This is a genomic window from Parabacteroides acidifaciens (assembly GCF_003363715.1).
GTDB lineage: Bacteria > Bacteroidota > Bacteroidia > Bacteroidales > Tannerellaceae > Parabacteroides > Parabacteroides acidifaciens.
This window is the reverse complement of sequence record NZ_QREV01000017.1, coordinates 1-57,671: the sequence shown is the minus strand read 5'-3', so window position 1 is coordinate 57,671 and position 57,671 is coordinate 1. Positions and strand designations below refer to the sequence as shown.

The window sequence follows — 57,671 nt, the reverse complement described above, 5'->3', positions numbered from 1 at the left end:
CGTGTTTTTCGTTTGGATGGCTTCTGTTATCGCCTTCTCATCGAGGGAGGCCCGGTTTGCCTGCACGTAGAATACCGTAGACAATATTCCGCAAGCGATCAGGGCTAAAACAATAAATGCTCTTATCTTCATATCTATATGAGTTTACTTGTTAAACAAACAACCTTTAGTGTATAGATACAAAGAAAGAGCAAAAAGTTGTAAAACTACTGTTAAATAGGAGTAATTCTATTTTTTACGTACGTAAGTCAGGAATGTGTAGGGGTACGGATTTTTCTCGTCTGCCTCGAATTCCTGGCGTTCCACCTCTTCCCACAGATCCCAGTTAACAACCGGGAAGAACGCGTCTGCATCGGGGAAGTCGCCGTGTACGCGGGTCAGATACATCTTGTCGGCAATGCCTAATCCTTGTCTGTAAACTAAGGAACCGCCGATGATGAAGATGTCTTTTTCTTTTTCGCAAATATCCAAAGCGTCGTGCATCGACTCGCAAGCGAAGCAATTGACGAAACCGGCTTCCGGCATGGTCGTCAGTACTACGTTTTTGCGGTTGGGCAGTCCGCCTTTAGGTAAAGACTCGAAAGTTTTACGTCCCATTATTACGGCGTGGCCTGTTGTCAGGTCTTTAAAACGCTTCATGTCTGCCGGCATGTGCCAGAGCAGTCCCAGATTCTTCCCGATAGCATTGTTGTCGGAAATAGCTGCTACAATTGAAATAGTACTCATAAACTTATCGAATTAAATAATCTTGCTGTCTTTATTTTTATTTAGACGGCCACTTCACCCTTGATATGCGGGTGCGGGTCGTATCCTGTCAGAGTAAAGTCTTCGTATTGGAAGCTGAATATGTCTTTTACTTCCGGGTTGATCTCCATACGGGGGAGCGGACGCGGGTCGCGTGTCAGCTGCAACTTCACCTGCTCGATGTGGTTCGTATAGATATGCGCATCACCGAGCGTATGCACAAAATCTCCGGCTTTCAGGCCTGTCACCTGCGCCATCATCTGTAATAACAGTGCGTACGACGCGATGTTGAACGGAACACCTAAGAAGATGTCGGCACTGCGCTGGTACATCTGCAAGCTCAAACGCCCGTCTGCCACATAGAACTGGAAAAATGCATGGCAGGGAGGCAGGTTCATATTGTCCAGATCCCCGACATTCCAGGCGCTGATGATGATACGGCGCGAATCGGGGTTGTGCTTGATGGTTTCCACCGCCTCGCTGATCTGGTCGATGCTGCCGCCTTTATAGTCCGGCCATGAACGCCATTGGAAACCGTAGATATGCCCTAAGTTGCCGTCTGCATCCGCCCATTCGTTCCAGATACGTACACCATGGTCTTGCAGGTATTTTGCGTTGGTATCGCCCTGGAGGAACCATAGCAGTTCATATATAATGGATTTCAAATGCAGTTTCTTGGTCGTTAGCAGAGGAAAACCGTCTTCCAGATTGAAGCGCATCTGATGTCCGAACACACTGTATGTACCGGTTCCGGTCCTGTCTTCTTTCTTAACTCCTTCACGGAGGACACGATCGAGTAAATCTAAATATTGTTTCATTTTTCTCTATTAAGCATCACAAATGTACGAAAGTGATTTGTATTAAACAACATTATTCAGCAGCATCGTTTGTTTTTGACAATAATACTGTATATTTGCCAGCATATCTAACAAACATTAATTTATTAGTATCGAAGATGAAGAGACTATGTATGGCTGTCATGGCAATGTGTGTTTTGTTGTCATGTACGGAGAAAAAAGAGGAAGCCACTCTTTCTGGACTGATGAAATCTGATTTCGTATCAGAAGTACAAGGAAAACCGACCGCATTATATGTGTTGAAAAACCAGAATGGTGCAGAAGCTTGTGTAACAAACTGGGGAGGACGCCTGGTTTCGGTGATGGTGCCCGACAAAGACGGCAAGATGACGGATGTCGTCTTAGGTTACGACAATATCCAGCAGTATGTCGACAATCCTAATAATAATTATGGCGGGTTGATCGGACGTTATGGCAACCGTATCGCACACGGCAAGTTCTCATTGGACGGCAACGACTACCAGCTTCCGCTGAACAATAACGGCCATTGTCTGCACGGCGGCCCGAACGGTTACCACACGGTTGTCTGGGATGCCAAACAGGTGAACGACCAGACTGTCGAACTGACTTATCTTTCCAAAGACGGTGAAGCCGGTTTCCCGGGTAATCTGAACGTGAAAGTCACCTATACGTTGACAAACGACAATGCCGTCGATATCAAATACGAGGCTACGACAGACAAACCGACCGTTGTCAACCTGACTAATCACAGCTATTTCAACCTTTCCGGCGTTCCGGGTTCTCAGATTCTGGACCACTCGATCATGATTAATGCCGACACGTATGTTCCGGTAGACGAGACACTGATCCCGACCGGAGTGTTGGAAGATGTAGCCGGTACTCCGATGGATCTGCGCCAGCCGGTTGCTGTCGGTGCACATATCGATGAGCCGTTCGAACAGTTGGTAAGAGGTAAAGGATATGACCATAACTGGGTCTTGAATAATAATTGCGACATGAATGTCCTGGCAGCAAAAGCCGTATCGGCAAAAAGCGGCATCGGTCTTGAAGTCTATACTAACGAACCGGGTATCCAGTTCTATGCCGGAAACGCAATGGCGAAAGCCGGTGATAAGGGAAAACTGGGTGTTGTCTATCCGCATCGCGGTGCTTTGTGCCTGGAAACACAGCATTATCCCGACTCTCCCAACCAGCCGAACTTCCCGAGTGTAGTGCTGCGTCCGGGTGAGAAATACTTCAGCGAATGCCTTTATAAGTTTACGGTAGAGAAATAATTACACGATATCTAAGGGGGATTTTTGACAATCGGAAGATTGGGGAGGGCGGCTGTAAAAGGCCGCCCTTTTTGGTTGCGGGAAATCTTAGATTCATATCTGTTAATGTTTCTTTGTAAACTATATAGTTCATCGTTTTTGCTTATCTTTGTGGCAGACCTAAAATCGTCGGAGCTTTGACTTTTCGGCTGTTTTATGGTAGGAAGCTTTAAGCGTTTAAGATATTATCTTTGGAACTGAAAATCGCCAACTTTCAACTCGGACAAAGATAATAGACAACTGGACGCTCACGCTTGTTATATATACTCGTGTATATAGAATAAAGCGTGGGCTGTTGTTTATTATTTGTCCGATGGGTGTTTGGCGATGCCTCAGTTTCGAATAGTAGATTACAGTTCCCACGCTTTTTAACATATAGATGCCAAACATAGGGGAGCAGGGCGGCAATAATAGCAGTATGAGCTCAGGTGAATCGGAAAGAATTGCAATATGTTGTGTTTTACTGGATGTTATGAAGGCTATGGGGGCGGAAGACGATATAGAGGCTTGCCGCCACTATCAATCATTGAAAGGGAAAATGAATATAGCCGATTCTGACTTCGAACAGGCGCGTTCGGCGTCGGTCTTGTCCAGCCTGGTTGTCTTGAAAGGCATGCACTACAATAAGAAGATGCTACTTGCGTTGACTGTCTGTGATTTCTATTCCGGTTATACCCATGTCCCCCTCAATTTTCGGATTGCATTTGAAACCCTGATGAATGCAATCGAATGGCCTATCTCTTTCTCGGAGATCCTCACAATCAGCCGGACGGAATAAAGTCAATACATAGTACCGGACGCAGAGTAACGCAGACTTTTATTATTAAAATAAATATTATCTGCGTTACTCTGCGTCATCTGCGTCCGGTAAATTATACTATTTCAGCGCCTGTTCGATATCAGCGATAATATCGTCGGCATTCTCGATACCGACGGAGAGGCGGATCAGGTCGGGAGCTACGCCTGCTTCGATCAGCTGTTCGTCCGACAACTGGCGGTGCGTATGGCTGGCAGGGTGGAGGACACAGGTGCGGGCGTCGGCCACATGCGTAACGATACAAATCATCTTCAGGCTGTCCATAAAGCGGATGGCATCTTCACGGGAACCTTTCAGGCCGAAAGCGATGACACCGCAAGTGCCGTTCGGCATATATTTCTGAGCCAGTTCATAATACTTATTACTCTTCAGACCGGGGAAGTTGACCCAAGCTACCTGCTCGTTCGCTTCTAACCATTCGGCTACCTGCTGTGCGTTCTTGCAGTGCTGAGGCATACGCAGGTGAAGGGTTTCAAGTCCCAGGTTCAGCAGGAACGAGTTCATCGGAGATTGGATGGAACCTAAGTCGCGCATCAACTGTGCCGTCGCCTTTGTCATGTAGGCCATCTTGCCAAAAGCCTTCGTGTAGGTCAGGCCGTGATAGGATTCGTCCGGAGTTGTCAGGCCGGGGAATTTGTCTGCGTGGGCATCCCAGTCGAAGTTACCGCTGTCTACCACTGCACCGCCGACACTTGTCGCATGGCCATCCATATACTTGGTCGTAGAATGGGTCACGATATCTGCTCCCCATTCGAACGGGCGACAGTTGATAGGTGTGGCGAAGGTATTGTCGACGATCAGGGGAACACCATGACTGTGGGCGATGCGGGCGAACTTCTCGATATCCAGCACGCTCATACCCGGGTTGGATAATGTCTCGCCGAACAGCGCCTTCGTGTTCGGACGGAAAGCAGCCGATATTTCTTCTTCAGGTGCGTCCGGGTCCACGAATGTCACATCGATGCCCAATTTCTTTATCGTCACGCCGAACAGGTTGAATGTTCCGCCATAGATAGTAGAAGAACAAACCATGTGGTCGCCCGCCTCGCAGATGTTGAATACGGCATAGAAGTTCGCAGCCTGTCCCGAAGAGGTCAGCATGGCGCCTACGCCACCTTCCAAAGCAGCTATCTTAGACGCAACGGCGTCGTTGGTCGGGTTTTGCAGGCGGGTGTAGAAGTACCCGCTTTCTTCCAGGTCGAACAATTTGGCCATCTGTTCGCTGGTGTCATACTTGAATGTCGTACTCTGATAGATGGGCAGGACGCGCGGTTCTCCCTTTTTCGGTTGCCAGCCTCCCTGCACACAGAGGGTTTCCGGCTTTAATGGATTGTTCATTATGGTAATGTTTTACTAAGTATTTGTTATTATCCGGCAAAAATAAGGAATAGTTCGTTACTATCACAATATCTTCTTCTGTAAAATACGGAACCAGGCGAACAAGACGATTCCTTTCAGCATGCTGGAAATGCTGATTGCCCACCAGACACCCGCTATTCCCAGTCCCATAGCCGTCAGTCCGATCGCCATCGGGATGCGCAGGCTGTTGAACGTGATGCTGATGATGGCCGGCGGAACCGTGCGACCTGTCCCGTAGAACAAGCCCTGCATCGTTATCTCAAGCATCATGAAGATCATCGAATAACCGTCGATGCGGAGGAAGATGCCGCCCGCCTCGTAAGCCGCCTTTTCCGGGACAATCAGGGAGAACAGTTCGCTGCCGAAGAAGACGAACAACAGAGTACAAAAGACTCCTAATATCGCCGTCATCTTCAATGTCGTATGATAAGCCCCGAGGACGCGCTCCTTCTTGCGGGCGGCATAGTTCTGGGCGACAAAGGTACTCAGTGCCGTACTGAACCCTTGCGAGGTGTTCCAGGCAAGCGCTTCGATCTGACCTCCGGCAGTCAGTGTCATCAGTCCGATATGTCCGCCGTAGGTCGACGCCGTACGCGCCATCATAAGGTTGATAACGGCAAAGAGGCTGTTCAGCATCGCAACAGGAAGTCCTAACTGAAAGATCCGTTTGCTGTACCGGCTCTTCAACCGCACGAAGAAGGAGAAGCCTCCGAATAATTTGTATCTCTTTTTCAGGTAATAAATGAAAATCGCAAGGACAGTCGCCTCCGACAGCCAGGTCGCGCAGGCAGCTCCGTCCGTCCCCATCCCGAAGCCAAATATGAACAGCGGGTCGAGTATCATATTCATTATCAATCCGCTTCCGCTGACGTAGAACGGTATCTTGCTCAGCCCCGCCGCATTATAGATTCCGGTACAGGCCGCCGACAGGAGTACGAAAGGAAAAGCCGTTGAGATAATCCGCAAGTAAGACACGGCATGTGCCGAAATGGTGGCATCCAGTTTGAAGAAACCGATGACAGGATACGCGAGGGCAAACAGCAGTAATCCCCAACAGATCGAGATAATCAGCGCGATTGTCAGGTTATGGGAAGCAAAGTTCCGGGCTTCTTCCGCCTCCTGCGCCCCGATGCTTTGCGCAACGCTGACCTCCGAACCTACTTTGTTCAGATAGGAGATGGAACTCGTCATCCACGTCAGAATACCGACAGCTCCGACTGCCGCCACCGCTTCGCTGCCCAGACGTCCCACCCAAGCCATATCAGTGATGCTATATGCCATCTGAATAAACGAGGTCCCCATTATGGGAAGTGCCAGGTTAAACAGTTGCTTCTTGATAGGTCCTTCCGTCAGATTCTTTGTCCCTTGCATGTCCGTTTCGTATTTGGTTGCAAAGATACCAACAATAAAATAAATAGACTAAAACCGTTCAATCTTTCATTACAGGTGCCAATAGTGCCTCAATCCAGAGCTTGACGTGGAATCCATAAATAACAAAGCCTCACGGAAGCACCATGAGGCTTTGTTATGAAGTTTATCTGCAGATGAATCAGAAATTAATGTTCACGCCAATCATTGCACTGAAGCTCTGGAGCGGATAGCCGTAATAGAGTTCGTACTTCTGGAACAAGACGTTGTTCAGTTTCAGATACAGGCCGAAGGTGTCGTTCAGCGTGTATGAACCGGTCAGGTTCAGTTCGTTGATGTTCTTCATCTTTTCTCCGCCGGACAGTCCTAAGTAAGTCTTGCGTCCGGTGGCCAGGTAATAATCCAAAGATGCGGTGACCTGGCTGATCGGGCGGACTGTCACACCTGCTGTCACTTCCATTTCGGGCTTGCCGTAAGCGTTATCGATGTCGTCTACGCTCCAATGGTTGTAAACGCCTTTCAGGTTGATGTCGAATAATTGCTGATAGCTGTATTTCAGGTTCACGCCTCCGAATGCCTGTTTGGCTTTCGCTTGGATGCCCAGGCTGACGTTGGCAAAATATCCGTCTTTCGTAGCAAAGGTTGGTATGAAGAATACTTCATTACTCGTGATTTTATAACCTCCGAATACATCGAACCAGAAACCGGGAGCGACACCGCTTCTGATGCCGACCGTGCCGTCCAGGTAATTGCGCGAAGGAAGCAGTTCCATCGTCGGATTTATATAACGGTTGATCAGGGACATATCGTACATACTGTTGGAGTAGAGTTTACCGCCGGCAACAAGGTAGAGTTGCGTCTTGTCGGCCACTTCCACATCCGCCGCGATATTGGGCGAAGCCATGAACTTGCTGTTATCGCCGGTTACAAACATCACGTTAGCACCTAATTTCAAATTCCAGTTGTCTCCCGCCACCTTATAATAAGGGGAAAGGGTTGCTTCGGCATGGTTCTCAAATTCCAGATATTCCTGTCCGTTCAGTGTTGGCAGGCTGTAGTTAAAATATTCCACGTTACCGCCTAATCCGATCCGTTGCTCGCCACCGAAACGGGCGTTCAAGTCGAACTTGACGTCGAATGTATGTTCGGTCGGTCCGTCCTGATCCTTGCTCAATGCATATTTGTGCGAGAAGTTTGTATATCCTAAGTCGAGCATATAGCCGAGGGGCGCATCTTCTTTCGACTCGATACCGATCTTTGCCTGGATCGTCTGGTTTACCTGATTGGTTTCACGGTCGAACTTGTCCGGGTCCAATGTTGCCGAGGATATGGGGGTAGCGATCGGCAGACCGTAGTAATTGAATGCCGAGTATCCATATTTGATCCCCATATCCAATGACATCTTATCAAAGGCGTGTTTGAAGTTGAGGCCGCCCATGTTGTCGTTCAACTTAGCCTTTACCTTGTCAAAGTCCGTGTCGATATATTTCACCTTCCCGTTCGTCGAGCGATGTGAGAACCAGATGTTCAGCTTGTCCTTGTCGGTGCTCAGGATATGATAACCTAAGTCGCCGTTCAGGTTCAGGTAGGTGCCGCCTCCGAAGTTGAAGTAACCCCGGCGTTTGTTGTATTGGATGTCTGTCATGATGTTTCCCGAAGGAAGCAGGCTGATCTCTTTTTCCGGCTCCGTCGGAATCGTGAAAGTAGCGTAGTCGATCGGCATCTTCTTGACAACCGGCTCTTTGATGACCGGAAGTGTGTTCACCTTGCTGGCATCCTGTACGCTCGGGTCGTACTCGCGTTCGAGTGTCATTTCCCGGTTCAGGTCTTTTTCCTTCGTCTTGTCTTCCTGTGCACCGGCGGTTGCGACGCTTCCTAACAGGGCCATCACACACAGTGCTTTGATGTTGTATATTGTCTTCATCACTTCTTCTTAGTTCTTTAGTTTTCCCAATCTATTTTCTATCATACCGGCGATATCGTCATCACCATTATAATTGTTCTGCAGGCTGGTGAGATACTGACGAGCCTGGAAGTCATCACCCTGGCGGATGTAGATGTCGGCCAGCAAGATGAATCCGCGAGCCAGCCAGTACTGATGAGGCGTACCGTTCTCGATGAAGTTCATCAGTACTTTTTCCGCCTCCTTGTCCTTGTCGGTGTCGTAGTATAATTGTGCCAGCAGGTATTTGGCTTCGGCGCCGTGCACCGTACGCGTATCCTTGCTCAGTTCTTTCAGGTCGGCCAATGCCTTGTTTCCCTGTTTCTGGTCGATGTAGGCTTTGGCACGGACGTAGCGGGCTTCCGCTTCGAGTTCGGGCGAGAGCTTCGGCTCTTTCAACAGTTCGTCCGCTGCTAAAAGCGCGTCTTTCTGCTGTCCGGTCTGAAGAGCACAACGCATGATACCTAAACGGGCCGCCTGCTTGTTTTCGGGGCTTTCGGCTACGACCTGCAAGCGCTTGAAGCTTTCCAATGCTGCCGGGTAATCCTTGCCCAGGTATTCGATTTCGGCGGTGCGGGCAACCGATTCTTCCAGGAACTTGGTGTCGCCGCTTGCGATAACCGATTTGAAGCGCTGGATTGCTTCGTCGAACTCTTTCTTGGCAAAGGCGATACTTCCCAAATAGAAGTTGGCATTCGAACTGAATGCACCTTCGGGGAATGTCTGCAAATAGTTGACTAAGCTGCGGCGTGCGCCGTCGTTATCGCCACGCATAAAGAGCTTTTCGGCAGCGATGTAGGTCAGCGAATCCTGTTCGCTTACTTCCAGGCGGATGTTGCCGCCCAAGGAGTTTACGTAGTTAGCGTATGCGTTGATATCGTTGAGGTCGATGTAGACCGATTTCAAATCTTGCAAAGCGACCTTCGCTTCTTCGCTACCCGGATAGTTGCTGATGACGTTCTTGTAGGCTGCGAGCGCCTTCTCCGGCTGGTTGTCATTGTAGTAAAGCAAACCGAGCTGGATGCCTGCCTTACGCGCCAGACTGCTCTGTGGAAATTCTCGGATCAGCTTCTCGAAGGCTTGTGCGGCGGAAGAGCTGTTTTCCAGCAGCACGTAAGAACGTCCCTTCTCGAACAGGGCGTCGTCTACGTATTGCGATTCGGGATATTCGGTGATCAGGCGGTCCATGGCGCTGATCTTGCCTCTGTAGTCTTTCTGCAAGCCGAGCAAGAATCCTTTCTGGTAAATGGAGTAGTCGCCGGCGGAAGGAGACAGCTGGGCGGCACGCGAATAGTTCTCTTCGGCCAGGCTGAACTGGCGGTTCTGGTAGAGACAGTCGCCAATACGGTTGTAGGCGTCGGCCAGCGAGGCTGCCTGCTGGTTGCTTTCCAGATCGACATACTGGCGGAAACGGTTCAGGGCGGCGCTGTAGTCTCTCAGCTTGAAATAGCTGTAACCTAAGTTATAGTAGGCCAGTGCGTACATATCCGTATTGCGCTGGCGTGTATTGTTCAGGTAGGTCCGGTAGTCGGAGATCGCATTTTCATATTCTCCCATGCGGTAGTACGATTCGCCGCGCCAGAAGTAGGCGTCGTTGCGGGCCTCCATATTGTAGGAACCGAGTGTGATTGCCTGGCTGAAGAGGCTGACGGCGTCGTCCAACTTGACGTTGGTGAAGGCCTGTGTCCCGAGCTGGAAGAGGATGTCTTGTTTGGCTTCCAGTATCTTGGTGCTCGGATGCTTGATCTTGTTGATCGACTTCAGAGCCGCTTCGTAGTTCTTGGTCGTCAGGTAGACTTCGACTAAGTAATCGTTCACCTTGTCGGCATATTTCGAATTGGGGAAGTCGTTCAGGAAATCTTCGAAGATTGTCACCGACTCGCCGAATCCGGTAAAGGCCGTTTCGTGGATCAGCAGTGCGTAGTTGTACATCGCCACTTCCTTTATCTGCTTGTCGAACGATGAGGTGGCGGCTGCCTCGAACGCCATACGAGCGTTGTTCTTGTCGCCTAACTTCAAGTAAGACTGTCCGAGGTAGAGATAAGTGTTTTGCGTCAGCTCGTCGTTCTGGCGGACTGTCCGGCTCAGAGCGTTGACGGCGCTGCTGTAGTTACCTTTATTATAATAGCAGACACCCAGGATATAGAGGTCGCTGCGGAGCGGGTTTTCCGTTGTGGAAACATATTTGCTCAACATCTGGATCGCCTTGCTCTGGTCGCCCAGGTGGTAATACGAATCACCGACGATGCGGTACATCTCGCTGTTGTTCTTGCTGTCGGGGTAGAGGGAGAGAAGTTCTTCGCCTTCTTTCACCACCTTATCATATTTTCCCTGGATGAAATAGATTTGTGCGATGTAGTACTGCGACTGTTCGCGGAACTTCGGGCTTTCCTTCAGGCGGGAAAACTCGATAAGGGCGTTGTTGTACTTGCCCATTGCGTAGTCGATATAGGCGACATAATAGGTCGATGCCTCTTTGTATTTATCGCCGATCTGTTCGATGCGGGCGAAGTAGCCGCGCGCTTTTTCCATCTCGCCGGTCTGCAACAACGAGTAAGCCAGACGGAAGGAATAGGCTTCCTGCTGTTCGGGGCTTAAGACGTCGATGTCGGCTTCGTTAAACCAGAAGATCGCTTTCTCGTATTCTCCGCGTTCAAAATGGATGGACCCGATCAGAAAATCGATCTCGTTGCTGTGACGGGAAGCCGGATATTCTTCGAGGTAGTCTTTCAGAAGCTCGTCTGCATTGGGACGCCCCTGTTCGTAGGCGGCGTAGACCAGCATATAGTCGGCCTCCTGAATCAGGTCTGCGTCGGTGGAGTGCTGTTTATAAGCCTCCAGCTTGTCGATGCAACCGGCATAATTTTTTAAACTAAACAACTCTTTCCCTTCTACAAATAGGCGGTCCGGTGCATCAAACTGGTATGACCGTTGCCCATGCGCAACATGACTCCCCACAACTATGCACAGTGGAATAAGTATTCTTTTCATCACTCCTTAGCTTTTATAATACAGATATATATAAATATAACGGTATCCGTTAGTTCTAAGTTGCAAATATAAGAAATATATTACTTTATATAGCGGCCTACCGCTTTTTTGATGGACTGTAAGCCGAAATCGTCCGGATTCAGTTGGCTGGCGGGGAGGATTACTATTTCGGCGGCATCGTCTTCCGCCTTAGCTCCGTCGAACGATTCGGTGAGGCATTCGAAGAACATATCGACCGTGTGGACGTCAAAGCCGCAATAGGGGTAGATGTTGGGAATGGAGAAAAGGTAGCGGCAATCGGTCAGATCCAGCCCGGTTTCTTCCTTTACTTCCCGGTGGGCGGCCTCTTCGGCCGATTCGTACATGTCGACAAAACCGCCGGGCAGGTCGAGTGTTCCTTTAGCCGGTTCTTTGGCGCGGCGGACGAGCAATAACTCTCCTTCCGGATTCCGGATGAAGCAGGCAACGGCAGAAGATGGATTAAAATAATAGACGAATCCGCATGTGGTGCATTGTTTGGCTTTTTCGTTGCGTTCCACAAATGTTTTGGCTCCGCATTTCGGACAGTACGCAAATTGGTGTAAAGGATGCATGGCAGTTAAAAGTTGAAAGTTAAAAGTTGAAAGGTGAGAGTTGAGAAATTAAACTTTCCACTTTCACCTTTCCACTTTCACCTGTGTTTATTTTACTTCCCAACCCAGTGCGCTTGCGCCCAATACGGCTGCATCGCTTTCTTTCAATTGAGAGAATAACAGTTTTGTCTTACCTTCGAACACTTTCAGCATGTTCTTTTCCATCGAACGTTTGATCGGGTTCATGATCAGATCGCCGGATTTAGTCAGACCACCGAAGAGGATGATCGCTTCAGGACTTGAGAAGGCAACGAAATCAGCGAATGCTTCACCCAAGATGTTTCCTGTAAATTCGAAGATTTCCAGCGCTAACTTGTCGTTTTTCATTGCTGCATCATATACGTCTTTGGATGTGATTTCGTCCGGGTCCAGTTCGCGAAGCAAGCTGTCGTCCTTACGGATTTCCAGAAATTCGCGTGCCGTACGGGCAACACCTGTTGCAGAAGCGTATGCCTCTAAACAGCCCTGACGACCGCAACCGCAAGGACGTCCGTTGTTACGGCGCATGATCACGTGACCTAACTCGCCCGCAAATCCGTCATGTCCGTAAACCAGGTTACCGCCGATTACGATACCGCTGCCGACACCTGTTCCCAAAGTGATCACGATAAAGTCTTTCATACCGCGTGCTGCGCCATAAGTCATTTCACCGATAGCAGCCGCATTTGCATCGTTTGTCAATGCAACGGGTATTCCGTCCAACTTTTCGCTGATCAGCTGAGCCAAAGGAATTTTACCCTTCCAGGGAAGGTTCGGGGCAAATTCGATACAGCCGTTGAAGAAGTTCCCGTTAGGAGCCCCAACGCCTACACCTTTTATTTTATCCGGGCCGCCAGCCTGGTCGATCACTAATTTCAGACCTGTTGCCAGATCGCTAACATACTCGTCAACATCGGTATATTTACCAGTCTTGATTGATCCACTGTACAAGATTGAACCTCTTGCGTCTACTACGCCAAAAACAGTATTGGTACCACCTATATCGATACCTACTACATAAGGCTTCTCCATGATTTTATATTTTAGATTAATAATGCTTTTTCTGGAAAGCAAATATAAGAGGAATCTGGTAAGGAGCAATGATTTTATTCAAAAAAAACCGAAATAGGCGTGAATATGTTACCTAATATGTTATTTAGCAGGTAAAATCTCAATCCAGTAATCGTCCGGGTCGTTGATGAAATACAAGCCCATCTCCGTGTTCTCGAAGCATATATATCCGAGCTCGCGGTGATATTCGCGCACCTCGTCATAATTGCCTGCCACGCGGAAGCAGAGATGGCTTTCGTTATCGCCTAACTCGTAGGCTTCTTTTTTGTCACGCAGCCAAGTCAGTTCCAGCAGGAAGCCGGTTTCATTGTCTGTGAGGTAAACCAGGATGAACGAACCGTCTGCCGCTTCCTTGCGGTGATGTTCTTTCAGTCCGAGCGCCTTGCCGTAAAAAGCAATACTCTTGTCCAGATCGAGGACATTAATATTAAAATGATCAAATCTACTCTTTATCTCCATAGATTCTTATTGGTGTTATTTTTTAATTCTTAATTCTTCATTTTTAAATCTCAAACCTCCGTCCCTTCTCCCGGCACGGAAATCAGCGCATACCGGCATCCGCGCGATTCGGCATAAGGGCCGAAAGCCTCCACCTCGGCCGGGCGTTCCCAGAAATGCATCGGGACGAATATCTTTGTCCGGATGCGGTCGACAAATTGTTGCGCTCCCCGCATGAAATCCGTTCCGATACGCGGATCGACCGGGAACATGGCGACATCCAGTTTGTCGGTCGCTTTTGCCAGGTCGTCCAACTCTTTCAGGTAGTTCTTTTCCGCTTCTGCTACTTCTTCGGGAGTCGATTCGTCTTTCCAGTGCCAGTTGTTCAGGTCGCCGGCATGGAAAAGGCGTTTACCCTCGGCATCGATCAGAAAAGAGATGCCGGAGTCCGTCGATCCGAATGCCTCGATTCGCAAGTTCTCGTCTTGATAAGACTCTCCTTTCTTCAGGTAAAGGGCGTCATCCTTCCCTGCCCGGCGTCTTTTCAGGATATCTTTCGAGAAGATATAGACGATGTCCTTTTTATATGTTTTCCATTTCAACACTTCCGGGTTGAAATGGTCGGGATGGAAATGAGACGCTAATATATATAATGTTCCCGCGCGATTAAGCAACTTCTCGTGTACGAACCCTTCACCCGGTGACTTTCCCGTATCCTTAAAATAATCGATCAGGATGGCAAAGCCGTCCGCCTCGATCGCAAAACCACTGTGATAGATATATGTCAGTCTCATTTCTGTATTCCTTTCATTTATAAACAAAACACGGAAGACTGTATTCTTGTTGCACAAAGATAAAATTTTTCAAGCATCTTTTCGGACAAGAAGACAGTAAAGAACTCCTTATCGACCTATTGAACGGCCTGTTCGAAGGTGAACGGTTAATCACGGAATTATCTTTTTTGAATGTAGAAATGCCGGCGGAAAGTACGGACGGGCGTGCGGCAGTTTTTGACTTGAAATGTAAGGATAAGGATGGACGTATTTTTATTGTCGAAGTACAAAATGCTCCCCAAACTTATTTTTATGAACGAGGATTATACTATCTTTGTCGTATTATCAGTGGTCAGGACCGACGTGGAAATGATTGGAGGTTTGAACTTTATCCGGTATATGGTATTTTCCTGCTGAATTTTAAATCCGGAAAAACGGATAAAGTGCGTACCGATATCGTATTGGCAGATCGTGAAACAGGAAAACAGATGAGTGAAACGATGCGCCAGATCTATTTGGAGATGCCTTTCTTTAATAAAGAAGAGGCTGAATGTAAAACGAGTTTAGATTATTGGCTTTATACATTAAAGTATATGGAGAAGTTGGAAACATTACCATTCAAAGGCCAGAAGCAGCTATTTGAAAAATTGGAAAGGCTGGCGAAAATAGTCAACCTGAATAAGAAGGAACGTATGGAATATGAAGAGAGCCTCAAAATATATCGGGATAATCAAGGCGTATTGGATTATGCCATAGAGAAAGGATATATGGAAGGGGTCGAAAAAGGAATTAAAGAGGGAATCGAAAAGGGAATCGAAAAAGGTATGGCAAAAGGACTTGAAAAAGGACTTGAAAAAGGCATCGAAAAAGGTCGAATGGAAGGTAAACTTGAAGGTTTGCGTCTTGCTGCTGCCAAAATGAAGGCCCAAGGTTTGGATGCGGCGACTATCATGAACGTTACTGGCCTGGATGCCGAGATAATAGATTCTCTATAAGAAAAATAGCCCAAAGAGGGGGAGACCTTTTTGGGCTATTTTATTTAACTTACAACTTTATTTCCAACCGCTCCATCATCACCCCTGTCTTCCGGCGTGCATCGGCCACATCCAGTCCGCGAGCCAGCAGCACAGCCATACGGCGGTGTCCGTGGACTTCCGGTTTACCGAAGAAACGCATTTGTGTGTCCGGTTGTTCCAGGACTTTATCCAGATTACCTAATGAAAGCTGTTTGCTGTCCCCTTCGACCACTACGGCACGCGAAGCACCGGCTCCGTGGAATGCGATGTTAGGTATCGGCAAGCCCAATACCGCGCGGGCATGCAGGGCGAATTGCGAAAGATCCTGCGTGATCATCGTGACCATGCCCGTGTCGTGCGGACGGGGAGATACTTCGCTGAAGATCACCTCTTCGCCCTTAACAAACAACTCGACACCGAAGATACCACGTCCGCCGAGCGCTTCCGTTATCTTGCCCGCAATTTCGCGCGCTTTTTCTTTTGCCACAGGGCTCATCGCCTGGGGCTGCCAGGATTCGCGATAGTCGCCGTCGACCTGTACGTGTCCGACCGGTTCCAGGAACGAGGTGCCACCGATATGGCGAACCGTCAACTGGGTGATTTCGTAATCGAAATCCACGAACCCTTCCACGATGACCTTGCCGGCGCCGGCGCGTCCGCCCTCCTGCGCATAATGCCAGGCGCGGTCGATATCTTCTTCTTTGCGGATGACGCTCTGCCCGTGGCCACTTGAGCTCATGATCGGCTTAACGACACAAGGCATTCCGATTGTTTTTACAGCTTCTATGAACTCCTCTTTCGTTTCGGCAAAACGGTAAGGCGAAGTCGGCAGGCCCAATTCTTCCGCTGCCAGGCGTCGGATGCCTTCGCGGTTCATCGTCAGCCAGGTGGCGCGGGCGGTCGGGATGACGTGGAATCCTTCTTTTTCCAGTTCCATCAACGTCTGTGTCGCGATCGCCTCCACTTCCGGAACGATATAATCAGGCTTTTCTTTTTCTACGATTTCGCGCAATGCTTCTCCGTCCAGCATCGATACGACGTATGAACGGTGTGCAACCTGCATCGCCGGAGCGTCCGGATATTTGTCCAGCGCAATCACTTCCACTCCGTAACGCTGCAACTCGATTACAAACTCTTTTCCTAATTCGCCGGAACCGCAAAGCAAAACTTTAGTCGCGGTGGCCGATTTTGGTGTCCCTATTGTTACCATATTATATTAATGTTATATATTTTCTTTCGTTTGGGGATGCAAAGGTACGTTAATCTTGGCAATAGAATGAAATGAACCGGTAAAAAGTATTGCCGGGTGGCGGGATAAAAATGGATGGCCAAAGTTGGCTGTTAGGGTGAAATGGTGTATTTTCGTCATCTGCAAACAAGTAAATACGGAATTATGGAATACATAAATATAGACTCTTCAAAACATTCCCTCTATAGCTTATTCAAGGACCTTTATTCGATTAGCTTCCCCATTTTCGAGCAGAGAACGGAAATGCAACAGGAAAAGGCTTTCGCTTCTACCCGTTATCATTTGACCGGATACAAAGAAAACGATGTCTTTATAGGATTCATCTCTTACTGGGAGTTTGACGGATCTGTTTATATAGAGCATTTTGCCGTTAACCGGGAATTGAGAGGCGCGGGATACGGAAGCGCCATCTTGCGTGATTTCATCCGGTCGACGGAAAAAATCGTCTTGTTGGAAATAGATCCGGTCGTCGATGAGGTTTCGGAAGCGCGCTTGAGGTTCTATAAAAGATGCGGTTTCCATGAAAATCCCTATCCGCATACTCATCCCCCTTATCGCGACGGCTATCATGCACATCCTTTAGTCATCCTTACCACCCAACGGGAGATAACGGAAAAGGAGTACCAGACTTTTTATAAGGAGCTGACTGATGTTGTGATGGATAAGAAATAGCTGGAAAATAAATAGAAAAGATAGAGCGTATGAATGTCGAAGAATTTAGAGAATATTGCCTCTCATTGAAAGGCGTATATGAGAAGATGCCCTTCCCGAATGTGGCGGATAAGTACAGCCGGGATGTCCTGTGTTTTTATGTGGGAAGCAAGTGGTTCTGTTTTGTAAATATCGAAGTGTTTGACTTTTGCTGTATCAAATGCAATCCTGACGAGTCGGGAGAGTTACAGGCCCGGTATTCCGGCATAACTCCCGGTTGGCATATGAATAAGAAATATTGGATTAGCGTTTATTTCAATCAGGATGTTTCGGACAACAAGATCAAAGAACTTGTAAAAGACTCATATGATATTGTCTTTCAGTCTCTCTCCAAAAAAGAAAAAGAAGCATTCTTGATATAATGTATAGGGAGATATTTTTGCCGATGTAGGAGATAATTAGGAAGGATGAGCATCCTAAATTAGTTCACCTCCCACTTAATCCTTGTCCGACCCGGGTCAAACAGTTGTTCGACACTCGTCAGACAGCTGTCCGACCTCCGTCAAACAGCCGTTCGACCCGGGTCGGACAAGAATTGGATGGGAGGCGGCCGGAATTAGGTGCCGGGACAATCGGAATTACAAGGCAGTTGGCTGGTTTTTCTACGGCAGGCCGCCGGTCTGATGTAGGAAGTCCGCTTCTCCCGGCCTTGCATCGGGTTGTTAATATATTGTAATAATCAGTACTATGTGATACAAGGTATTTTGTTAGGACCTATATTTGTGGCAATAAATAACAAAATAGTTTCCTTTTTGTGTAACGATTTTTCAAAATGTTCGTCTAATAGATAAAAGCAACTACAAATATCATGATTCATCTGGAAGGAATTAACAAAACGTATTTCAATGGTGCACCGCTGCACGTCTTGAAAGGCATAGACTTGGATATAGAAAAGGGAGAGATGGTCTCTATTATGGGGGCGTCAGGATCGGGAAAATCCACCTTGCTGAATATTTTGGGAATACTGGATACATACGATACGGGAACTTACACCTTAAACGGGCAGTTGATCCGCAATCTGAGCGAAACCCGTGCGGCAGAACTGCGTAACCGGATGATCGGTTTCATCTTCCAGTCCTTTAATCTGATTTCATTCAAGAATGCGATGGAGAATGTCGCTCTGCCCTTGTATTATCAGGGAATAAACCGCAAGAAGAGAAACGCGATGGCGATGGAATATCTGGATATGGTCGGCCTGAAAGACTGGGCGGAACATATGCCGAGCGAAATGTCCGGCGGACAGAAACAGCGTGTCGCCATAGCCCGCGCCCTGATTGCCAAACCACAGGTGATCCTGGCGGACGAACCGACCGGAGCGCTCGACAGTAAGACGACAGTCGAGGTGATGGAACTTCTTCGTAATGTAAACGAGGAAGGGATGACGATGGTAATCGTTACGCACGAACAGTCCGTGGCAGATGCCACAGACCGCATTATCCGTGTGAAAGACGGCCTGATAGAAACAATCGAAAAAGGACGGGGCCATGTTTGATTTTGACAACTTCCGCGAGATATGGAGCACGATCAAAAAGAATAAGCTCCGTACGTTCCTGACCGGTTTTTCGGTGGCATGGGGCATCTTTATGCTGATTGTCCTGTTGGGCGCCGGAAACGGGATGAAGAATGGGATCATGTCTAACTTTCGTAATCTCAGTATGAACCGGGTACAGACATGGCCGCGCTACACAAGCAAACCTTATCAGGGAATGCAGACGAACCGGCGGATCGAATATAAAGATGAAGACCTGGTCGCCATACCGCGTGAAAATCCTGAGGTGGATTTGATTACGGCAAGCATCAGCCGGGGCGATACGCTTTCGTATGGCGAAGAATATAATGCCTACTCCCTGAACGGCGTACATCCGTCAAAGGCTATCATCGACAATATCAAGATGACGGTTGGCAACGGGCGTTTTATCAATGATATAGACGTGCGGGAAAAGAGGAAAGTGATCGTCCTCAGTCCCCGTATGAAAGAGGTGCTCTTTAAAGGAGCTGACCCGCTTGGCAAATATGTGAATGCCGGAAGTGTCGCTTACCAGGTGATCGGTGTTTATAAAGCGGAGGACAATGATAACAATGCTCCGGCCTATATCCCTTTCAGTACGGCTCAGACTTTATACAATGCCGGATACGGGCTGGATGACATCATCTTTACCATTAACGGTATTTCCACGCAAGAAGAATACGACGCTTTTGAGAAACGGTTCCGCCAGCAGATGGGGCTGCGCCATAAGTTCGATCCGGAGGACCGGAGGGCGATCGGTATGTGGAGCACACTCGAAGACTTTATGATGCTGAACGGCATGCTGAACGGTATCGCCCTTTTTATCTGGGTGATCGGTATCGGGACGCTGACTGCCGGAATCGTAGGCGTGAGCAATATCATGCTGATAACGGTGCGTGAACGGACAAGGGAATTCGGTATCCGGAAAGCGATAGGGGCGACTCCCTTTTCGATCCTGAAACTGATCATTGTCGAGTCGATCCTGATTACGGCGGTATTCGGCTATTTGGGGATGGTGCTGGGAATCGGACTGACGGAAGGAATCAATGCCGTTATGGAAATGATGAATGCCGGAAAGAATGTTTCGCAGGATGATATGAGTATCTTCCTGAACCCGACGGTAAACCTGAGCGTGGCCTTGTCCGCTACGGCTCTGATTGTAGGCGCCGGAGTGCTGGCAGGCTATTTCCCGGCACGTAAAGCAGTCAAGATTACGGCTATCGAGGCGATGCGAGAGGAATAATTCATAATTCAAAAATCATAATTCAATATTATGTTCATGTTTGATATAGATCGTTGGGTGGAGATATGGGTGACGATCACCCGTAATAAGACCCGTAGCATACTGACCGGTTTCGGCGTGTTCTGGGGAATCCTGATGTTAGTGATTCTGTTGGGCTCCGGTAACGCGTTTAAGAACGGGGTCATGAAGAATGTAGATGGTTTCTCGACCAACTCGGCTTTCTTCTTCTCGGAACGGACTGGTGAACCCTATAAAGGATATAAGAAAGGCCGCTACTGGCAGATGCGTAACCGCGATTTGGAGACGATACGCCAGCGGGTGAAAGGTGTTCGCTATCTCTCGCCGATGATTATGCAGTGGGGCGGACAGAATAATGTCGTAAGAGGACAGAAAGCCGGTACTTATAATGTGCGTGGCGTCTACTCCGAATATTTCAATATCGAGACGCAGCATATCCTGGCGGGACGCCTGCTGAATGAAATCGACATGATCGAGAGGCGCAAAGTGTGCTTGATCGGCAGTATCGTGAGGGAAGTCCTCTTTGCTCCCGATGAAGATCCGATCGGACAATATATACGGGTGAACGGCATTTATTACCAGGTGGCCGGCGTGATCAAGCCGAAGCCCCGCGCGCAGATAGGCGGACGTACGGAGGAGAGTGTGATGCTCCCGTTCAAGACGCTCCAGCAGGCTTCCAACCAGGGCGATAAATTCTGGTTCCTGTGTGCGACGGCCGACGATGGTTATCCCTGTGACAAGATGGTGGAAGACATAAAGACCGTCTTGCGTTCGCAGAACGAAATTTCGCCGACGGACGAGCATGCGATCAGCAGTTTCACCATCGCCAAGCAGTTCGAGACGTTCGACCTCTTGTTTACCGGCATTAATATTCTGGTCTGGCTGGTCGGTATCGGAACTTTGCTGGCGGGTATTATCGGTGTCAGCAATATTATGATGGTGACTGTCCGGGAGCGGACACGCGAGATCGGCGTACGACGTGCTCTTGGGGCAAAGCCGTTCGATATTATTTCGCAGATCATGAGTGAGAGTCTGCTCTTGACTTCGCTTGCCGGACTGATCGGATTGAGTCTCGGGACCTTTTTGCTCGATGTGGTGAACAATGCTTTGATGAGTGGCGGAAGCGATTCGTCGAACGGCACGTTTTTCTCCAATCCGGAGATTCGTATCGGGACAGCGGTGGCGGCTACGGTTATCCTCTTGTTCAGCGGCTTGCTGGCGGGGCTGATCCCTGCCTGGAGGGCGATGCAGATCAAGGCTATCGATGCAATCAGAGAAGAGTGAATATAATTGAAAGTTGAAAGTTGAAAATTAAAAATAAGATATCATTATGAAGAATCGTATCGTAAAAAAAATCCTGCGGATCATATTCCTGGTACTTGTAGGAGCAGCAGTTATCGGCACTTTCTACTTCTTATGGAAGAAAGCACAGCCCGTCATTACCGTCTACGAAGTGGTAACCCCTTCCCGGGACACGATTGAGACGAAAACAGTGGCAACCGGAAAAGTAGAACCCCGCGACGAAGTGCTTATCAAGCCGCAGATGTCGGGTATCATTTCCGAATTGCTGAAAGAAGCCGGACAGATGGTGAAAGAGGGAGAGATCATCGCACGTATCAAGGTGATCCCCGAAATGGTCCAGTTGAACAGTGCCGAATCGCGCGTACGGGTTGCCAAGATCAGCCTCGACCAGATCAGCGCCACTTTCAAGCGTGACGAAGAACTGCATAAACAAGGGGTCATCTCCAAAGAAGACTACGAAACCTCTTTTGCCAACTATAAGAAGGCGCAGGAAGAGGCCGAGAATGCACAGGACGCTCTCGAGATCATCCGCGAGGGTATCTCCAAACGGTCGACTGCTTCCAGTACGACGCAGGTGCGTTCTACGATTACCGGTATGATTCTGGATGTGCCTATCAAGGTCGGTAACTCGGTGATCCAGTCCAATACCTTCAACGACGGTACGACAATCGCCACGGTAGCCGATATGAACAATATGATCTTTAAAGGAAAAGTAGACGAGACGGAAGTAGGTCGTATCAACGAAGGTATGCCGATCAAACTGACAGTCGGCGCCATGGAAAGCCGTACGTTCGACGCTATGCTGGAATATGTGGCACCGAAAGGCGTGGAAGAGAACGGTGCCGTGTTGTTCGAGGTGAAAGCCGCCGTGCAGATACCGGCTGATGCCTTTATCCGTGCCGGCTACAGTGCGAATGCCGAGATCGTGTTGAAGCGTGCGGAGAATGTTTTATCCGTGCCGGAAAGTTGTGTCGAGTTTAGCGGCGATTCTACCTTTGTCCAGGTCGTGACACAGGAAAAGCCGGAGCAGAAGTTTGAAAAGCGTGCCGTACAAGTGGGATTGTCCGATGGTATCAGGATTGAGATCAAGGATGGCATAACCGAGAGTGATAAAATTCGCGGTGCGATAGCCGATCCGGCAAAGAGATAAAAACGGATACTACCGATTATAAATATGAAAGCAATGAGAAATCAATTGATAATAGCAACAGCTTTACTCTTCTCGGGTTCTTTTGCCTGGGCGCAGGAACCGGCCAAGCAATGGTCTTTGGAAGAGTGCATCCGCTATGCGATCGAACATAATATCGATCTGAAGCAGCGGCAACAGGAGCAGGCAAGCCGTGAAGTGGAACTGAACACAAGCAAGTTCAGCTGGTTGCCCGACCTGAATGCCAACGTCGGACAGAATTTCGACTTCGGCCGTTCCCCGTCCAAGACCGGCGTTATTGTGGACCAGAACTCAGCCAATACTTCGGCTTCCATTTCGTTGAGCATGCCGATCTTCGACGGTATGAGAATCCCGAACGATATCGCCGCCCGCCGGCTGGACCTGAAAGCGGCTGTCGAGACGTTGAACAAAGCAAAAGAGGACTTGTCGATCAATATCGCATCCTATTATTTGCAGGTATTATATAATAAGGAAGTACAGCGGATCGCCGAATTGCAGGTTGCGCTAAGCAGCGAGCAGGTGACGAAGACCGAAGCCTTGGTGAAAAACGGTAAGGTGCCGCTTTCCCAATTGTACGATATGAAAGCGCAGTTGGCGAAAGACGAAGTTTCCCTGACGGAAGCCAATAACAATGTCAAGTTGGCTTTGCTCGACCTGACGCAGAGCCTGGAGCTGGAGCGCGACGGCGAGAACTTCGATATCGTCGTTCCCGAAACCGGGGATGCTGTTGAAGAGTATATGAGTAGTATCTTGCCTCCGGACAATATCTATGATCATGCCGTCTCTTTCAAGCCGCAGATCAAGGAGCAGGAATACCTGCTGGAAAGCCAGAAGAAGATGTTGAAAGTGGCACAGGCCGGTTATTATCCGAAGTTGAATTTCGGAGCCAGCTACAGTAACGGATACTACCATTATTCCGGTGACGGAGATTATGATAATATCGCATTCAGCGACCAGCTGAAGAATAACGGGCGTAAGACAGTCGGTTTCAGCCTGAGCATCCCGCTCTTCAACCGTTTCCAGGTCCGCAACAGCGTCCGTTCCGCCCGTATCAACATCCGCAACCGCGAGTTGATGATGGAGAATACGAAGAAAGCTTTGTATAAGGAGATCCAGCAGGCCTACTATAACGCAACGGCCTCCCAGGAGAAATATATCGCATCTGACAAATCGGTCATTGCCAGCAAGGAAGCCTTCTCGTATGCCGAAGACCGCTATGCCGCCGGCAAGAGCACCGTCTTCGAATATAGCGAAGCCAAGACGAAGTATGCGCAGAGTTTGTCCGAACAGGCACAAGCCAAGTACAACTTCATCTTCCGTGCCAAGATCCTGGACTTTTATAACGGTACACCAATAACACTATAACATTATTTAGGTTAGACACATTAGACACATTTGTTGATTGTTTGTTTAAAGGGGGGTCTCCGGGATGGAAACCTCCCTTTTTGTTCTTATATTTGTCCGGTAGATTATGGGCTTTTGTAAGTAAATCTATTATTAATACCAACAAAAACATATATGAATAAAAAATCTGTAACACTTGTTTTTCTACTATTGGTATGGCTGGGTGTAGATATGGCCTGTGCCCAATATCAGCCAGAACATTACCGGGTTTTCTCTCCTGACAGAAAGTTAGTGATGGGGATACAACGGCATAATGATGGTTTGTTGACCTATACTTTTGCTGTGAATGGAGAGGTACTAATCAAAGAATCTCCATTGGGCTTTCGATTGGAATCAGAGGAGACGGTTCCTTCTTCCGGTTGGAAAATAGAGAACGTCTCTGACCGGGAAGTCCGGAATGAATGGAAACCACTTTGGGGAAAACGGGCTGTGGTCGAAGATCATTTTAATGAATTGATGATCGATTTGCGGAATCCGGCCAGTCAACCGAAGTGGATGCAGCTGGTAGTCCGGGGATATAATGACGGCTTTGCATTCTGTTATAAAATACCGGAGGGCGAAGGGCAACGTGTAAATGTGCAGTCCGAATTGACTGCCTATAATTTTGCCGGGAATTATACGGCATGGTTCTATAACGGCGAGAATCATAATATAGGACCGGAAAAGTTGACGGAAACAGATGGAACCCGTTTGCCGGTAATGACCGTCAAGGCTGGTGATAAACATTATATGGCAATTCATGAAGCCTGCCTGGAAACAGGAGCACCTCTTGTCTTACAATCCAAAGGGGGCGAATCGCTTTTTTCGGTTGCTTCTAAGCCTGCCTGTTTGTCACCGGGGTATACTTCAGCCTGGCGTGTCGTTTTGTATGGGACGACTCCGGGCACGTTGACCGATTCCCATTTGTTGGAGTTACTTAATCCGGATCCCGATCCTTGCTATGACTTTTCGTGGGTCAAGCCAGGATTGGCAGTTTGGGACTGGCGTATCAACGGAGCTGTGTGGGATGGTTTTACGTATGGAATGTCTTATCCATCCTGGACCCGTATGGTCGATTTTGCAGCTGAACAGGGATTTAAGTATTTAGTATTGGATGCTAATTGGTACGGACCTGAGTTCGAATCGGATTCTGATCCGGTCAAAGGTGAAAAAGCACAAGATGTCCAACGGCTGTTGGGGTATGGAAAACAGAAAGGCGTCGGAATCTGGCTCTATCTGAATGATGTCGGAGGGAAGAAATTTCCGATAGAAAAGACGTTGAAGCAGTATGGCGAGTGGGGAGCTGCCGGGGTTAAATACGGCTTTATGAGTGGAACACAGGAAGAAAAGAATCAGTGGACGAAAAAGATTACTGAACTTTGTGCGCAAAACCACTTGTTAGTCGATTTTCATGATGGTCCGGTTCATCCCTATGGACAGATGCGTACCTGGCCGAATGCCGTAACACGCGAATATTGCCACGCCCAATTGGATGGACATCATGTGTTCGAACCTAAAACATTTGTGACGACTGTCTTTGTTAATATGGTTGCGGGTCCGGTCGATATGAACAATGGGATGTTCGATCTTCGTCCCGGACATACGACGCGTGTGGATGAGAGCCAGCCGGTTCCTTCTACATTGGTTTCGGAGGCTGCCCGTACGTTGATCACTTTTTCCGGTGTGACCATTTTACCGGATATTCCTGAATATTACCGAAAATATCCGGCATTGTTAAACTTCCTGTCTACACAGAAGATGCCGTGGAAAGAGAGCCGTACCTTGGCTGGTGAAATCGGGGAATATATCGTTATGATGAGGGAAACGGATGAAGCTTACCTTGTCGGTGCCGCTACGAATGAATCCGGACGGACGATAGATTTGCCTCTTTCTTTCCTGGAAAAAGGAAAATATACTGTCGAGGTCATTGAGGACGGCGACGATGCCCACTATCTGACAAACCGTGAAAGTCTGAAGGTTGCAACCCGACAACTGACAAACAATGATAAACTGACATTGAAGCTGGCTCCTGGCGGCGGAGCATGTCTTGTTATCAAGAAAAATCCGTCCATGGGGGTTTCTGAGCAAGCTACTTTCCCGCTTGTTAGTCCGGCTGAGAAAATGAAGGCCGATATTAAAGTCGGAGGAAAGAATGTAGAGATCGATTTATTCACGGATGGTGGAAAAGTTGTAACAGCAAAGACTTTGCAATTTTCTTTGGATGAAAATATTATGAAAGGTAATTGGCAGGTCTCCAGCCAAAAGAGAGAATCGATCGATCAGACCTGGCATCCTATTTACGGAGAACGTTCTGTTGTGACGGACCGGTATAATGAAGTGGCACTAACCCTTCAGTCGGATGAGAACCGGAAAGAGATCGTTTTGTATGTACGTCTCTATGATGAAGGATTAGCATTCCGTTATGCATTCGATAAGTTGGATTTCTGGAACCGTACAGTAACCGATGAGAAAACGCAATTTTTGTTTCAGGAAGATTGTAAAACTTGGGTGACCGGCATGGCGCAAGGTGCTTATTCCGAAACGAAGTTGAGTGCGTTGAGAGGGGCTGCCGATCGTCCGCAGGTGATTCAGGTAAACAATAATTGTTTTGCGGCAATCGGGGAAGCTGCCCTTGTCGATTATTCCCGCATGAAGTTGGAAAAGAGTGAGACTGGCTTTGGAGTACAATCTGTACTGTCTGGAAAGGTTAATCTGGATATGGCTGGCTATCAATCTCCTTGGCGTTATGTGATGGTTGCCGGGCATCCGGGAAAATTGGTCGAAAATAATTATTTCGTCCTTAATTTGAATGAACCGAATCAAATAGCGAATACCAGTTGGATCAAGCCTGGACAGGTGATTCGTGAAGTAACGTTAACTACGGCAGGCAGTATGGCTTGTATTGATTTTGCTGCCGAAAACAATATTGCCTATGTGTTGTTTGATGCCGGTTGGTATGGGGCGGAAGAAGATGTCAAATCGGATGCAACTACCGTTACGATCGACTCGGCTCGTTCGAAAGGTCCGCTTGATTTGCCTCGAGTGATAGAATATGCGAATTCAAAAGGAGTTGGGATACTTGTTTATGTAAATAAAAAAGCACTGCATCAGCAACTGGATGAAATTCTGCCTTTGTATAAGAAATGGGGAATTAAAGGTGTAAAATATGGTTTTGTGAATGTGGGTGATCAGTATGCTACAGCATGGTTGCATCAAGCTGTGCGCAAAGCTGCCAAATATGAATTGATGGTTGATATCCATGACGAGTATAGGCCTACGGGCTATTCGCGCACGTATCCGAATTTACTGACCCAGGAAGGTATCCGTGGTGATGAGGAAAGTCCGTCGTTGGATCAGGCTATCTATACGTTGTATAATCGTATGATCTGTGGAGCGGGTGATTACACCAATTGTTATTTTGCGGAAAGAGTTACAGGAAAGATGGGGGGACGTGCAGCCCAATTGGCTAAATTGGTTGCTCTTTATAGCCCCTGGCAGTTTGTATATTGGTATGATCGCCCCGAGAAATCACCGAGACGGGCTGGTGGTGCAGGTTCTGCTGAATCTGTGATCAAAACAGATGCAGTAACCCGTTTCTATAATTCTATCCCGACAGTATGGGACGAAACTCGCTTTTTGGAGGGAGAGATGGGTAAATATGCTGTAGTCGCCCGTCGCTCAGGTTCCGATTGGTATGTTAGTATGTTGAATGCCGGAGAACAGCAACAAATCACCTTACCCTTTGATTTTCTGAAAAACAAGAAAGGCTATACCGCTACACTTTATTATCAGGCATCCGAAAAGAAAAAGGATGTTGTCGATATCAAGAATATCAAGTTGGATAACCGTAATGAGGTTACTATCGATCTGGTTGGGAATAGCGGATGTGTGTTGTATTTACGACAGAATATTTCTGGGCAGTAATAACAAAATCAGTGGCAGATAATCTTTCAGTGTTATCCGCAATTGTTTTAATGCCTGCTGGATTCGGTAGTCAACGGTTTTGGATGATACCTGCAGGATTTCCGCAATATCTTTGTAGCTTTTATTCTCGAAGCGGTGCATGACAAAAGCCTCCCGATAAGTGGGGGGCAAGGCCTCCACTGCTTCTTTGATCCTTTTTTGCAGTTCTTCAAGTTGGTAGAAATCTGTATCCTGTAACATCTCCTGCATATTTTCGTAGAAGAGCGTGTCTGCCCTTAATTGGGATTGGTGGCGGACGATTTGGTTGATTGCACGGTGATAGACTGTCCGGAACAGATATTGGCTTAATGACGTTTCGAAGGTTTGAGTTTGCCGGGTCTCCCATAACCATAACATTACGTCCTGAACGATTTCTTCGGCATCTTTCAGCTCTACAAACCTTGTTGCATAGGCGCACAACATCGGATAGTATCTTCTGAACAAGATGCCATAGGCTTTTAGATCTCCATTCTGTATGGCTGAAAGTAAAAAGCGTTCGTCTGTGGTTTGTAGTATTTCTCCTTTCATATCTCTGGTCGCAAAGATAGCTTTTTTGCGATAGAAAAAAAATATTGAAAAAATATTCCCTTCTGTTTAGGAATCTTTCCGGTTTCTCTTGTCTACTATATAAACAAGCGATAAACTGGTATGGAAACACCTGATACAAATATGATAGAATATATTCTTCCCCGCTATTGCTCCGGTGAAGCGACAGAGGAAGAATGCCGGATGGTTGAGGAATGGATAAAGCAGTCGGATGAAAACTACCGGATTGCCAAACAGATCCATACCCTTTATTTAGCAACGGATACGATGCAGGTCGTGTCGGCGGTCGATACGGAGAAAGCCTTGTCTTCGGTTTGCCAAAAGATGAGCAAGGGCAATGAACATGCTAAAGTAACCATGGTTACTTGGCTGCAACGCGTTGCAGCGATTTTGTTTATTCCTCTTTTGATTGCTTTCGGAATACAAAATCTGAAGCCTCGTCCGGTTGAAATCGCCCAAATGATTGAAGTGAAAACGAATCCGGGTATGACAACAACAGTCGATTTGCCGGATGGTACCAGAGTTCATCTCAATTCAGAATCAAAACTCTCTTATCCCTCTTTCTTCGATAAGGACAAAAGAAGGGTTGCCCTGCAAGGGGAAGCGTTTTTCGAAGTACAGAAAGATGCGGAACATGGTTTTGTTATTTCTACCCCGCATGAAACGAAGATAGAGGTGCTGGGCACTTCTTTTAACGTCGAAGCGTTCGAAAAAGACGCTTTTGTCTCTACTACACTGATCGAAGGGAAAGTCCGCTTCGACTATATGAAGAATCAACGGTCTACGGCTGTTTTGATGAAGCCCGGCCAGAAACTGACCTATGATTCCTCTTCCTCCCGGATACAACTGATAGAAACGAGTGGCGCCTCTGAAATAGCCTGGAAAGACGGAAAGATCGTTTTTCTGGCGACCCCTTTACCCGAAGCATTGCGGATGCTGGAAAAGCGGTTTAATGTGACATTTGTTTTATCCAACGATCGGCTTCGTAAGGAAGCTTTTACCGGGTCTTTCAGCAACCAGCGGTTGGAACGTATATTGGAAATCTTTAAAATATCATCTAATATCAAATGGCGTTATTTGGATACGCAGGATACCATGAATGAAAAAACGAGGATAGAAATCTATTAAAAATCAAGTAAACATGAGAAACAGACCTCCCTAAAGAAAAAACATCCGGAAAAATATTGGCGTATTTCCCCGGATGAAATGAGTTAACTTTAAAACGCTTGTTTGGCGACAAGCAGTAATAAATCATTTTTTTTAATCAGATCACTACAAAGTTATGCAAAAACATTTTAATACCCAACTGTTTTGGGTACCAGAGTCGCTTTGGTTTACCTTAAACAAAATTCCAAGAGTTATGAAGTTATACATCTTCTTACTATTCTGTTCGATCAGCTTGGTTCAAGCCACGAACAGCTATGCTCAAAAAGCCACTGTCAGTTTGAATATACAGAATCAAACTGTCCAATCAGTTTTGGATGAAATTGAAAACCAGTCGGATTTTTCGTTCTTTTTCAATACGAAACATGTCGATTTGAATCGCCGGGTTTCTGTGAATACGAAGAAGAGTGATATCTTCAAGGTGTTGGAAACGGTCTTTTCGGGGACGAATGTGCGCTATTCGGTGGTGGATAAAAAAATTATTCTTTCTACAGAGTCAGCTTCTGTTTCCGGTGTTCAACAGAATAAGAAAACGGTAAGCGGTATCGTAAAGGACGAAAACGGCGAACCGGTTATTGGTGCGAATGTAGTAGAGAAAGGAACAACCAACGGAACGGTGACGGATATGGACGGTAAATACACATTGACGGTTGCAACGGGAAGCAATCTGCAGATTTCCTATATCGGTTTTAATGAACAGGTCGTGAAAGTTGGTAAGGAGAGCATAATCAATATAACATTGCGCGAAGATATGCAATCGTTGGACGAAGTGGTAGTAGTAGGTTATGGTACTGTTAAGAAAGGTAACTTGACTAATGCGGTAACTTCTGTTAAGGCCGATGTTTTGGAAAATCGCCCTGTTAGTTCTGTGGCTGATGCATTGCAAGGTCAAGTACCGGGGTTGTCAATCGTTCAGTCTGGCCGTCCGGGTCAAGCTGCAAGTATGCAGTTGCGTGGTGCTACATCATTGAATTCTGGTGGTTCACCAATGTTGTTAGTTGATGGTATTCCTACTGACGCTGAGAACTTCAACTACTTGAACGTAGAAGATATTGAGAGTGTATCGGTTTTGAAAGATGCTGCTTCGGCTGCTATATACGGTTCGCGTGCAGCAAATGGTGTCATATTGGTTACTACCAAGCGTGGTAAAGCAGGCAAGCCTGTTTTTCGTTACAATGGCTATGTGGGGATAAACACTCCAACCGAAACACCTAAGATGGTTAGCTCGGAAAAATACGCTCGTATGCGTAATGAAGCTATGTATAATTTAAAACCGGAAGACGGTAAAAACCAATATTATAGTGAAGAACAAATACGAAAATTTGCTGATGGATCCGATCTTAATCATTATGGTAATACTGACTGGGTGGACTTGATGTTCGAGAATAGTATCACCACTCGCCACTCTATTTCGGCTACCGGTGGTGCTGAGAATGTGAAGTATTTCTTGAGCGCTGGTTTAGATTACCAAACAGGTGCATTACCCGAATCACAGCACAAAGTATATAATGTTCGCTCGAACGTTGATGCTCAACTTACTAAAAAGTTGAACTTGTCATTCGATATGCGTTACATCTTGAGACAAAAAGACGAAGTTGATGGTATGGATGGTATCATTATCGATGTGTATAAAATGAACCCTACCGATATCGCTTATAATACCGATGGTAGCTATGCAATGAACCCCAAATCGGTAGTCAACCCTATGGCTGACTTGCACCAAAGAGGTCACAATTTGAATGACACTCACGATGCATCAGGTATTTTTAAGGTGACTTACGATATTTGGGATGCCTTGAAGTTCCAAGGTATTGCCAACGTGAACTTTAAGTTTGGAAAATCGACTACCTTCTACCGTCAGGTAGGTTATACCGATTATGACAGCCAGGAGGTAACTTATATGGGGCAAAATGCCTTGGACGAAGGACGTGACTTTAACCAATACTATAACTTACAGGCTTTGCTTACTTATCAGAAGAAATTTGGTGAACACAACTTTGACGTCTTGGCCGGATATCAACAAGAAAATGAAAAGTGGGATCACGTGGGTGCTTATCGCGACGGATTCCCTACCGATATTCTCCATGTGCTCGATGGCGGGTCGAAAGAGAACTGGTCAAACGGGGGGACAGCTAATCACTGGGCAATTGCTTCTTTCATAGGTAGCTTAAACTACGACTATGCAAGCAAGTACTTACTTTCATTGAAGATGCGTTCGGATGGTTCTTCACGGTTGGCGAGCGGCCAGCGTTGGTCTACCTTCCCCTCTGTATCGGCAGCGTGGCGTATCAGCACTGAAAGTTTCATGGAAAAAACACGAACCTATTTGGATGATTTGAAACTTCGTGCTTCTTGGGGGTTGACGGGTGCTACTACCGGTATAGGTCTTTATCCAAGTTATTCAACTATTGGCTTCGGAAATGCGGCTTTGGGGAATCAATACATTTTGTCGGCTTATTTAAGTGGACTGGGAAACACTGATTTGGGTTGGGAAAAGACTTCTATGTTAGACTTTGGTCTCGATGCTCGTATGTTGGATAATCGTTTGGGTGTAACTTTTGACTACTACATTAAGAATACAAAAGACATCTTGATCGGCCTTCCCGTACCATTGGAATATGGTTTTGGTAAACCTAATGTCAATATTGGTGAGGTGCAAAACAAAGGTTGGGAATTAGAATTGAGTTGGAATGATAAGATTGGTGACTTCAGTTATGGTGTACAGGCTAACTTGTCTAATAATAAGAATGAAGTAAAAGACTTAGGTGGAACGAGTCCTTGGAAAGATGGTTATACAGCTGAAGGTCTTGCCATGAACTCTTACTACGGTTATGAAGCTTTAGGTTTGTTCCAAACACCGGAAGAGGTTGAAAGTTCTGCTGTGTACAGTCGCCGTTATGCAAAGCCGGGCGATGTGAAGTACAAAGACCAGAACGGTGATGGTGTGATTGATACTGACGACCGTGTGGTTCTTGGCGACCGCGATCCACACTACTTGTTTGGTATCACGCTGAATGGTGCATGGAAAGGATTTGACTTTAGTATCTTCATGCAAGGAGTTGGTAAACGTAACTATATATTGAATGGTCCCAGCATTCGTCCTTTGTCGGATCAAGGTAAAGGTCCGGCCTTCGAGCATCAGTTAGACTATTGGTCTGAAGACAATCGTGACGCTAAATATCCTCGTCTATTGGAAGCTACAAGCTCATTAGGATTCAACCATCTGACATCCGATTTTTGGATGATCAATGCTGGTTATCTACGTTTGAAGAACTTACAGGTTGGTTATAATTTCTCGAACGATTTGTTGAAGAAAACAGGATTATCAAATATCCGTCTATACTTCTCGGCAAACAACTTGTTTACCATCAGTAACTTTACTCCCGGATACGACCCTGAAACACTTGATGCGTTTACGTATCCGTTGTCCAGAACGTACTCATTTGGTTTAAATCTACAGTTTTAATTGAATAAAAAAGATATTGTAATGAAAACTTTAAAACATATCATGATGGCAACGCTTTGTACTGTTGCCTTAACAGGATGCGACGACTTCCTGACAACACCTCCGTTGGATCAAATTACAGAAGATGCCTGGTGGAAAGACGCCAAGCAAACCCAAATGATGGTAGACGGATGTTATGATTATGCTTATCAAGGTGATGGCGATAACATCATCGCTTTTCGTGACGCTTGGTCCGATAACTCGACTTGGTGGGGGTTAGAACATTTTGCCAATGGTGATTTACGCCCCACCTCTCGTGGTCTGGAAGACGAATGGAAATACAAATCCATTGCTCAGATGAACTATGTGCTTCATGGTTTGGAATTGTCTAAAGATTATGTCACTCCGGAACAATATGCACATATGCGTGCCGAAGTACGTTTCATCCGTGCATTGAATTACTATGACATGCTTTTCTTCTTTGGGGATGTACCTTTGGTGGATAAAGTATTGACTGTAGACGAGTCGCGTGCACTTACTCGTGCTCCTCGTGCCGATGTATACGAATTTGTGATTAATGAACTGGAAGAATGTTTAGTAGACATTAAGAAAGCTCCCAACTTTGAATCAGGCCGTGTTACCGAGGATGTGGTAAATGCTATGATTGCTCGTGTCTCTTTGCATGAAGCTGCTAAATCAAAATATATTAGCTTCTTGAAGAATAGTAAGGAATCGACGGATAATCTTTATAAAAGAGTGTTGACAGCTACTCAAGCTATTATAGACGGTGGTCGTTATGGTTTATACCGTGCCTACGATGGTGATCCCAAAAAGCATAGTTACGAAGAACTGTTCCGGCCTCAAGCCGATGGAAACAACAACGAAGTGATTTTTGAACGTCAATACTTCCCTTCTTTGAAGACTCACAACTTGAATAACAATCTATCTTATCCTTCATCTGTATATTGTGGTTGGAAGGGATTGCTTCCTTTGCAGAATATTGTCGATGAATACGAATGTATCGAAGGTCACCCCTATGATCAATGTGAAGCGTTGAATTGTCCTCACGTTGCCGAACGTACTGCTCTGGACCAAGCTGGTATGTTGAGTTATGGCGAATACGAATTCCGTGACCCTCGTTTGAAATCAACTATTATTCATCCCGGATGGGAATGGATTAAAGGTGGTAAAGTTGACTCGCATTATGGCGTAGAAGATCCCAATAGTCGCGATTATATAGGTAAAGAACCTGTAAGTACTGGTTTTCTGTTAACCAAGTGGACTGACCTGGAAGGGGAGGAACCTGATCGTTGGTTAGGTCATAAGAATATAACCATCTTCCGTTATGCTGATGTTTTGTTGATGAGGGCTGAAGCATTGATCGAGTTAAACGAAAACTTAGGCGAAGCCTTGAGTCTCATTAACGATATCCGTAATCGTGCCGAAATGCCCGAATATCCAGCTGTGACCAGTCAAAGCGATATGATTGCCAAAGTGCGTCATGAACGTCGTGTAGAAACAGCTTTTGAAGGATTGCGTTACTACGATATTATACGTTGGGGTATTGCACCCAAAGTACTCAATGGACCTGCTTATGGATGGAAACGTTGGAATCCTGAAACTCAGAAACACGACAATCCGCTTGTTTTCGAAGAACGGATTTGGGCAGAGGGTGAAGGCCGTTATTTCTGGCCTATTCCTCAAGCTTCTATCGACCAAAACGAAAACATTAAGCAACAAGAGGATAAATGGTGGTTGCATTAATTGTTTGATGTGTCTCATGTAAAAGATATAGCTTTTAGTCCTGTGACATATACAGGGATAAAAGCTATATTTTTTTACTTGAAAGAGAATGTATTTATGCGTATAACAAGTATAAAAAAGAGAAAGATGAAGTGCGGATTTTTTTTGGTAATTGCATATCTGAATTTGCTCGGATTATCAGCTTGGGGGCAACGGAACGTATCGAATTTTGATAGGGACTGGCGTTTTGCACGGTTTGGTTTGCAGGCAGATGGAACACGTTTGCCTGAACCGGATTCGCTTGAAGCGTACGAGGTTGACGATACGAGCTGGCGGAAGTTGGATATTCCGCACGATTGGGCAATTGAAGGGCCTTTCCGTATTGATTTGGACGGATATACCGGAAAATTGCCTTGGCAGGGAATCGGTTGGTATCGGAAACATTTTACAGTGTCAGCCAAAGATAAGAAGAAGAGGTTTTATCTGGACTTTGACGGAGCGATGGCGAATGCCGAGGTTTGGCTGAATGGAAAGAAAGTGGGGGAACGTCCTTTTGGTTACAGCTCTTTTCGGGTAGATTTGACGCCGTATGTTCTGTATGGAGCGGATAATGTTGTGGCTGTACGATTAGATACGGAAAAGTTCGGTTCGCGTTGGTATCCGGGAGCCGGTATCTATCGGCATGTTCGTTTGGTAAAAACCGAACCGGTCCATGTGGCGCATTGGGGTGTTTTCGTGACGACTCCTGAAATTACGGATACTTATGCTACGGCATTCGTTCATGTGGAGGTGGAAAATAACAGGCAATATGCGGTAAAAGGGCAATATACTGTTGATATTTATGAATTGGATGCGAATGATGTCATCGGTGAAAAAGTGGCTTCCACAACCAAACGTTCGATGTTTTTGGATGCCGGATCCTCTGTGGAGGACTCGGTTTCTTTGCGTGTGGAATCACCTAAAAGATGGGATTTGGAACATACCCATCGTTATTTGGCATGTGTTTCGGTGTACGATAAAAACAAATTGGTGGATGTGTATGATACACCTTTTGGCTTTCGCACTATCCTTTTTACACATGATAATGGCTTTTTGCTGAACGGGAAACGTGTACAGATCAATGGAACGTGCAATCACCATGATTTGGGGGCATTAGGGGCTGCGATAAACAAGGTTGCGTTGGAACGCCAGTTGCGGATTTTAAAGAGTTTTGGTTGTAATGCGTTGCGTACCTCCCACAATCCTCCTGCACCGGAATTGTTGGAGTTGGCAGACAAAATGGGGTTTCTTGTGATGGATGAACTTTTTGATTGTTGGACGGTCGGGAAGAAAAAGAATGATTATAGTGCTCTTTTCGATAAATGGCATGAAAAAGATATAGAGACGTTGGTTTGCCGGGATCGCAACCATCCGTCGGTCATCATGTGGAGTACCGGCAATGAAGTGCATGAACAATATGAACCGGAAAAAGGCGTTGCCCGTCATCTAACGGAGGTGGTACATCGTTTCGATCATACTCGTCCGGTGACATTCGGAGCTTCTTATCCCAGTAAGTCGGCAATGAATGGGACGGAGTTGCAAGTGGATGTACATGGAATGAATTATGCGGCGGGCGTGTATGGCGGACCTGATTTTTATGGTAAGTTTTTGAATAAAGAAGGACATGAGCACCTTTCGGGCTATTCGAGTGAATCAAGTTCGACGATGAGCTCGCGTGGTGAATATTTCCCGCGTAAACATCATGTCTCTTCTTATGATTTGACGGAACCCGGATGGGGAGGACTGCCCGATTGGGAATTTGCAGCTTTGGATAAATATCCCGCCATCTGCGGCGAATTTGTCTGGACCGGCTTTGATTATTTGGGCGAGCCGACCCCGTTTAACAGTGATGCCAGTGTTCTGTTGAATCATGCGGAAGCTCTGAACCGTGAGCAGCTGGCACAGGAAAAAGAAGCCTTGGAAAAAATAGAAAAGAATCGTCCGACTTCCAGAAGTAGCTATTTTGGAATTGTGGATTTAGCCGGTTTTCCGAAAGATCGTTATTATTTGTATCAGTCCCGTTGGTTACCGGATTTACCGATGGTACACATTTTACCGCATTGGAATTTTCCAGATAGGATGGGAGAGGTGACACCTGTTTTTGTTTATACATCTGGTGATGAGGCTGAACTGTTTTTGAATGGGAAATCGTTAGGAAAGAAAAAGAAGCTACCTTACGAGTATCGCTTACGGTGGGATGATGTTATTTATAAACCGGGCGAATTGAAGGCTGTCGCTTACAAACAAAATCAGAAATGGGCTGAAGCAGTAGTGAGAACGACAGGAGAAGCGGTTAAATTAAAACTGACACCGGATAAAACATCCATTAAGGCGGATGGTGAGGATTTGGTGTTTGTAAAGGTTTCTTTGACCGATAAAGATGGAAATGAGGTGCCGACTGCAGAAAATGTCATATCATGTACATTAGTAGGTACAGGTGAAGTTATTGCAACGGATAACGGCGATCCTACTTGTTTGATACCTTTTCAGGAAACCACGCGTCCAGCTTTTAATGGTTTGTATTTAGCGATTGTAAAAGCCCGGTTCGGTTGTAATGGTCCGCTTCATCTGATTGTTGAATCGAAAGGGCTGGAAAGGGCGGAAATGAAAATTATGATAGAAAATTAAGTTACCATGAATAAAGTCTTGTTATTTAATTTATTGTGTGTGTCTGCCTTCACAATCTTGTCCATCGGTTGTACTTCCAAACAGGCAAGGTTGCAAGACGAAGTAAAATATCCGGGTATTGCGATGGCCAGGATGCTTAATCCGATTGTGCCTGCTGGGGTTTATATTGCAGATCCGGAAGTAAGGCTGATGCCGGATGGAAAGATTTATCTGTATGGTTCCCGGGATGAACCGGGAACGGCCTGGTGTTCCCATTCCTATCATGTGATGTCCTCTTCTGATCTGGTTCATTGGGATGTGGAACAGTTTTCTTTTGCGACGCAGGGAGCTGGGAAGCAGACCGATTATACGGAAGAGGTGCTTTATGCGCCGGACTGCATATATCATGATGGGCAGTATTATCTGTATTACTGTCTGGCTGCCGATGGTGAAAACGAAGGGGTAGCGGTTTCTTCTTCTCCTTACGGACCGTTTAAAAACGGACTGGCGATAAAAGGTATCACAGGAATAGACCCTTCTGTTTTTATTGATGACGACGGACAGGCTTATCTGTTTTGGGGACAAGGAAATGCAAAAGGGGCGAAGTTGAGTAAAGATATGTTGTCCATCGAAGGGGAAGTTCATGAACGTTTACTGACGTATGAGGAACATGCATTTAATGAAGCCAGTTCTGTGCGTAAGATAAACGGGACTTACTATTATATATATGCCGGCCACCAACGACATGGCAAATCGAATTGTGCTACGTTGAACTATGCAACAGCGACATCTCCCTTCGGGCCTTATACCTATCGAGGTGTTATTATTGACAATCTGCACAGTAACCGGAGGGTCGAGAATAATCATGGTTCGATTATAGAAATAGATGGACAATGGTATATCTTCTATCACCGTCCTACTCATGGAGGGACTTCTATGCGGAAGGTATGTCTTGAACCGATCTTCTTTAATCCGGATGGAACAATTCAGGAAGCCGAAATGACCACCCAAGGAGCTGGAGGCCCTATTTCTCCTCTATTGCGAATGGATGCAGCGAGGGCTTGTCTGATGTTGGGGAATATGACAGTCGCTGTACGTCGTCCGGCTGATGATATTCCAGTGGAGTATCTGTCTGAAATCCGGAATGGTGATTGTGCCTGTTGGAAATATTATGATTTCGATGCGTCAATGGTCACTCATTTTGTATGTAAGACATGGGGGAAGAATCAAGCTGGTAAGATTGAGATACATCTGGATGATCCGGCAGGTGAACTGTTAGGAACCTGCGAAGTGGCATCGATGGATGGAGAAGTCGCTTACGCTATACATGAGACTGAGATCAAGCCTGCTACGGGCAAACGAGCTTTAGTGTTGGTTTTCAAAGCTACATCGCCTGTTCCCGACGGACAGGATCTGATGAATTTGGAATGGTTTACATTTGAGAATCGAATAAAATAAAATATCATGAAAACTTTTTTTATCAAATTTTATTTAGTTCTATTGTGCAGCTGTCTGACAATAAATGCCGGGCAGGCACAGGTTAACGAAGAGGTCTCGAAGGTCTATGTCGTATTTAAGACCCACCTTGATGTCGGGTTTACCGATCTGAGTTCTGTTGTTGAGAAACGCTACGTCGACGAGTTTATTCCGAAAGCATTGGATGTGGCGGAAAAGTTGAGGGCGGACCGCTCCGGTGAAAGATATGTCTGGACGACCGGCTCCTGGCTGATCTGGAAATACCTCCAAACAGCTTCGGATCAGGACGTGGAGCGTCTGGAAAAGGCGATCCGGCAGGGTGACATTGTCTGGAACGGTGTCCCCTATACGGTGGAAACCGAATCGATGAACCTGGATTTGCTGGAAACTAATTTGTTGCTGGCACATAAGTTGGACGAGAAGTACGGCAAGAAGACGATAGCCGCCAAGATGACGGATGTACCGGGGCATACCCGCAGCATCATTGCTCCGATGAACCGGGCCGGCATCCGTTTCCTGCATATTGGAGTGAACCCGGCATCTCCTATCCCGGGCGTTCCCGAGTTTTGCCGCTGGAGGGATCCGGATGGGAACGAATTGATCTTGGTCTACCAGCAGGACTACGGTTCCGAAAATCTGCTGCCGGGAGGAAAGACAGCTATATCAGTCAACTTTACCGGTGATAACCATGGACCGCATTCGTATGATAAGGTAAAAGAAATCTACTCCGATCTGCATAAGCGTTATCCTAAAGCGCAACTGATAGCTGCTTCCTTCAATGAAATCGCACAGGAATTACTGGATATGAAAGCCTCCCTGCCTGTCGTGACTTCCGAGATAGGCGACACCTGGATCTATGGATATGGAAGTGCTCCGGTCCGGATGGCGAAATTCAGGGCGCTCTCTTCTCTCTATTCGAAATGGCTGAGGGAGAAGACGTTGGATCGTGGCAGTGACGAGTCCTTGAACTTTGCCGTGGAACTCGGACTGATCGCTGAACACACGCAAGGGATGGATATCAAAACTCATCTCCGGAACTGGGATAAATATGACATGGACCTGTTTCTTGCCGCCCGTTCGACCGAACTGTTCCGGAAAGTGGAAAAGTCCTGGAAAGAGATCGACTGGTATATCTATGATGCGATCAATTGCTTGCCTGAACATTTGCAACAGGAGGCATTGGCCAGGATGAAGGAAATCGATTCTCCCGTATTGCCGGTATTCTCGAAAAAGAATGTCGGCGTACGACCCGAACCCTGGAAACTCTCTTTGTTGAAAAATGATAAATTAAAAGTGGAAGGCCTGTTTTACCAGATGTATGACAGCCATGACTACGATCGCTATCTGGATAATTATCTGCGTGCCCGTTATAATTGGGCGCTGGATGATCTGGGCAAAACCGGATTGGACCGTTCGAAGGCTGTCAGTGTCTCTTTGCCTGCGCTGGTCGTAAAACGGGAAGTACAGAAGGAGAAGAAAGGAACGCGCACGCTCTCGGAACTGTCTTTCCCTCGGCATGAAGGCGTGGATGCACGTGTGTATCCGGAGAAGATGATCGTAAACAGCCTGACTTACAGGGATGGAAAGAAAGCAGAAATAGAATTGATCATTTTCAATAAACCGGCAGTCCGTCTTCCCGAAGCCTATTGGCTTTCATTCAATACGGACGATATCGTCTCGCTTGTTGCCGAGAAAACAGGGGCGACGGTCGACCTGCTCGATGTGGTGGAGAAAGGGAACCGGCAGCAGCACGGAATAGACCGTTACGTTGATTTGATCACTTCCGGCGGAACGGTCCGTATCTGGAGCGAGGCTGCTTTCCTGATCAATGTGGGGGAAGCAAGAGGTATCAACTATTCGACCCGATATCCGGATAAGCGTGGCGGTATTCATTTTAACCTGAGTAACAATCTTTGGGGAACGAATTTCAGTATGTGGAACGAAGGCTCACTGACGTACCGCTTTATTGTGGAAATGTTATGAATTTTAATAGATAAATATGAAGTATATCTCAAGAAGCTTATTGCTTGCTTTAATGGTTTTTGTTAGCCAATTGTCTTTTGCACAGAAGAAGTTTGTTCATCCGGAACGTGTTCGCTATGACGGTTCGTGCATGACGATTGAAGGAAAGGATGTGTTAATTTATAGTGCGGCCTTTCATTATTTCCGTTGTCCGGAGGAATTGTGGAAAGATCGTTTTCGTCAGATCAAGGAGGCCGGATTTAATACGGTCGAGACTTATGTACCCTGGAACTGGCATGAAAGGACCATGCCGCTTAGCCTGGATGATACGACTCGGTTCGATTTTTCCGATCTGAAGCGGTGGCTGAAGATGGCGCAGGAAGAATATGGTTTTTATACGATCGTCCGTCCGGGGCCTTTTATTTGTGCCGAGTATTCGGGGGGCGGTTATCCGCGTTGGCTGGCCAAGTTCCGTCCGGAAAGTGTAGAGGGTTTCTGGTTGAGAAGTGCGGATTATCGACATATCCGCTGGGCGCAGCATTGGTTCGATGCTGTTTGTAAAGCTGTGGCAGATGAACAGATCACACGTAAGCCGGTTGGCGATAAAGGGATCATCCTAATTCAAATCGAGAATGAATACAACCATCATGACTGCGACGGAAAGGAAAAATTGTTGAAAGCCCTTTATAGTTCTGTCCGCAAGAGCGGGCTGGATATTCCTGTCTTCACCTGTCTGACGAATGAGTGTCGTAGTAGCCAGGAACCGGATTTGTTTCAAGTGTTCGATAGCGACAATTATTATGTTGGCCTTTCTTCCGCCCCTGATTGCGCTTATCGCATGAGTAACCTGAAAAAGGCACAGCCGGATGCGCCGGGATTCGTGACCGAACTCCAAGGAGGATGGTTCTCTTTGGTGACAGGACGTTTGAGCGAAGACCATTATTCGGATGCACGCCATTTTAAGGCTGTAGGCCTGATGTCATTGTTGGGAGGAGCCACCGGCATCAACTATTATATGTTTTTTGGCGGGACCCACTTTGCCGGATGGGGAGCGCGTGGCATGACTACCAGCTATGATTACAATGCTGCGATCCGCGAAAATGGCGCATTGAGCGATAAGTATTATGAAGCGAAGGCGATCGGACAGTTTATACGGGCTTTCGGACCTCAATTGGCCCGTTCGACCGGTGGCCCTTGCAAGGTCGAAGGAGGAGTGAAATCATTGTTCGGTGGTGTCCGGGTGGCAGCCGATGGAACCCGTTTTGTCTTTTTGCACAATACGGACCCGAAGAATCCGGTCAAAGGAAAAGCTCGCTTGATTCCCGGTAAGCTGGATCGTCCGACCGAGTCGATGTATAATATTAATCAGCATGGCGAAAAAGTCCTGATTGCAGCTCCCGAAACGGGCGGCGACAAGATGATGACGGTCGATCCGATAGATGTCGATTATGACATGCCTGCTTTGGGCTCGAAAGTTTTGGTGATCCCGGCAGGTAAGTCTGCCAAGCAGGGAAAATGGTGGCCGCAGGAACAGATGCGTCCGTTACGTCCGTCCCGTTTGCCGGCTTCCGTTCGTATAGCTTCTGTGCAAAAGAAGGAAGATGCCTTTACCGAGGCTGATTGGATGCAATTGCCGCGTTTGGTCTCTTTGTCCGATTTGGGGGTAAACGATTTCCGTTACAGTTTGTATCGGGCACATGTGCAACTGGCAGCAAAGCAGGCTGTGGACGAGCGTTACCTGTTATTTAATATGTTTACTCGCGATATCGTTTCTGTGCAGGTAAATGGGAAACAAGCCAAACGTTTGTTCCCGGATCATGCAGATGCGCAAAGTTGGATTACGCGTGATTGTTTTGAACGTATTCGGCCGGATGAATATGACAACCGTTTTGATGTGACCGGACTTTTAAAAGAAGGAGATAATGAAATCATTGCAGTGTATGAAAATTTAGGACATGCCCATGGTTATTTCCCTATGGAGGAATTGGCCGGTATCCGTCAAGGAGGTCTTTCTGTTGTTGAATCTGCTCTGACCCATCCGTTGCAATGGGATTGCGCTACAGATATGGCAGGTGTGACAAAAGGTTGGATACAGCCACAATTTGTACCGGAAGGCTGGCAGTCTGTAACATTGGATACGATTTGTGAAATACCTCATAAGGGGAATAATGTACAACCGAAAAGAGAGCCGGATGGTCTTTTCACTTGGTATCGGATCGAATTCGAGCTCCCTAAACAGAATACTGCTGTATGGATTCCTTGGTTAGCTCGCATCCATGCCTCCGGCAATGGATATATGTGGTTGAACGGACATAATATCGGTCGTCATTGGGAAGCTGGTCCACAACGTGAATACTATCTACCGGAATGTTGGTTAAATTGGGGGAAAGAAAAGAACGTATTAGTAATGGGCTTACGTCAGACTGAAAATAGTGCAGTTTTGAATGCTGTGGAAATAGCTCCTTACATTGATGCGGCTGAAGTCAGAAATAATAAATAAATAGATAGAGGTTATGAATTATAAAATTATTTCCTTTCTCGTTCTTATTGTTATAACTTATGCTTGTACTCCCACTTCTGCTTCCTCTGGTCGGGAAGTCCTGGATATGAATACAGACTGGGCTTTTTACCGGGGAGAAGTAAAGGATGGTAGCCGGAGGGAGTTGGACGATTCCGGGTGGATGGCTGTCGCTTTGCCGCATATCATGCAGTTGGAAACGAAACATTGCGGAGGAAATTCCATTTATGACGGGATCGGTTGGTATCGCCGTTATTTTAAACTACCGAAAAAGTATAAAGATAAACGGATAGTCGTTTCTTTCGAAGGAGTTATGACCAATTGTACTGTTTATCTGAACGGGCAAGAGATTACGGAACATCATGGCGGCTATATGGGATTCGTATCAGACCTTACAGACCGGATCGACTGGGAGGGAAATAATGTCCTGGCTGTCCGTGTCTCTGCCGAATACGATCCTCTGACACCTCCGGGGAAACTGCAAGATAAGATGGATTTCTATTATTACAGCGGTATTTACCGGGATGTCCGGATGGAGATTACGGATAAGATTTATGTAACAGATCCGTTACAGGAAGATCTGGTTGCCGGCGGAGGGCAGTTTGTTACGTTTCCTGAAGTGACAAAAGAAAAAGCAAAGACTCATGTGGCAACTCATATCCGTAATTTGACAGACCAGGATGCAACATTGTCTGTCCTTTCCAGGTTGAAAGATTCTACCGGCCGTGTCGTGTCGGAGATAAAGACCCCTGTTGATCTGCCTGGACGGTCTGCCTGGACAGTCGGACAGGATTTGATTGTTGAACGACCGGCCTTGTGGCATCCCTACGATCCCAATCTTTATACGTTGCAAACCCAATTGCTGTCTGAAAATAAAGTGCTGGACGAAACAGTTCGTGAGATCGGTATCCGTACGATTCGCTATACTGCGGAAGAGGGTTTCTTTATCAATGGAGAGAAACTGTATATGCGTGGTGCAAATCGTCATCAGGCTTTTGCCTATGTCGGCGATGCCGCATCCAACTCGATGCAGGTGAGAGATGTGATCGATCTGAAACGCGGCGGTTATAATGCTGTTCGTGCGGCCCATTATCCGAATGATCCCGCTTTTCTGGATGCGTGCGACCGATACGGTTTATTGGTGGTCGAATGTATTCCGGGCTGGCAGTTCTATAATCCGGATTCGACCTTCATCAAGCGGCTTTATGGGGTCGGGCGCCAGATGATCCGGCGTGACCGGAATCATCCGTCTGTCGTGCTTTGGGAAACGGCTTTGAACGAGTCTCGCTATCCGGTATCTTTGGCGAAAGAGATCTTTGACCTTTCGCATGCCGAATATCCGGGTGACCAGATGTACACGGCTGGTGATTATTTCGGTCATGAAGAGATGGAACCTTATTATGATGTCTTTTATAAACAGGTCTCCAAATTCCCGAAAGATGGGGATGTGATGAGTAACTATCCGGAAGATTTTATCTCTGTCAAGCCTCTGTTTACCCGTGAATGGGGAGATGGTGTTGGCGAAAAGCCGCGTGTCAGCCTACAAGAAAACGAGGAAGAGCAGATGCGTCAATGCCGTAGCCGTATCGAACAGTTGAACGGTAGAGGATATTTCGATTGGTGTATGTTGGATGCCAATCCGCATATGGGGGGACATTTTGTCTGGAGCTATAACGATTATGCGCGAGGTAGCCAGGACGAAACCATGTATAGCGGCGTTGTGGATATCAACCGTTATCCGAAATTTAGCTACTATATGCTGCAAAGCATGCGTGATAAATCCGTCTCACAACCGGGGCTATATGAAGGACCGATGGTCTTTATCGCTTCCTATAATGCATCTGCGGTTTTTACCTCTTCCACTACGGATATTACGGTTTTCTCCAATTGTGACGAAGTCCGTTTGTATCGTAACGATAAGCTGATCGGGACGCAGACGCGGGAAGAACGAACGCCACTATACCGTTCGGTCGTAGAAAAAGGAGGAAGCCCGGTCTTTGTCTTTAATGCCGGAGGGTATGAGGCCGGCGAGCTGAAGGCCGAAGCTCTGGTTGGAGGAGCAGTCGTGGCTACGCACCGTGTAAGTACGCCGGAAAAGGCGGATCGTTTGGTCGTGGATATCAAGACAGACGGTATTATCCCCATAGCCGATGGATCGGATATGATCCCTGTTTATATCAAGGTTTGTGATAAAAACGGCTCGCTGGTTTATGACTCCGGGCAGGAAATAATGATTCAGGTGTCCGGCGAAGGTGTGCTGATAGGAGATACGATTCGCCGAATCGGAATAAATCCTCAGAAGGTAGAAGGCGGTGTCGGCTTTGCTTTTGTCCGTACGACGAAGAAAGCCGGCAAGATAACGGTGAAAGCGACAGCAAAAGGTTTATCGGCAGGTGAGGCGGAGGTTGTGACGAAGCCGTATAAAGGGACTTACGTGGCGGACGGACAACATGGCCTGTTTGGCGGTAAGGAAGAAGATAACGTAGTGATCAAACCTACTTTGTGGCAGAAACGTATCCTGGAGAAACCTCGTTTGAAGATCGCTTCCGTACAGGTCGGCAGTAGCCAGAACGGATATCCGGCTTCGAATATTATAGATAATGACGACCATACCTGGTGGATTGCAGGAGAGGATAAGTTGCCGCAAGTCATTACATTGGTTTTGGAACGTCCGACTTACGTGGCTGCCAGTCGTATCCTTTTTCAGAAAGACAGTTCTTCTTATAAACACAAGGTGGAGACATCCACTGACGGGGTACATTGGGAATTGTTGTATGAGCGGGAATGTACAGGATGGGAATTCAAACCGATGATCGTCGACCGTGAAGTGAAATATGTCCGTTTGACCATCGAGGATGTCTCCGAAGGGCGTGCTGGTCTGGGTGAGATGTCTCTAATAGTAATTAATAAATAAGGATATCTGATGAAGATTAAAACATTTTTGATAGGAGGCTTTTGTTGTTTAAGTCTTCTTACCATGAAGGCACAACAGGTATGGACTCCGGACAATGGAGACGGAACATTCACCAATCCATTGATGTGGGGCGATTGGCCGGATCCCGATGTGATCCGGGTTGGAGATGATTTTTATTTTGTTTCTACCAGTATGCATTATGTGCCGGGATCGCCGGTCGCCAAGTCTAAAGATTTGGTGAATTGGGAAATTGTCGGCTATGCAGTCGATCGGTATGATGAAGATCCTCGCTACGATATGAAAGGCGGTGAACTTTATTTGAATGGTTCCTGGGCTAATTCTATCCGGCATAACAAGGGTAAGTTTTATGTCGCTTTTTGTACGCCTTACGGTTGGGGTACGGAAACCGGACACTTTTCGGTTTGCGAAGCTGAGAAGCCGGAAGGACCTTGGATGCGGACTATATTTCCGGAATATTTATATGATCCGGGGTTGTTTTTCGATGACGACGGGAAAGTCTATGTTGTGCATGGACAGCATAAGCTATATGTGACGGAACTAAATGAAGATGTGAAGTCCGTCAAAAGTAAACCGATCGAAATTTGGAATAAAGGCGTAGATGATGCCCGAGGATCGGGTAAAAGAGCCGGAATGGAAGGATCTCATGTTTATAAGATAAATGGAATGTACTATATCACTTGTCCGGCGGGTGGGACGGAAGGATGGCAGGTCTGCCTTCGTTCGAAAAATATTTATGGACCTTATGAATCCAAAGTAATTATTCAGGATGACACTTCCTATCCGGTAAACGGTTTACATCAAGGAGGGATGGTTCAGTTGAAAAACGGAGATTGGTGGTTCATCATTATGCAAGATCGTGGTCCGATCGGACGTGTTCCTTATTTATTGCCGGTCAAGTGGGTAGACGGATGGCCCGTATTGGGTGTAGAAGGGAAAGATGCCATTACATATCCGAAACCGACTGTCGGAAAGAATCATAAAATGAAAGTGCCTGCGACAACAGACGAGTTTGATGGCAAGCGTTTAGGTTTGCAGTGGCAATGGAATCATAATCCGGATAATGAAAAATGGTCGCTTCGGGAACGTCCCGGTTATATGCGTCTGAAGGCGTCTAAAGCTATTGATTTGAAGAATGCCCGCAATACGCTGACACAACGTGTGCAGGGGCCTAATTCAACCGGAACAGTCGAACTCGATCTCTCCGGTCTGAAGGATGGGAATATAGCGGGTTTCGGCGTTTTCGAGTCTCCGTATGCTTATGTAGCGGTGCAACAGGAGGGCGGAAAACGCAAAGTGGTTATGTGCAACGACGGGAAAATAATCGAAACGCCGATAGAAAACCTTACGCAGGATAAAATCTGGATCCGGGCGCGTGTGACCGATAAGGGCTTTACGGCTCGTTTTTATTATAGTCTTGACGGAGCCTTTTTCTCTCCGGTCGGCAATGTCCTGAATATGGGATTGGGATTGCCTTGGACGGCTAATCGTTTTGCCCTGTTCAACTTCTCAACAACGGAAGAAGGGGTTGACGGTATCGCTGATTTCAACTGGTTTCGGTTTTATGGGAAATAATTGTTTGGTATATATATCGCTTCACCTTGTTTAATACGACTTGCTATCAGTAGACGTTCTTCATCACTGTATTTCATAAAATAAACCCTAAAAGTTAGACAAACAACTTTTAGGGTTTACTTCTTTTATTCGTAATGTTTTAGGTTTGCAGATGAAGGTTTGAAGGATTATTTTCGGAAAACTTTTTTTATCTTTTCAGCTTCCCTACAAACATCAGATTATTGTCATTTTCGTGTAACGAGCCAGCCAGCTCTTTCAGCTTCGCTTTGTCCTTATCCGGGCATTTTCCGGAGGTGAGATGGGTTTCGATCATTTCTGACAGGGCGCCCGGTTCTATATTAAACATGAACCAGCCTTTGTTGAAGTGGATGTTGGGGTTTGAAACGGGCAGGTTGCCATAGAAGTCGTTGACCAGACGGAATTGCGTGGACGACATTTTTTGTTTATCCACAAGCACGGTCCCTCCTGGTATAAACTGTCCGTCGACCCAGGTATAATAGTTGGTTATGACGTGGTTCGGAAGTTCCGTGTAAATATGGTAAGGCTTTTCGCCAAGGCCTGGGAAATTCATGGTGAAGCGCGGTATCAGCCGGTTTGCTTTTGTGTCGTAGGTATAGGTCGTGTCGACACCTGTATAGAAGAAGTCAAATGTTCCCGTGTTGCGGTAAGAGAATATTTCGCCGTCAAAATTCGAAGCCAGCATATATGGGCTTGCCGGTACCTTGTCCAGAATATTTCCATCCGTATCTACCCGGAAAGCAAAAGGCGCACCCTCTTGGAACGGCATATGGATAACGGAAAGCGTACCGTCCGCATTTATCTCGATCTTCGCCTTATTTATCTGGCCGGGCAGGTTGATGTCTTTTATCCATTTTCCGTCGAGTCCGTACATCATGATTTTCTTCCCATAGAATGGGGTAAGGAATATATGGCCGCGTTGTTCGTCGATGACCTCATCGTAGGTTGTCAGCGCATATTCGCCCGGACCGTGCCCCATTGCACCCACGTTGCAAAGGAATTTCCCGTCTTTGTCGTATAGTTTAACCACGTCGGATTCCTGCCGGATGCAGATATAGTTGTCGCTTACCTGTATCCACCAAGCCTTGAACATTGCTTCGTCAGACGTTTCAAAACGTACGATCCGGCAGTCTTCCACCAATTCGCTAAGAGGTACGTCAATTGTGTCCTTAACCGTTTTCAGGTCGCAGATATATAGCGGGCCGTCCGGGTTTTCGACTATTCGGACGCTACCGTCGTTTGCCTGCATCGATTTTTGAGTGGGGGAACCGCAACCGGCAAGGCTTGTTAGCAGGATAGTTGCGAATGGAAGAAGTGCTTTTACTTTCATATTTGTATTGAATTAAATGAATTTGGAAACAAAAGTATGAATAAATCGTAGATACGAACTATTCATACTTATATAATAAATAGAAGATTAATCTATATTAACGAGGAAATGACAGTTCGTTTTCTTTTATTGCTTATTGCTTCGACGGTTCCGAGGTGAATAGGTTGTACAATGGAATGGTCCATTGTGCATATTGAAATAAACTCGAATCTTCCACTTCGAAATAAGGACTTATATCCATGTATAAGAACTTTTGTGACAAGTCATACATGTTTTTCTCTAATTTCATGATTCTGTCGGCGTATTTCTCATAGAATGTAAATCTGAAATACACAATTTTCATGGAGGAATCAAAAGTGAAACTGAATTTAAATTGTTTTAGAAGGCTTATATCCTCCTGGTCTATGCCTTTGAAAGCACTTTTAACGATGGAGGTGACAAGTTTATTAAATGTATCCTCGTTTTTACAGATACAAGAGTTATTACAATGTCCGGAATTTTTTGGTCTAACGTCTGAGATATTTTTAGGTGTCAATTCTATATGTTTGGATATTTTAGTCGGAGTGACTTTGACATCAAAATAACGCGATGTTTGTGCAACCGCAAACGTGTTGCATAAAACGAAACTGATTATTAGTAGGATGTTTTTCATAATGTTTGATTATTAAATTCAACAACCGTATCAATTTAAAAGCGCCCTTCGAGCTGGTATCACTACCCACCCGAAGGGCTAAAAGTGTGTCTAATTAAGGTCCTTTCCTGGTTAATCTTAGTTATTTACAAATAAGAAAGTTTCATTCGTTCGGTGCAACATCCCACCATACGCGAGTGTCGAAATTGTCCGGTCCCTGTGCAGCTATTGCAGCTTCGTAGTTGGGTACATTCGTGTTGTAATCATCCGGATAATAATGACGGCGGTACGGAACATGGGTTACTGTTGCTGCGCTACCCGGTTTCAACTTCGGCACGTTCAACCGGCGCCAGTCGGACCAAGCCTCGATGCCATCCTGCATAAAGTTGCCTAACCAGCGTTGCATCGCTATTTTTTCTATCTTTTGCTGATCTGACCCCGTGAATGCGATCTCGGGTTGAGCACAGTAAGCATCGACCTGGCTGTCCAATCCGTATTGGCCGAAGGAAGCGGCGATACCTGCTTTATATAATGCTTCTGCATCGGCATTTATCCATCCGCGGACGGCTGCTTCTGCCTGAATCAGTAAGATATGTGAGGGCGAAATGACCACCATCGGTGAATTTTGCTGGTAATAACGAGGGTCGAAAGTCGCACAATCCGGGTAGTTTACAATTTCCGCCTGTGCAATACCGTACGGAACACCTTCATATTTACCTTCACTGTTCGGGTCTGCATAAACTTCCAAACGCGGATCGTTATAGGCGATCAGCTGGTCCAAAATCGTTTTGGACGGGGCAAAGTCTTTACGACCGGAAACAATGATATTGTTATATAATGGATTCTCATTCGCTGTTTCTGGCAAGTATTTATATTCCAAGCGGTCATCGTTACTAACCATGCCTCCGTCTGCATAAGCCTTTGCAAAACGAGCTTTTCCGGCTGCCGGATCTACGTCTGACAGTTTGATCGCCAGCATCATACGCGTAGATGCATTGAGCTTTTTCCAGCGGGCGATATTGCCGGCATACAGGATGTCGAAAGTATTATCCAATGAGCCGGATTCGTCGAACTGGCTGTATGCTTCGGATAAATCACGGTCCAGATCCTCGTAGATAAATTGTTGCGTATCATATTTGGGAGTAAAGAGACCATCGTCGCCTTTCAATGCTTCTGTGTAAGGAAGCATTCCTACGACGTCGGTCATGTGCATATAAATGAATGCACGCAGCGTACGGCAGGCGGCAATCTGGTTGTTTCTATCTCCCAATTGAACCACATACGACTCGTTTGCCGTTTCCTCATCTGTGTTCAGTGAGATGATTGTATTCAGGTTACGGAGACGTTCGTAGTAGAAGGGACCCAGGTTGAAGTCGGTCATGGCATATCCGCTATATTGGACATTTTGTCTTTCTGTGAAATATTGCGGGTATAACTGGTTCCAGGGATCATACGTTCCGGTCATGGTGAACTGCGGGACTACCCGGCAGGCGTATGTAAACAAGAAACGTGTCTCCGGCATTGACGGGTTGTTCGGGTCAACGTTTGTGTCGCCGAAATCCCCGCAACTGCTAAATGTCATTAAGCCGGTTAATGCTATTGCTATAAATTTTATATATTTCATAATTCAACTCCTTATTAAGTTTAGAATGTAAGATTTACTGTAAGACCGAAAGAACGGGTAGAAGCTGCCTGTCCTCCTTCTATATAATTATAGGTTGCGCCACCTGATTCAGACGGGTCGATGTTGGGCACGCCGGAATAGATCAACCAAGGATTCTGTGCAACAAACGATAAACTGGCTTTCTTTATACCAGACTTTGTTTTGTCAAGGAAAGCTGTGGGAACGTCGTAGGTTACGGACAGTTCGCGCATTTTCAGGTAACTTGCATCATAAACATAATCTTCCCAGATCAGACTTTTGCGTGACTGGTAATAATAGTTAGCATCGACATAAGCCGTTACAGGTCTGTATGTCCCGTCGCCATTATCGACAACGCCATCCATACGGACACCACCGCCGTCGGCAACACTGTTACGGATCGGATTTCCTTTATCGTTCAGTCCGACTGTAGAGGTCAGCAATCCGGAACCTTCACCGAACATATTGGTTGCAGATGCTATTTCACCGCCGATCTGGAAGTCGAAAGAAGCACTTAACCTGAAGTTCTTATAACGGAGAGAAGTAGAGAAACCTCCGGTCAGATCCGGCTGGATATTACCTAATTCTTCCTGTGCGCTTGCATCGAGCAGCGGGGCGTAAGGGCCGTAAACATGGTTAGGATCGGCACGTTCTGAAAGGATAATACGTCCTTCCGGGTCTTTTGCCCATGTGGAACCACGGATCACACCGATCGGTTTGCCGACTTCGGCATACGAGTAGACGCGTGTGCTCCAGCTCATCCAGTAGATCTGATATGTGTCTTGTCCTTCAACCAGCTCTTCCAGTGTATTTCTGTTTCGGGCAACATTGGCGTTGATATCCCACGTCCAGTCTCTTGTGCTGACCGGCGTGCCGCCTAATGAAAGTTCGATACCTCTGTTACGGATCAGACCGGCGTTCATCTTACGGCTTCTGTATCCGCTTGCGGGAGTCGTGTTCACGTTGATGATCTGGTCCTTGGAGTCACGGTTGTAGAAGTTGAAGTCTCCCCAGAAACGGTTTCCGAACATCTTGAATTCCGTACCGACTTCGAAAGAAGTTGAGATTGTCGGTTTGATATAAGGATCTTTCAGGTTCGTGTCGTTCCACAGGTTGGAAAGCGAGCCGTATTTGATGACGTTGCCGTCAGCGTCTTTCAGTTTATAGGTCGGATATACATTGTATGCACTCATCGTAGAACCTACCTGTGCCATGGAGCCTCTCACTTTCCAGTAGTCCAGCCATTCAACATCTTTCATCCAGTTGTTCACCATTACAGCAGCCGAAAGGCCTCCGTACAGGTAGCTGTTTCTATCCGGATGCAGTGTGGAAGTCCAGTCGTTACGCAGTGAGAAGTCCAGATAATAAGTATCGTCCCATCCGAAAGTACCGGTTCCGTAGATACTTTGTTCCTTCATGTCCGTTTTGGAGTTGCTACCACCGGCCAGACCAACGGAAGCAGCCGTACTGAAGAACTTATCGAGGAAAAGCCCGTCGCGTGTAAAGGCGCTTACTTCGTTATAGGTATAATTTCTGTTTTCAAGGAATAAAGCTGCGTCTATCGACAAGCGGTCATCGACGAAACGGCCTCCCCATGTCAGACGTCCCTGTACCTGCATGTCGATCAGCGAGTTTTGTCCCTCATTGTAGGTGGATACTTCGTCTAAGACATTCATCGGCATCTTGCCTTCGGTACGCTGGTTGCGGATATTACCGTTCATCTTGACACCGGCCTTGATGTTCCAGGGTAATTCCAATTGTGCGTCTGCGCTGAATACATTCCACTGGTAGATATCCGTGTTGTTGATTTCATTATACAGGGCAAACGGGTTGTCATGGAACTGAGGCGTCAGGTTTGTCGGGCTCGTAATGTTCCAGGAGCGGAAAGTACCGTCCGGGCGTTTGTAGTCGCGTAACTGGCTGAGGTCGACATTCGTATGTCCCCATTGCTGGTATGAGTAAAGCACGTTACCAGCGCCTGAATAACCTTCAACTGCTGCGTTGTGGTTTTTCCGGTAGGTGTACTTGTAATCCAAAGAGATTGTCAATCTGTCCATCGGCTTGAATTGTGTCTTGGCCGAAAGGAAGCGGCGGACAGCGTTACTGTTGGGGGCTACACCGTCGCGTGCCGAATTGGTGAATGAGACGCGTGTCATGTAGTCTTTACCGGAACGGGCAAACGAAAGGTTTGTCGTGTTGGTGACTCCTGTGTCGAACAAATCGTTCAGGTTCATCTTGGAAGTCCATTTATCCGTCTTTCCGAACAGCGGGCTTGTCGGATCCCAAGCATACCAGGGAGCGTATTCACGTCCGTCCAGTTTCGGTCCCCAGCTGGCATCGTCGGCATAGTCGTAATATTGAACGCCATCCAATGCTTGCAAGTAGGAAGGATGTCTGGCTGGATCATAGTGGAAGACGTCCATTTCTGCGTCTGCTCCGTAATAACCGCCTCCGTATTCTTTCTGGATATCATTGTGCAGGTACACTTTTTCAAAAGAAAGCGTGTGGCTTACGTTGAATTCCGATTTTTCACCGGTAAGCCCTTTTGTCGTAATGATAATGGCTCCGTTTCCACCGCGTGAACCGTAAAGAGCTGTGGCTGCCGGCCCTTTCAATACGTTGACAGCTTCCACGTCGTCCATATTAATCGAGTTTGCATTGGTAATGATACCGTCCACAACATATAACGGTTCGCTACCGCCTGCATCAGTCAACGAACTGGTACCGCGCAAGACGATCTTACCAGCGTCGAACTTGGCTCCCGAACCACCTAAAAAGCGGACACCGGCTACTTTACCAACCAAGGCGTTGTTCAAATCCGTTTGGCGGACAGCCTGCAGGTCTTCTGCTTTTACCTGTTGGGTCGCGTATCCTAAGGATTTCTCTTTACGCGTCAATCCTTGTGCAGTGACTACTACTTCGTCCAGGAAAGCGACATCCGATTGCAGTACGACCGCGATAACCGGTTTCACTGCTACCTCTTGTGTTTTCATCCCGACGAAGGATATCTGGAGGATTTTAGCATTTGCTGGAACCGACAGGGAGAAATTCCCGTCAACGTCTGTTATCGTACCGAGCGTGGTACCTTTTACTGCGACGGAGGCTCCTGGAATAGGTAAGCCGTCATCGCCTGATGTAACTGTTCCCTTTACTTGCGTATTCTGGGCAACAATCATACTGATTCCTATCAAAAGGAATTGAAAAATAATAATTAATTTTTTCATCATAATACACATTCTTATAAGTTAGACTAATCAATACACACTGACATATTAGTTACCATAGTCTTTGTAGAACTATGTTTGTATTTTAATGTTATTGATAAAAATTTACTCTTATGTGGTAATTATAATGTTAACCCTGTGCTTGTTGTCTAAGTTGTTGATTAAGTGTATGATCTGATACGTAATAATACGTATATGGGGCTGTCAGGTTCTTTAAATCATGAAAAACAATCTCTAATCAATGGTTCTATTGTAAATGTTTAATAAATGCCAATGTACGAAGTGCTAATTTTTTTTATTCTTGTCTTACTTTTTTTGTCCAAATAAATTGTAGTTACAATCTTTTTACATATTTTTGCCCACAAAAGAGTGTTCAACTATATAAAAATGTGTTTATGAGAAGCAGTTTGATGATTATTACGGGCCCATTTACTTAGTTTGATTGTATTTTAACTAAGTTCTACAAAGACTTATGTTTATGAGTAATAAAAAAGACTGACTTATTTGTATAAAGCCAGTCTTTGATATGAATAGGGTAAGGTTAATATTAACGAATGAATAGCAATTCCCGGTATTTTGGCAATGGCCACATCTGATTATCAACCATCAACTCGAGGTCGTCTATATGGCTGCGTATCTCATCCAGATAAGGAGCGACCGTGTCGTGGTAAGCAATTGCCTTGCTGCGTAAGTCGGTGATGCGATTTGCTTTCTTGCGGGCTTCCACCATTTCGTCTGTCATCCGGGTCACGGCGTTGACGTGTTTTGATATATTACGTACCAGACGGCGCGGTTCGGTCGACAGTTCGTCATACTCTTCTTTGTCGAAGGTCTCCTTTAGCTTTGTGATGTTGCTCAGCAGCAAGGATTGATAGTGGAGGACGACCGGGATGATATGGTTCATCGACAGGTCGCCGAGGACGCGGGCTTCGATCTGTACCTTTTTAATATACATCTCCCATTTCACCTCGTTGCGGGCTTCCAGTTCCTTCAGGCTCAATACTCCCGTTTCCTTGAACATCTTGATGACTTCAGGCTTCAGGTAAGCGTCGTATTGCAGCGGGACGCTGTTCTCGCAGTCCAGGCCGCGGCGGGCAGCTTCTTCTTTCCATTCATCGCCATAGCCGTTGCCGTCGAAACGGATGGGTTTGGATTCCTTGATATAGGCTTTCAGTACTTCGAAAATGGCGGCTTCCTTGCTTTTGCCTTTTTCACGCAGCGCCTCTACATCTTCCTTGAACTGGCGGAGCTGGTAGGCAACGGCCGAATTCAGTGCCAGCATGGCCGAACCGCAGTTAGCCGACGAACCGAGTGCACGGAACTCGAAGCGGTTTCCGGTAAAGGCGAAAGGAGAGGTACGGTTACGATCCGTATTGTCCAGCAACAGTTCGGGGATCTGTCCGAAGCCTAAGTGCAGGCGCTTCTTGTCGTCTACTTCGATGGCATCTTCGATGGAGCAGTTTTCAAACTTGTCGAGTATCTCTGTGATCTGTGTTCCCAAGAAGGATGAGATGATTGCAGGCGGGGCTTCGTTGGCTCCCAGACGGTGTGCGTTGGTTGCCGATGCGATGCTGGCTTTCAGCAGGGCGTTGTATTTATATACGGCCATCAGCGAGTTGACAACGAAGGTGATAAACCTCAGATTGTCTTCACGGTCTTTTCCCGGAGAGAAAAGGTTGATGCCTGTATCGGTCCCCATCGACCAGTTGCAGTGTTTACCGGAGCCGTTCACACCCATGAAAGGCTTTTCGTGAAGCAGCACACGGAAATTGTGGCGGCGTGAAACTCGTTTCATGACCGACATCAGCAATTGGTTATGGTCGTTTGCCAAGTTGCATTCTTCATAAATAGGCGCCAACTCGAACTGGTTCGGGGCAACCTCGTTGTGACGGGTCTTGACCGGAATACCTAATTTGTAACATTCCGTTTCCAGATCCTTCATGAACTCCTGTACCCGGGAAGGGATCGCTCCGAAATAGTGATCGTCCAACTGCTGGTTTTTGGCACTTTCGTGTCCCAGCAAGGTGCGTTCCGTCAGTGACAGGTCCGGACGGGCGGAATAAAGGTCTTCGTCGACCAGGAAATATTCTTGTTCCCATCCTAAATATGTGATGACTTTGTTTACCTCTTCGTTGAAGTAGTTGCAAACGTCTTTGGCTGCTTCGTTCAACACCTCGATCGAACGGATCAGCGGTGTTTTATAGTCCAGCGCCTCACCTGTGTAGGCGATGAATACGGTCGGGATACATAAAGTATCGTCTACGATAAACGCAGGTGAAGAAGGGTCCCAGGCCGAGTAGCCGCGTGCTTCGAACGTATTGCGCAATCCGCCGTTCGGGAAGCTGGACGCATCCGGTTCCTGCTGGGCGAGCAGCTTGCCGCTAAATTCTTCGATCATGCCGCCGTTGCCGTCATGTTCCACGAACGCGTCGTGTTTCTCGGCTGTGCCGTCGGTAAGAGGTTGGAACCAGTGGGTGTAGTGCGTGACTCCTTTTTCCAGTGCCCACATGCGCATACCGGCAGCCACATGGTTGGCTATTTCCCTGTCGATGGGCGTACCATTGTCGATTGCATGAGTAAGTGCCTTGTAGGTTTCCTTGGAGAGGTACTTTTGCATTGCCTTCCGGTTGAAGACATTTTCACCATAATATTCGGATACTTTCTGATTGGGAGTGATGGCTTCCACAGCCTTTCGGTTGGATGCTTTCTCCACTGCATTGAAGCGTGAGATTGACATACAGTTTGTTTTTATGTTATACCGCCTGCAAAGATACAAGCAAATCTTTATTCCATCTTTCACCCGGTAGTTAAAAATAGATGAAAGAGTGTCATAAAGGAAATAGTGGGGCGATATGCCAATGATAAATTATTATTTATAGCTTATATTTGTCAAGTTTTGAATCTTCTGCAAACCTGACAAATTACAATAAGCCTCCTTGCCGCAGGCTCTCTTTTGCCGTTGATTTCAGAGACTGTGTGAAAAAGGCTTATTCTCCAATCAGATCAATACGCAG

Annotated in this window: 37 protein-coding genes (1 of these 37 running past the window's edge); 20 read left to right on the top strand and 17 right to left on the bottom strand. The window is 46.6% G+C overall.

Going from position 1 to position 57,671, the window contains the following annotated elements:
* The 3 genes from DWU89_RS09265 to DWU89_RS09255 form a co-directional block, all read right to left on the bottom strand.
* Positions 1-132: the start of an alpha-2-macroglobulin family protein gene (locus DWU89_RS09265; RefSeq protein WP_115499368.1), read on the bottom strand. 5,532 nt of this gene lie to the left of the window's left edge; only the first 132 of its 5,664 coding nucleotides appear in the window; the start codon lies at positions 130-132; its stop codon lies beyond the left edge, outside the window.
* A gap of 96 nt (positions 133-228) precedes the next feature.
* Positions 229-726, bottom strand: coding sequence for a dihydrofolate reductase (locus tag DWU89_RS09260; protein WP_115499367.1), 498 nt, complete (start codon positions 724-726; stop codon positions 229-231).
* A gap of 41 nt (positions 727-767) precedes the next feature.
* Positions 768-1,562, bottom strand: a complete 795-nt coding sequence (locus DWU89_RS09255) for a thymidylate synthase (protein WP_115499366.1) — start codon at positions 1,560-1,562, stop codon at positions 768-770.
* Positions 1,563-1,699: 137 nt separating this feature from the next.
* Here DWU89_RS09255 and DWU89_RS09250 point away from each other — a divergent pair, with 137 nt between their 5' ends.
* Together DWU89_RS09250 and DWU89_RS09245 are read left to right on the top strand one after the other, a co-directional pair.
* Entirely contained in the window at positions 1,700-2,836 is a 1,137-nt protein-coding gene (locus DWU89_RS09250) for an aldose epimerase family protein (RefSeq protein ID WP_167451653.1), read from the top strand.
* A gap of 457 nt (positions 2,837-3,293) precedes the next feature.
* Positions 3,294-3,653 carry a hypothetical protein gene (locus DWU89_RS09245; protein WP_115499396.1) on the top strand — a complete coding sequence of 120 codons (360 nt, stop codon included), beginning with the start codon at positions 3,294-3,296 and terminating at the stop codon, positions 3,651-3,653.
* A gap of 99 nt (positions 3,654-3,752) precedes the next feature.
* Here DWU89_RS09245 and DWU89_RS09240 read toward each other — a convergent pair whose 3' ends face one another.
* The 8 genes from DWU89_RS09240 to DWU89_RS09205 form a co-directional block, all read right to left on the bottom strand.
* The gene (locus tag DWU89_RS09240; RefSeq protein ID WP_115499364.1) at positions 3,753-5,030 is read right to left on the bottom strand and encodes an O-acetylhomoserine aminocarboxypropyltransferase/cysteine synthase family protein; all 1,278 of its coding nucleotides are present in this window, start codon (positions 5,028-5,030) and stop codon (positions 3,753-3,755) included.
* 63 nt (positions 5,031-5,093) lie between these two features.
* Positions 5,094-6,422: an MATE family efflux transporter gene (locus tag DWU89_RS09235; protein WP_115499363.1), complete on the bottom strand. Its 1,329-nt coding sequence runs from the start codon at positions 6,420-6,422 to the stop codon at positions 5,094-5,096.
* A 178-nt stretch (positions 6,423-6,600) separates the two neighbouring features.
* Positions 6,601-8,343, bottom strand: a complete 1,743-nt coding sequence (locus tag DWU89_RS09230) for a TonB-dependent receptor (protein WP_115499362.1) — start codon at positions 8,341-8,343, stop codon at positions 6,601-6,603.
* A gap of 9 nt (positions 8,344-8,352) precedes the next feature.
* Positions 8,353-11,352 carry a tetratricopeptide repeat protein gene (locus DWU89_RS09225; protein ID WP_115499361.1) on the bottom strand — a complete coding sequence of 1,000 codons (3,000 nt, stop codon included), beginning with the start codon at positions 11,350-11,352 and terminating at the stop codon, positions 8,353-8,355.
* 80 nt (positions 11,353-11,432) lie between these two features.
* Positions 11,433-11,945, bottom strand: a complete 513-nt coding sequence (locus DWU89_RS09220) for an NUDIX domain-containing protein (RefSeq protein WP_115499360.1) — start codon at positions 11,943-11,945, stop codon at positions 11,433-11,435.
* A gap of 87 nt (positions 11,946-12,032) precedes the next feature.
* Positions 12,033-12,995, bottom strand: coding sequence for an ROK family protein (locus DWU89_RS09215; RefSeq protein WP_115499359.1), 963 nt, complete (start codon positions 12,993-12,995; stop codon positions 12,033-12,035).
* 120 nt (positions 12,996-13,115) lie between these two features.
* Positions 13,116-13,493 carry a VOC family protein gene (locus DWU89_RS09210; protein ID WP_115499358.1) on the bottom strand — a complete coding sequence of 126 codons (378 nt, stop codon included), beginning with the start codon at positions 13,491-13,493 and terminating at the stop codon, positions 13,116-13,118.
* Positions 13,494-13,543: 50 nt separating this feature from the next.
* The gene (locus DWU89_RS09205) at positions 13,544-14,266 is read right to left on the bottom strand and encodes an MBL fold metallo-hydrolase (protein WP_115499395.1); all 723 of its coding nucleotides are present in this window, start codon (positions 14,264-14,266) and stop codon (positions 13,544-13,546) included.
* 38 nt (positions 14,267-14,304) lie between these two features.
* Here DWU89_RS09205 and DWU89_RS09200 point away from each other — a divergent pair, with 38 nt between their 5' ends.
* Positions 14,305-15,240 (top strand): Rpn family recombination-promoting nuclease/putative transposase, encoded by a 936-nt coding sequence (locus DWU89_RS09200; protein WP_115499357.1) that lies wholly within the window; start codon positions 14,305-14,307, stop codon positions 15,238-15,240.
* 49 nt (positions 15,241-15,289) lie between these two features.
* On the opposite strand, the gene purT is transcribed toward DWU89_RS09200, so the two are convergent.
* Positions 15,290-16,471 (bottom strand): formate-dependent phosphoribosylglycinamide formyltransferase, encoded by a 1,182-nt coding sequence (gene purT / locus DWU89_RS09195; protein WP_115499356.1) that lies wholly within the window; start codon positions 16,469-16,471, stop codon positions 15,290-15,292.
* A 183-nt stretch (positions 16,472-16,654) separates the two neighbouring features.
* On the opposite strand from purT, the gene DWU89_RS09190 reads away from it, so the two are divergent.
* The 8 genes from DWU89_RS09190 (at position 16,655) to DWU89_RS09155 (ending at position 27,766) form a co-directional block, all read left to right on the top strand.
* On the top strand, positions 16,655-17,182 hold the full coding sequence (locus DWU89_RS09190; RefSeq protein WP_115499355.1) for a GNAT family N-acetyltransferase: 528 nt from the start codon (positions 16,655-16,657) through the stop codon (positions 17,180-17,182).
* A gap of 29 nt (positions 17,183-17,211) precedes the next feature.
* Positions 17,212-17,583, top strand: coding sequence for an MmcQ/YjbR family DNA-binding protein (locus DWU89_RS09185; RefSeq protein ID WP_115499354.1), 372 nt, complete (start codon positions 17,212-17,214; stop codon positions 17,581-17,583).
* 446 nt (positions 17,584-18,029) lie between these two features.
* The gene (locus DWU89_RS09180; RefSeq protein ID WP_115499353.1) at positions 18,030-18,713 is read left to right on the top strand and encodes an ABC transporter ATP-binding protein; all 684 of its coding nucleotides are present in this window, start codon (positions 18,030-18,032) and stop codon (positions 18,711-18,713) included.
* Complete coding sequence (locus DWU89_RS09175) at positions 18,706-19,971, top strand: ABC transporter permease (protein WP_115499352.1); 1,266 nt, start codon at positions 18,706-18,708, stop codon at positions 19,969-19,971. Before DWU89_RS09180 ends, DWU89_RS09175 begins: the two co-directional genes overlap by 8 nt.
* Positions 19,972-20,007: 36 nt before the next feature.
* Positions 20,008-21,273, top strand: coding sequence for an ABC transporter permease (locus tag DWU89_RS09170; RefSeq protein ID WP_115499394.1), 1,266 nt, complete (start codon positions 20,008-20,010; stop codon positions 21,271-21,273).
* A 46-nt stretch (positions 21,274-21,319) separates the two neighbouring features.
* Positions 21,320-22,441, top strand: a complete 1,122-nt coding sequence (locus tag DWU89_RS09165) for an efflux RND transporter periplasmic adaptor subunit (RefSeq protein WP_115499351.1) — start codon at positions 21,320-21,322, stop codon at positions 22,439-22,441.
* Between the two features lie 33 nt (positions 22,442-22,474).
* Complete coding sequence (locus DWU89_RS09160; protein WP_115499393.1) at positions 22,475-23,824, top strand: TolC family protein; 1,350 nt, start codon at positions 22,475-22,477, stop codon at positions 23,822-23,824.
* A 153-nt stretch (positions 23,825-23,977) separates the two neighbouring features.
* Positions 23,978-27,766 (top strand): glycoside hydrolase family 97 catalytic domain-containing protein, encoded by a 3,789-nt coding sequence (locus tag DWU89_RS09155; protein WP_115499350.1) that lies wholly within the window; start codon positions 23,978-23,980, stop codon positions 27,764-27,766.
* Here the strand turns inward: DWU89_RS09155 and DWU89_RS09150 are convergent.
* On the bottom strand, positions 27,740-28,333 hold the full coding sequence (locus DWU89_RS09150) for an RNA polymerase sigma-70 factor (RefSeq protein WP_115499349.1): 594 nt from the start codon (positions 28,331-28,333) through the stop codon (positions 27,740-27,742). The two genes, DWU89_RS09155 and DWU89_RS09150, sit on opposite strands and share 27 nt — an antisense overlap.
* 120 nt (positions 28,334-28,453) lie before the next feature.
* Here DWU89_RS09150 and DWU89_RS09145 point away from each other — a divergent pair, with 120 nt between their 5' ends.
* The 9 genes from DWU89_RS09145 (at position 28,454) to DWU89_RS09105 (ending at position 47,812) form a co-directional block, all read left to right on the top strand.
* Positions 28,454-29,479, top strand: a complete 1,026-nt coding sequence (locus tag DWU89_RS09145) for a FecR family protein (protein ID WP_115499348.1) — start codon at positions 28,454-28,456, stop codon at positions 29,477-29,479.
* A gap of 232 nt (positions 29,480-29,711) precedes the next feature.
* Positions 29,712-32,981: a TonB-dependent receptor gene (locus tag DWU89_RS09140; RefSeq protein ID WP_115499347.1), complete on the top strand. Its 3,270-nt coding sequence runs from the start codon at positions 29,712-29,714 to the stop codon at positions 32,979-32,981.
* A gap of 21 nt (positions 32,982-33,002) precedes the next feature.
* Positions 33,003-34,724, top strand: a complete 1,722-nt coding sequence (locus DWU89_RS09135; protein WP_115499346.1) for a RagB/SusD family nutrient uptake outer membrane protein — start codon at positions 33,003-33,005, stop codon at positions 34,722-34,724.
* A 126-nt stretch (positions 34,725-34,850) separates the two neighbouring features.
* On the top strand, positions 34,851-37,370 hold the full coding sequence (galB, locus tag DWU89_RS09130; protein WP_115499392.1) for a beta-galactosidase GalB: 2,520 nt from the start codon (positions 34,851-34,853) through the stop codon (positions 37,368-37,370).
* A gap of 6 nt (positions 37,371-37,376) precedes the next feature.
* A complete protein-coding gene (locus DWU89_RS09125; protein WP_115499345.1) occupies positions 37,377-38,807 on the top strand; it encodes a family 43 glycosylhydrolase in 1,431 nt (476 codons plus the stop codon).
* Between the two features lie 6 nt (positions 38,808-38,813).
* Entirely contained in the window at positions 38,814-40,808 is a 1,995-nt protein-coding gene (locus DWU89_RS09120) for a DUF5054 domain-containing protein (protein WP_115499344.1), read from the top strand.
* 16 nt (positions 40,809-40,824) lie between these two features.
* Positions 40,825-43,287, top strand: a complete 2,463-nt coding sequence (locus DWU89_RS09115) for a beta-galactosidase (RefSeq protein ID WP_222940348.1) — start codon at positions 40,825-40,827, stop codon at positions 43,285-43,287.
* Positions 43,288-43,300: 13 nt separating this feature from the next.
* Positions 43,301-46,219, top strand: a complete 2,919-nt coding sequence (locus DWU89_RS09110; RefSeq protein WP_115499342.1) for a glycoside hydrolase family 2 TIM barrel-domain containing protein — start codon at positions 43,301-43,303, stop codon at positions 46,217-46,219.
* Between the two features lie 9 nt (positions 46,220-46,228).
* Complete coding sequence (locus DWU89_RS09105; protein WP_115499341.1) at positions 46,229-47,812, top strand: glycoside hydrolase family 43 protein; 1,584 nt, start codon at positions 46,229-46,231, stop codon at positions 47,810-47,812.
* A gap of 187 nt (positions 47,813-47,999) precedes the next feature.
* Here the strand turns inward: DWU89_RS09105 and DWU89_RS09100 are convergent, their stop codons facing one another.
* From DWU89_RS09100 to DWU89_RS09080, 4 genes are all read right to left on the bottom strand, one after another.
* Complete coding sequence (locus DWU89_RS09100; RefSeq protein WP_115499340.1) at positions 48,000-49,160, bottom strand: 6-bladed beta-propeller; 1,161 nt, start codon at positions 49,158-49,160, stop codon at positions 48,000-48,002.
* Positions 49,161-49,954: 794 nt separating this feature from the next.
* Positions 49,955-51,415: a SusD/RagB family nutrient-binding outer membrane lipoprotein gene (locus DWU89_RS09090; RefSeq protein ID WP_115499338.1), complete on the bottom strand. Its 1,461-nt coding sequence runs from the start codon at positions 51,413-51,415 to the stop codon at positions 49,955-49,957.
* Between the two features lie 20 nt (positions 51,416-51,435).
* Positions 51,436-54,660 (bottom strand): SusC/RagA family TonB-linked outer membrane protein, encoded by a 3,225-nt coding sequence (locus DWU89_RS09085; protein ID WP_115499337.1) that lies wholly within the window; start codon positions 54,658-54,660, stop codon positions 51,436-51,438.
* 544 nt (positions 54,661-55,204) lie between these two features.
* Positions 55,205-57,394, bottom strand: coding sequence for a glutamine synthetase III family protein (locus DWU89_RS09080; protein ID WP_115499336.1), 2,190 nt, complete (start codon positions 57,392-57,394; stop codon positions 55,205-55,207).
* Positions 57,395-57,671: the final 277 nt, after the last annotated feature.

Bases quoted from the DNA above. Each gene is read 5' to 3' on its own strand.
- DWU89_RS09260 (WP_115499367.1), bottom strand. From the start codon at position 726: ATGAGTACTATTTCAATTGTAGCAGCTATTTCCGACAACAATGCTATC.
- DWU89_RS09255 (WP_115499366.1), bottom strand. From the start codon at position 1,562: ATGAAACAATATTTAGATTTACTCGATCGTGTCCTCCGTGAAGGAGTT.
- DWU89_RS09250 (WP_167451653.1), top strand. From the start codon at position 1,700: ATGAAGAGACTATGTATGGCTGTCATGGCAATGTGTGTTTTGTTGTCA.
- DWU89_RS09245 (WP_115499396.1), top strand. From the start codon at position 3,294: ATGAGCTCAGGTGAATCGGAAAGAATTGCAATATGTTGTGTTTTACTG.
- DWU89_RS09240 (WP_115499364.1), bottom strand. From the start codon at position 5,030: ATGAACAATCCATTAAAGCCGGAAACCCTCTGTGTGCAGGGAGGCTGG.
- DWU89_RS09235 (WP_115499363.1), bottom strand. From the start codon at position 6,422: ATGCAAGGGACAAAGAATCTGACGGAAGGACCTATCAAGAAGCAACTG.
- DWU89_RS09230 (WP_115499362.1), bottom strand. From the start codon at position 8,343: ATGAAGACAATATACAACATCAAAGCACTGTGTGTGATGGCCCTGTTA.
- DWU89_RS09225 (WP_115499361.1), bottom strand. From the start codon at position 11,352: ATGAAAAGAATACTTATTCCACTGTGCATAGTTGTGGGGAGTCATGTT.
- DWU89_RS09220 (WP_115499360.1), bottom strand. From the start codon at position 11,945: ATGCATCCTTTACACCAATTTGCGTACTGTCCGAAATGCGGAGCCAAA.
- DWU89_RS09215 (WP_115499359.1), bottom strand. From the start codon at position 12,995: ATGGAGAAGCCTTATGTAGTAGGTATCGATATAGGTGGTACCAATACT.
- DWU89_RS09210 (WP_115499358.1), bottom strand. From the start codon at position 13,493: ATGGAGATAAAGAGTAGATTTGATCATTTTAATATTAATGTCCTCGAT.
- DWU89_RS09205 (WP_115499395.1), bottom strand. From the start codon at position 14,266: ATGAGACTGACATATATCTATCACAGTGGTTTTGCGATCGAGGCGGAC.
- purT (WP_115499356.1), bottom strand. From the start codon at position 16,471: ATGGTAACAATAGGGACACCAAAATCGGCCACCGCGACTAAAGTTTTG.
- DWU89_RS09190 (WP_115499355.1), top strand. From the start codon at position 16,655: ATGGAATACATAAATATAGACTCTTCAAAACATTCCCTCTATAGCTTA.
- DWU89_RS09185 (WP_115499354.1), top strand. From the start codon at position 17,212: ATGAATGTCGAAGAATTTAGAGAATATTGCCTCTCATTGAAAGGCGTA.
- DWU89_RS09180 (WP_115499353.1), top strand. From the start codon at position 18,030: ATGATTCATCTGGAAGGAATTAACAAAACGTATTTCAATGGTGCACCG.
- DWU89_RS09175 (WP_115499352.1), top strand. From the start codon at position 18,706: ATGTTTGATTTTGACAACTTCCGCGAGATATGGAGCACGATCAAAAAG.
- DWU89_RS09170 (WP_115499394.1), top strand. From the start codon at position 20,008: ATGTTTGATATAGATCGTTGGGTGGAGATATGGGTGACGATCACCCGT.
- DWU89_RS09165 (WP_115499351.1), top strand. From the start codon at position 21,320: ATGAAGAATCGTATCGTAAAAAAAATCCTGCGGATCATATTCCTGGTA.
- DWU89_RS09160 (WP_115499393.1), top strand. From the start codon at position 22,475: ATGAGAAATCAATTGATAATAGCAACAGCTTTACTCTTCTCGGGTTCT.
- DWU89_RS09155 (WP_115499350.1), top strand. From the start codon at position 23,978: ATGAATAAAAAATCTGTAACACTTGTTTTTCTACTATTGGTATGGCTG.
- DWU89_RS09150 (WP_115499349.1), bottom strand. From the start codon at position 28,333: ATGAAAGGAGAAATACTACAAACCACAGACGAACGCTTTTTACTTTCA.
- DWU89_RS09145 (WP_115499348.1), top strand. From the start codon at position 28,454: ATGGAAACACCTGATACAAATATGATAGAATATATTCTTCCCCGCTAT.
- DWU89_RS09140 (WP_115499347.1), top strand. From the start codon at position 29,712: ATGAAGTTATACATCTTCTTACTATTCTGTTCGATCAGCTTGGTTCAA.
- DWU89_RS09135 (WP_115499346.1), top strand. From the start codon at position 33,003: ATGAAAACTTTAAAACATATCATGATGGCAACGCTTTGTACTGTTGCC.
- galB (WP_115499392.1), top strand. From the start codon at position 34,851: ATGAAGTGCGGATTTTTTTTGGTAATTGCATATCTGAATTTGCTCGGA.
- DWU89_RS09125 (WP_115499345.1), top strand. From the start codon at position 37,377: ATGAATAAAGTCTTGTTATTTAATTTATTGTGTGTGTCTGCCTTCACA.
- DWU89_RS09120 (WP_115499344.1), top strand. From the start codon at position 38,814: ATGAAAACTTTTTTTATCAAATTTTATTTAGTTCTATTGTGCAGCTGT.
- DWU89_RS09115 (WP_222940348.1), top strand. From the start codon at position 40,825: ATGAAGTATATCTCAAGAAGCTTATTGCTTGCTTTAATGGTTTTTGTT.
- DWU89_RS09110 (WP_115499342.1), top strand. From the start codon at position 43,301: ATGAATTATAAAATTATTTCCTTTCTCGTTCTTATTGTTATAACTTAT.
- DWU89_RS09105 (WP_115499341.1), top strand. From the start codon at position 46,229: ATGAAGATTAAAACATTTTTGATAGGAGGCTTTTGTTGTTTAAGTCTT.
- DWU89_RS09100 (WP_115499340.1), bottom strand. From the start codon at position 49,160: ATGAAAGTAAAAGCACTTCTTCCATTCGCAACTATCCTGCTAACAAGC.
- DWU89_RS09090 (WP_115499338.1), bottom strand. From the start codon at position 51,415: ATGAAATATATAAAATTTATAGCAATAGCATTAACCGGCTTAATGACA.
- DWU89_RS09085 (WP_115499337.1), bottom strand. From the start codon at position 54,660: ATGATGAAAAAATTAATTATTATTTTTCAATTCCTTTTGATAGGAATC.
- DWU89_RS09080 (WP_115499336.1), bottom strand. From the start codon at position 57,394: ATGTCAATCTCACGCTTCAATGCAGTGGAGAAAGCATCCAACCGAAAG.